This window comes from Moritella sp. (genome assembly GCF_033791185.1).
GTDB lineage: Bacteria > Pseudomonadota > Gammaproteobacteria > Enterobacterales > Moritellaceae > Moritella.
On record NZ_JASJHF010000073.1, the window covers coordinates 1 to 41,862 of the forward strand.

Consider the following 41,862-nt stretch of genomic DNA (forward strand, 5'->3'; position numbering starts at 1 on the left):
CGCAAACTCACGTCGCACATATGCGTGAAGGCGACTTCTACCACGGTGAAAAATCAATCACGCTAGACCGTCCTCGCAATGTGAGAATGGAGCTAGTTGCAGAGAATGGTGAAACAACCGTTCTTAAGAATAACCTTGCGCTGCTCGATGGCGAAATTATCGATAGCATGTACATGAGTAAAACCGCACTGTGTGATTTTTACGAACAAGAAATGCAAGATGCTTACGAAACCGGCATGATGTTTTCGCTACACGTAAAAGCAACCATGATGAAAGTATCTCATCCAATTGTATTTGGTCACGCGGTAAGAATTTTCTACAAAGACGCATTTGCAAAGCATGATGAACTATTTAAAAAGCTTGGCGTAAATGTGAATAACGGTTTATCAAACCTTTACGAAAAAATCGCAAATTTACCAAGTTCACAACGTGAAGAAATCCGTCGTGATTTACATGCCTGTCATGCTAATCGCCCAGAATTAGCCATGGTTGATTCCGATAAAGGTATCTCGAATCTACACGCGCCAAATGATGTTATTGTTGATGCGTCTATGCCAGCGATGATCCGTAGTGGTGGTAAAATGTGGGGCGCAGATGGTCGTCCAAAAGACACCAAAGCGGTGATCCCAGAATCAACGTTTGCCCGTATTTACCAAGAAATAATCGCCTTCTGTAAAACCAACGGCGCATTTGATCCTGTAACTATGGGTAGCGTACCAAACGTTGGCCTAATGGCACAGAAAGCCGAAGAATACGGTTCACACGACAAAACATTTGAAGCGCCAGCAACGGGTGAAGCCCGTATCGTCGATATCGACACTGGTGAAGTACTGATGATTCAGAATGTTGAGAAAGACGATATCTGGCGTATGTGCCAAGTTAAAGATGCACCAATCCGCGACTGGGTGAAACTATCTGTAGAGCGCGCAAGAGAATCAGATACACCGGTGGTATTCTGGCTTGATCGCTACCGCCCGCATGAAAATGAACTGATCGCGAAGGTAAATGAATACCTTAAAGATCATGATACTGAAGGTCTAGACATTCAGATCATGTCACAAGTACGTGCGATGCGTTATACGCTTGAACGTGTTGTTCGCGGCTTAGATACTATTTCAGCGACGGGGAATATCCTACGTGATTACCTGACGGATTTATTCCCAATTATGGAATTAGGTACGAGTGCTAAAATGCTGTCTATCGTGCCATTAATGGCAGGCGGTGGTTTGTTTGAAACCGGTGCCGGTGGTTCAGCACCGAAACATGTACAACAACTTGTCGAAGAAAACCATTTACGCTGGGATTCACTCGGTGAATTCTTAGCGATCACAGTTTCTTTAGAATCAGTGGCGAAGAAATCTGGCAGCATTAAAGCAAAAGTACTGGCAACAACATTGGATCAAGCAACTGAAATGTTACTTGATAATGATAAGTCGCCATCACGCCGTACTGGTGAACTAGACAACCGTGGCAGTCACTTCTACTTATCACTGTTCTGGGCTAAATGCATCGCAGAACAAACTGAAGATACTGAACTCGCTGCGCAGTTTGCGCCGCTTGCAGCAAGTCTTGCAAAAAATGAACTGCAAATTGTTGAAGAGCTAAATTCGGCTCAAGGCAAAGCGGTCGATATTGGTGGTTACTTCAACGCTGACCCTGCGAAGATGGAAGCGATTATGCGTCCAAGTGCTACATTCAATGAATTATTAAACGTAGCGCTTAGCTAATATAAATCATTATTTAACACCAAACCCGTAATGGATCCGTCTGTTGCGGGTTTTCTTTTTTTAAACCGTGATTTACGCTTATAAAAACGCGATGACAATAACGTAAACTAAAATATTGCGATACACTTTAGAATAAGGTCGTTATCACTGCTAATCACAAGGTAATAATAGGGTACACAAGGTGAAGTTTAGAACCGATTTAAATGGGTTAAGAGCAATCGCACTTATTGCAGTTGTGTTGTTCCATTTTAATCCGAGCATTGCGCCCGGAGGCTTTGCTGGTGTCGATATTTTCTTTGTCATTTCAGGCTTTTTAATGACAGGTATTATCTTTAAAGGATTAAACACCGATTCATTAAATTTAGCTGAATTTTATTTATGCAGGGCAAAGCGAATCATTCCCCCGCTTGCTGTGCTGTGCTTTACCTTACTGCTCTTTGGTTGGTTTCTATTGCCACCGCTGGACTATTTAAACTTAAGTAAACATGTTGCTAGCAGTACCACGTTTATCTCCAACATTACCTATTTTTATGAGTCTGGCTATTTTGATGCCAGCGCCCATGAGAAATGGTTATTACATACTTGGTCATTATCTGTTGAATGGCAATTTTATATTCTCCATCCGATTATACTGCTGTTTTTAAAACACTATTTTTCACTGAATACATTAAAGCGGTTATTAATCATATCGACGATTTTAAGCTTTCTATTCTGTATAATCGCCACAGAAAAATGGCCTACGTTTGCTTATTATTCACTGCCCTCTCGCGCATGGGAAATGCTATTGGGCGGAGTTGCTTATTTTTATCCTTTAAAATTAACAGTAAACCAAAAAAAATTACTCGAAATTATTGGTCTCAGCTTAATTCTATTATCATTTACTTTAACATCCAAGATCACACCTTGGCCTGGTTACGTCGCTTGCGTCCCAGTATTCGGTGCGTACCTCATCCTCATAAGTGATCGAAAAACCAGTATTTTTACCAATAACAGATTGTTTCAAGCACTCGGTAAATGGTCATATTCAATCTACCTTTGGCATTGGCCAATTTTGGTCTACGGCGTATATTTTAAATTAGATTATTGGCTTCCTATCGGCTTAGTATTATCCGTCATATTGGGGGCCGTTAGTTATTATCTTGTTGAATGTCGTCAGTTTGAGAAAAGGAAACATACTCTCGCTTTAACAATGTGCCCCGTGCTTATTTTTGTTGCTTTTTATCAATCGACTCCATTTCTTTTATATCAATTGTCCGGCATGCCGAAACACATTATCGAAGCTAACCTGAATCAAATAGATAAAGGTGAACGTTATACTTGGCAAATGATGAATAAACTCAAAAAAAATAAAATAGATGACGATAAATTAAATGTTATGTTTATCGGTGACTCTCAGTCGGCCGATTTTGTTAACGTGATTAATGAAAGAATAAACGTCACGGATAACGATAAGGTTAATTTTATGGCAAATAAGGTATCAGCCAAATGTGGCGTATTTTATCGCCTAGCTGATGAATTAAACGATCTCTACAGCGCGGTTAATTTGATTGACAAAATCGGTAAAAAAAGACTAAGCAAATGCACCACGATGATCAATAAAGTCACCGCAGATACACGGTTACTCCATGCTGATTTTATTTTTATTGCGATGAATTGGCGCAGCTGGTCTTTAAATTATAATATCCAAGCCATTCAGCTGATAAAACGTAATAATCCACAGGCAAAAATATACATTATCGGTAATAAAGCTTTGGCACGTTCACTACCAGGTCTTATGGTTGACGCATTTAAAAAGGAGCAAGACATTAGCGAAGCTGTGTTCGAATCACTGCCTGCGGTGAATATTGAAAATAATACTGTCTTCTATAACAATCAAAACTTAGGTTATCAATTTATCAATATGACTAATGCATTCTGCCCCACCAATAAATGCAATGTCATCAGTGAGAATGGTCTGCCATTTTACTATGATGAAGTGCACATAACAAAACAAGGGGCCGTGTATCTTGCAGACAGATTAAGACCTCTGTTACCACCACAACTTGATTAACAGTCATTCTAGGTTCGTTATCTACGCGTGTATTTTAACGGCCTCTGCATTACCCGATACTAAATAAGCCGATATTAAATTACCCTATAAATAGACCGCCAAAATTTGCTACAATTGCTGTATAAGAATCTTAATTATTAGCGATAGCATGTCAAAATCAGCACCAGCAAAACCAAAACTAACTCTAGGCCGAAAGAAAAGCCCATCTGAGCAGGCCAGAAAGAGCCAAATAAGTTATACCAATACGGTAAAGCCACGCGGTAAGAGCAATCGTCCACAGCATGCCAAGCCCAAAGAAAGTGGCCCAACGCAAGTGTATGTATTCAACAAGCCTTACATGGTATTAACCCAGTTTACCGATGCTGATAATCGCGAAACATTAAAAGACTACATCAAGGTGCCGGACATTTACGCCGCAGGTCGTCTTGACCGTGACAGCGAAGGGTTATTGTTACTGACTAATAACGGCCGCTTACAGGCAAAGTTAACCCAGCCAGGTGAGAAAACAGAAAAGACCTACTGGGTACAAGTTGAAGGTGAACCGAGTCCTGAAAAATTAAGCGATTTACGCTACGGCATTGTATTAAAAGACGGTCCAACGCTACCAGCTAAAGTTGAAATAATGACAGAGCCAGCGGTGTGGCCACGTGTACCACCCATTCGTGAACGCCAGAGCATCCCAACAACATGGCTATCGATCACCATCGTCGAAGGACGTAACCGCCAAGTGCGTCGTATGACTGCGCATATCGGCCATCCAACATTACGTTTGATCCGCTACCGCATTGGCCCATGGACGCTGGATAACATCCAACCAGGTGAGCTAGTTGAAAGTAGTATTAACATGATGAATTAGTAGCAAAGTCTGTTTTTGCGTTAACCTTCATGGTAAAATTCGCGCCATTGAAACTTGCGCTCATGAGAACTGTACTTTGCAGTGCTCTGAATACTTGTTTTAACAAAATATTTAATACATCAGCAAAAAAGCCTTTAACTTTATTTGCATTACTACAAGAGTAATTAAAAGGTCCTATGACAAATACTACAATCGACGCCAGTACTAAAGCATTAAACAGTACTAAAAAAGTAATCGTTGGCATGTCCGGCGGTGTTGACTCATCTGTTTCTGCTTACTTGCTACAGCAGCAAGGTTATCAAGTAGAAGGCCTGTTCATGAAGAACTGGGAAGATGACGATAATGATGAATATTGTGCCGCTGCTGAGGACCTAGCAGACGCGCAAGCAGTATGTGATAAATTAGGTATCGAGTTACACGCAATTAATTTCTCAGCTGAATACTGGGATAACGTGTTTGAATACTTCTTAGCTGAATACAAAGCTGGCCGTACCCCAAATCCAGATATTCTTTGTAACAAAGAAATCAAATTTAAAGCATTCCTGCAGTTTGCATCAGAAGTACTTTCTGCTGACTACATTGCCATGGGTCACTACGTAAGCCGCCGTCAAAAGGCCGATGGTACATTTGAAATGTTACGTGGCTTAGATAGCAACAAAGACCAAAGCTATTTCCTCTACACCTTAGATCATGTGCAAGTTTCACGCTCATTGTTCCCTGTTGGTGAATTAGAAAAGCCTGAAGTACGTCGAATTGCTGAAGAACAAGACTTGATCACAGCCAACAAAAAAGACAGTACCGGTATCTGCTTTATTGGTGAGCGTAAATTCACTGAATTTTTAAGTAAATATCTACCTGCACAACCCGGTAAAATTGAAAGTGTTGATGGCGAAGAAATTGGTGAACACCAAGGCCTTATGTACCACACGCTCGGTCAACGTAAAGGCCTGCATATCGGCGGTATGAAAAACAATAACAGCCAAGAACCTTGGTATGTGGTTGATAAAGATATGGAGCGTAACGTATTGCTTGTAGCACAAGGCCACAACCACCCACGTTTATTCTCCGAAGGTTTAATGGCATCACAAATCCATTGGGTTAGCCGCGAACCATTAACACAGCCATTACGCTGTACTGTAAAAACACGTTACCGTCAGACAGATGTTCCTTGCTTGGTAACACCTATCGGCGAAGACCAAATTGAAGTAACTTTTGATAAACCCGAACTTGCCGTCACCCCAGGCCAATCAGCGGTATTTTACCTTGATGACGTTTGCCTCGGTGGCGCAATTATTGATGTTCAAATTAGGGGCTAACAGTGTCAACTAACTTCCAAGAATCAAACATCGCTTTTGCTGGTGTTTGTCAGGCCGCAGCGCTTGTACATCAGCTTGCGACAACAGGTAATTGTGACGAAACACAATTAAGCAATACCTTACGTTGTGTGATCGTAACAGACCCAAGTCAAACTATTGAAGTTTATGGCGAGTACGCAAACCTAGAACTGGGCTATAAAACCCTAGTAGCACAACTAAGCAATACATCAACAGGTCCAGATAGCGCCTTAACACGCTACATGATCGGCTTGGTGGCGCTAGAGCGTAAGCTTGCTAAACGCAATGACATTCTTGGCATGTTAGGTGAACGTATCTCGCAAGTTAAACGCCAAACTCATCATTATGAGTTAACGGATGCACAAATTTTAAGTAATATGGCGTCAATCTATGTAGACCTAATTAGTCCACTGGGCACCAAGATCCAAATTGCAGGAACAGCAAGCTTCCTGCAACAAACATTGGTGAGAGATAAGATCCGTGCATTACTATTTGCCGGTATTCGCTCAGCAGTGTTATGGCGACAAACAGGCGGTAAACGCCGCCAAGTAGTTTTCAATCGTAAACACATGGTAGAGCAAGCTAAACAACAATTGGCTCGAATTTAACCTAAACACACCCAGGAGTATGTAATGGAATTATCAGCGTTAACAGCTGTTTCCCCGGTCGATGGTCGCTATGGTAGTAAAACAGTAGCCCTGCGTTCAATTTTTAGTGAATTTGGTCTAATCAAATACCGTGTACAAGTAGAAGTTCGCTGGTTACAAAAACTAGCTGAATGTGACGCGATTGCAGAAGTACCAGCACTAAGCGCTGATGCTAACGCTGCATTAAACAGCATCACAGACAACTTCTCTGAAGCTGACGCTGCACGTATTAAAGCAATTGAAAGCACAACAAACCACGATGTAAAAGCAGTTGAATACTTCTTGAAAGAGAAAGTAGCTGATAACGCAGAACTGAATGCAGTTTCTGAGTTCATCCACTTCGCTTGTACTTCAGAAGATATCAATAACCTGTCTCACGCATTAATGTTAACTGAAGCGCGTGAAACAATTCTTTTACCTTACTGTGAAAAGCTTATCGATAGCCTAACAGTGTTAGCCAAAGAATATGCTGCTGTACCATTACTATCACGTACTCACGGCCAGCCTGCGTCGCCAAGTACTATGGGTAAAGAATTTGCTAACGTTGTAGTGCGTTTACGCCGTCAAATGTTACAAATCGCTAATGTTGAAATCTTAGGTAAAATCAACGGTGCTGTAGGTAACTACAACGCACACATCTCAGCTTACCCTGATGTTGATTGGAACGAGTTCTCTGAAGAGTTCGTATCTAGCTTAGGTGTTGTATGGAACCCGTACACAACGCAAATCGAACCGCATGATTATATTGCTGAACTTTATGACGCAATTGCACGTTTCAATACCATCATTCTTGATTTTGACCGTGATATCTGGGGTTACATTTGCCTAGGCCACTTCAAACAAAAAACCATTGCTGGTGAAATTGGCTCTTCAACAATGCCGCACAAAGTTAACCCGATTGATTTTGAAAACTCAGAAGGTAACATTGGTATTGCTAACGCACTATTCAATCACCTTTCTGCAAAATTACCGGTTTCTCGCTGGCAGCGTGATTTAACAGATTCAACGGTACTACGTAACCTAGGTGTTGCTATCGGTTATTCTGTTATTGCCTACGAGTCAACGTTAAAAGGTGTAAGCAAATTACAACTTAACGAAGAAGCGTTACTTGCTGATCTTGATCGTAACTGGGAAGTTCTGGCTGAGCCAATCCAAACAGTTATGCGTCGCTACGGCATCGAAAAACCATACGAAAAGCTAAAAGAACTTACTCGTGGTCGTCGTGTTGATGGTCCTGCTATGCAAGAATTCATCGATACACTAGACCTAACTGATGCAGTTAAAGCGGAATTAAAATTAATGACGCCAGCTAACTACATCGGTCGTGCTGTTGAGTTCGTTAACGAGCTATAATTTATAGTTGTAGTTAGTACGCAGTAGAAATTAAAACAGCCCAAGTAACGTGTTAACTAGAAATAGTAACAAATTGCTTGGGCTTTTTTGTGCGCTAGTTATCATTCCAGTTTTTTATATCAACAAATCAGATATCGTAAAATAGCATATTTGTAAAATATAAATTCAAAACGAAACAAATAAACCTCACTATAATTTCAATATGAAATACCTAATTAGCCTTTTATAAAACATCCTTTCGAAGTTAGCCCCCCATCTTGTAACTAATCCATATACACGGATAATCAGCATTACATTTACATCTGGTTAACCAAGGATTTACACCATGAACGGATCATTTCTCATTGAAGCATTTCAAGCCCCCTCAACGTGTGCACAAAACTTAGGTAATTTCTTTAATGACTTAGGTGCAGATCCTTACCTTGAAAGTAACTGTCGATTCCGTGCATTTTCACAATATCAAAAAACTGACACACAATTTGAAAAGTTAGGCTCAAGTACGTTTATGCAGTCATCTGATGTAAACCGTTTGATTGGCAATGTGCAGCGTAAATTTGCAGACATTTCGCCGTCACTTGATCAACACCCTGACTTTCAGAATCTATTAAATGCATTTTTAGAACGTACTAACGTTGATACCACTAAACAGCCAATTGGCGTGCACCAGATCCGCGTAGTCTGCTCAAAAGACCAGTCAGGTTCACCAGCCCCAGAAGGGATTCATCAAGACGGTTTTGATTTTGTCGGTATTTTTTGTGTAAAACGAGACAACATCGCTGGGGCATTTACGCAGATATTTTCATCGCCTGTTGACCAACATCCGCACATGAGTACCACGCTAGAAGAAAACCAATTTATCATTTTCAATGATCGTCGTTACTACCACTACGTGACGGAAACATTGCCTGGTCTTCAAGATGAAACCGGTCTACGCGACGTATTTGTTTTCACCGCTTAATTTACAGCGTAGCTATAAAAGCAGCGAATAAAACAGCGCACAAAACAGTGATGGGAGCTGTCATTAACACAGTCACCACAACCTATTTAACACACTAAAGAACAGCATTACGCTTACACAAAAAACTGTAAACGTAATCATGATTTTATTAAAGGAATAACCGATGAACTTATGTATTGAGTCAATCCGCCAAGCGTTTCCAGCACTACAGCAACAAGTAAATGGCGAGCCAGTGTATTTTTTTGATGGTCCTGGTGGCTCACAAGTTCCACAGTCAGTACTCGATACTATGACTGCCTACTTAGGTAAATATAACTCGAACCTTGGCGGCCGCTTTTTCTCTAGTGAAAAGACCGTTGATGTCATGCGTAACGCCCGCTTAGCAGGCCAAGCACTGTTAAATACGGAGTCGCCAGATAACATCGTTTTTGGCGCGAACATGACCTCACTGACTTTCCAATTAAGCCGTGCTATCAGCCGTGATTGGCAAGCCGGTGATGAAGTGGTTGTTACTTCATTAGATCATTATTCGAATGTTTCTACATGGCAGCAAGCCGCGGATGATAAAGGCGCGATAGTACATCAAGCCCGTGTTAATGAAGACGATTGCACCTTAGATAGTCGCCATTTAATCTCATTGATTTCAGCTAAGACTAAGTTAGTGGCATTAACATTTGCATCAAATACCACAGGTTCATTGGTAGATGTTAAACCGATTATTGCTGCTGCACATGCTGTCGGCGCTAAGGTTTATATTGATGCAGTTCATTACGCGCCACACAAGCTGGTAGATGTACAAGCTTTGGGTTGTGACTTCTTAGCTTGCTCTGCGTATAAGTTCTTTGGTCCGCACGTCGGTATCGCCTATGTGGCGCCACAATGGCTACATAGCTTATCGCCTTACAAAGTCGAGCCAGCAACAAACCAAGGACCAGGTCGTTTTGAAACCGGTACTCAAAGTTTTGAAGCATTAGCAGGCTTTACCGCGGCTGTTGAATACCTTGCCCATGCAGGTGATCAGACGCTACCGTTACGTGAAAGGCTGGTACAAAGTTTCGATCTATATCAAGCCCATGAGCAGCAGTTAAGCAAGCACTTCTTGGCTAAGCTAACGCTATACAGTAACGTAACACTGTACGGTATCAACGATATGGAAAGACTGGCTGAGCGTACACCGACTTTTTCTATCCGCATTGATCATGCCTCTCCTGAAGACGTATCCGGCCTACTCGGTCAACATAATATGTGCGTTTGGAACGGTCATTTCTACGCTATCGGTTTGTGTAAACAGCTCGGTATTTTAGATAAAGGCGGCGTGATACGTATTGGCTTTATGCACTACAATACCACCAGCGAAATTGATGCATTATTTGCGATATTAGAGACCGTATTAGAGACAGTAGTAGAAAAATAACCACTAATACTAGCTGTAAGCTGTAAATAGACCGTATAAGCCCAAGTGTTTCCTGATACTTGGGCTTACATTTATCAACTCATTATTCAATCTCATCACAGCTTACATTCACTTAAATAGCAAAAACAACACTTTGATAACACTTTCATTTAGCCCGCTATGCTAGCCTATTAACGCATCACTACTAAAATATCATTCGTTAATTTACACTGCAAGGAAGCAAAATATGTCACGTCAATCGAGAACGGTACAGCAATGGTTTGATGAATATGGGGTTAGCCACCAAAACAAAACCAATAAGCTGATCCATTGGATCATGGTGCCAATTATTTTCTTTACCATCGTCGGTTTACTCTGGTCGGTCCCTAAGATGGATTGGATGGATGTATCGCCTTGGCTAAACTGGGCAACAATAGCCATGCTACCGGCGATGTATTTCTATTACACCTTATCAAAGCGTATCTTATTGGGCATGTTACTGTTTACTGGAATATGCTTAATCGCGTGCTATATGCTGACACAATATTTAGCCATACCGTTGTGGGTATTTAGTGCGGTGTTATTTGCGATAGCTTGGGTATTTCAGTTTATCGGTCATAAAATTGAAGGGGCGAACCCCTCCTTTTTTGAGGACTTACAGTTTTTATTAGTTGGCCCAGCTTGGCTATTAGGGTTTATCTATCAGCGTGCTGGTATTCGCTATTAAAAAAATGCCCTTTATGGTGAAATAAAGGGCATCAAAACTCAATCATGTAATTCAGTTAGGCTATATCAATAATTTACTATCAATAATTTACTATCAATAAGCTAACATCAATTAACCAGCATCACTGGTCGATTTATTTACTGAATCATTAGTTGGTGCTTGAGTGACAGCTTGCTTAATCAGGTTATGGTTACCTGTGAGTAAATCTTCTAATGAACCATTTTCTTTATCAACCAGTCCAATCTCTTTAAGCATATTGTCAACCAGAGGGGCATTAGCACGGTAGCTTAGCGCAGCTGTTGTTACTTGCTCTGATAGGCTTTGTGGCGAAGATGAACGGCCATCATTCGAGTCATTACCTGCAACACTGTCGCCACTGTTACCACTGTTACCACCGTAACCTTGCAGGATCTTAATACCTTCGATGTTCTCTAATGGTTTCACCGCATTCGCAATTAACTCAGGCAGAATTTGTAAAATCGCCAGTGATTTTTGTAAGTCGATCTGCTCTGTGCTTAATAAGTTATCCGCTTCATAACGAGATCGTTTACCTTCTGCTTCAACCGCATATACTTTTTCATTTGCTTCAGCATTCAGTTTTAATGCATCCGCAGATGCTTTCGCTTCAATTAAAATTGACTCAGCATTGTCTTCTGCGGCTTGTTTTGCTGCATGTGCTTGAACCGTGATACCTACAGCATCACGCTCAGCTTCTTTCGTTGCTGCGATAACTTCAATTTGCTTATTACGGTTTGCTTGTGCCACTTCACGTGCGGTCACAACAGCTTCTTCTTTTTCAACTTTATTCTTTTCTGCTTCAGCCGCTTTCGCGCGAGCCGCTGACTCTTCTTCTGACTTCACAGCGACCGCAATTTGTTTTTCTTGCATCGCTACTTCAATATCTCGCTGCTGCTGAATTCTTGATTGCTCAAGTACTTTAATTTTTTCGATTTCAGCCGTTTCGATAAATTTAGATTTTTCAATTTCAGCCGCTTCAATCGCTCTTTGTTTCGCGATTTCAGCTTCACGCTCTTCCTGTGCTCGCTGCTCTCGCTGTTTAACAATCGTCGCTTGCTGCTCTGCTTTACGCATCTCAACAGCTTGTTCTTGGTTTAATTGTGCATTCATTTTTTCTTGCTCAATTTCAAGAGACTGCTTTTCAGCAAGGACATTACGTTGCTCAATTAAAATTCTATTTTCTTGTTCAATGTCATTTGTTTCTTTACGTTTACGCTCAATGATTTGAGCAAGTAATGCGCGACCTTCAGCATCAAACGCGTTATTTTTATTGAAGTACTGTAAATCAGTTTGATCAAAACCAGTTAAAGATACTGACTCAAGCTCCAAACCATTTTTCTCTAAATCATTGATCACATTCTGCTGTACTCTTTGCACAAAGTCAGAACGTTTTTCATGCATTTCTGTCATCGTCATTTCCGCTGCAACCGCACGTAATACGTCAACAAACTTAGACTCCATGAGTTTTTTTAACTCTTCAACACGCATCGTTCTAATACCGAGTGTTTGCGCAGCCATAGAGATACCTTCTTTCGTCGGCGCGACACGTAAGTAAAAATCAGCTTTAACATCAACACGCATACGGTCTTTGGTAATCAACGCGTCTTTCTGAATTTTTTCAACTTCAATACGCAATGTATTCATACTGACAGGAATTGTTTCATGCAATACAGGTAATACCAACATGCCGCCATCTTTTGCAATTTTTTCACCGCCCATCCCTGTTCTTACAAAAGCGACTTCTTTAGTTGATCGTACATACAATTTGGCAATGATCAGGCAGACTGTCAGTAATGCCACAACGACAATACCCGCTATGGTTAGAATGAACACAAGATTTTCAGATAGTTCCATATAATAATATTCCTAAAGTGAATGATAATTTCTGTTGGCTCATTATTGGCAACTGAGCTATTTGTAACTGATCATTGGTAAATAAGATGTTGGTAACTTAGCTAAATGGGATCGCAACCCAGCTCCTCGTCAGTTTCTCAACCACAACAACTTCGGTACCTTGCGTAAATGTTTCATGCTCGTAAGCGGGCTCAACCATCAAGTAATGTTTTTGATTAACATCATCGATAAGAACAGCTTCAGCAGGATTACCTTTAGTTGCAGTACCAATAGTAATTCGGGCCAACTTGCCTGTGAACTCTGCGGTGGATGTGACAGACTTGTCATTCAAGGGTAAAAACTTCACCAATTTATGTCCAATAAAATGCATAATCGCTAAGGTGATAAATAGACTGATTGGTGCACTGAGTAATAATGAAGGCTGCCACTGGAAAGCAGATATAGCGGTAAAATTAAGGACGAAACCTGAAATAGAAAATAAAGTAAATGACAGAATTAACCAAACAAACAGAGGTAATTTACTGAGGTGTAACCAATCTAATGCTGCTGTTAAGCCGCTCACCTGCGCAGGCACTCCCCCTTCAAGATTAAAAGGCGAAAGATTATCGAACATGTCCAATAAGCTGAGCCCGATAAGTAATCCTAATATTTCAATCACGGTAAATATAAATACGATACTAATCGCAATGGTATAAACTAAATTGATATCAGACAAAAAGAAAGCAAGCATATGGCCTCTATAAATAAAAATCTGCTAAAAATACAACTAATTGAATTATATGGGATAGCCTAGCATAGAATTAATTTAAATTGAGTAATTTACCACTAAGTATTTTATCTAAACAACATTATTCACAAATTAGCTAGGCAGCCTAACGTCCTAATAAGAAATTTAAAATCAGATTATATTATCGTTGTGAGTCATATATGATAAAGGCAGCGCCGACATTTGCGCTATAACATACTTACTTTACCGCTAGGTTATACGAAAAATACTCAGTATCTTTTACAAAACCCAATTTTTCATACAAGGCTTGCGCTGAGAAGTTATCTTGTGCGGTATTTAAATCGACACGGATAGCACCGGTATTTCGAGCCTCTCGCACTACCCGATGAATGAGTTCATTAGCCAGGCCTTGTCGACGATATTCAGGTGCAATAAATAAATCGTTTAATACGATTATCTTACCCAGTGATACCGATGAAAACGAATGGTAATTAAGTACAAACCCCATAGCATCGCCAGCCTTATTATAAGCAATAAAGACTGTCGCTTCGTTATTGAGTAAACGCTCACCTAAATACGGTCGGTACTTTTTGGGTGCTGATGGCTGCTTATAAAACACCATATATTGATCAAATAAACTAACCAGATCGTTTAACTCTTCGAGTGAGGCTTGTTTGATATTCATAAAATTCCTTTTTAATATGAATCAATAGATAAGGGTAATAATAACGCCTATTACATACATCTATGTTAATAATTTGTGTATCCAGAATATCAACTTATGATTAAATTACAACAACATAAATCCCTTGTTTATTAATACGTTAATCTTTATTTTAGCGATATTCTTACATTCAGAATGTAAACGATATCTCCGCACGTCCTGATCTTCCGGCTTATAATAGTATTCGTTAAGAAACTCAGCCCCGCAGCTTTCAATCACCTTTCGCGAAGCAAAGTTAGCTGGGTCACAACTGATAATGGCATTATCGGCTAGCCCGCTATTTTGAATACTCGACAACATAAATTTAGCGACACCTTTACCTCGCGCAGATGGCCTAGTTTCATAACCAATATGACCGATAACGTGCTCGATATAATCACCACTTCCCTGCCTCACTCGTATTGACCCAAGAATAACGCCATCTTCGACACAGAAATACGTCGTAATAGGCGTCCAACCTGTCGGTAGTTGCTCACCTTTGGCATAAGCAATGCGCTTGCTAAGATAACGTTCGTAATGGCTAAGGATAAACTCATACAGCACAATGCCATCGACCACACATTCGTCGACATAGGATTTAAAGGCGTCTAAATGTTCCATCTTTGCGAGTTCTATTTTTGCTAATGCCATGTTCATATCACGGTTGTTCCTGAGTTACTCAATTTTGCTCTGCTCTACTTTAAACACAATTATACCATGGTCGTTAATAAGCTTCAAAATTACAATAGGTTTAAACAATCGTTTTCATAGATTCGATCAGCTTTATCTATTCAACACATTCCCCCATAATCCTTCTCATGGATTCGCAGCAAGAATCCCATCACACAATTAACTAATTAATAGGATAACAACATGATCAACACTCAAATTAAACCATTCAACGCGACTGCTTTCAAACAAGGCGAATTCGTAGAGATTTCAGAGCAAGACGTACACGGTAAATGGGCAGTATTCTTCTTCTACCCTGCTGACTTCACATTTGTTTGCCCTACTGAACTAGGTGATGTTGCAGACCATTACGAAGAACTACAAAAACGTGGCGTTGAAGTGTTCTCTGTATCAACTGACACTCACTTTACTCACAAAGCATGGCACGACAGTTCAGACACTATCGGCAAAATCAACTACTTCATGGTAGGCGACCAATCAGGCAACATCACAAACAACTTCAATGTTATGCGTGAAGGTCAAGGCCTTGCAGACCGTGCAACTTTCCTAGTTGACCCACAAGGTGTTATCCAAGCAATGGAAATCACTGCTGAAGGTATTGGCCGTGACGCTGAAGACTTAATGCGTAAAGTTAAAGCAGCACAATACGTTGCAGCTAACCCAGGTGAAGTATGCCCAGCTAAATGGAAAGAAGGCGAAGCAACACTTGCTCCTTCATTAGACCTAGTTGGTAAAATCTAATTTAAAGGCAACTTTAAAGATTGATTGTTTAAAACAATAAAGTCGACCTCAGTATCATTTAACCATTACTGAGGTCATTTAAAAATACACTTTCGCTCACTAGCTAAAAAAAGTAGAAAGTCGATTTTTAAATTAATCAAATTGCTAATAGCGTTTTCCATAAACGCATCTCATATAGCCATAAGCAGAATAAAAGGTGTCACCATGTTAGACCAAAATATGAAAACCCAGTTAAAGGCGTATTTAGAAAATTTAAAGACTGAAGTACACCTAGTGCTTAGCCTTGATGACAGTGAGACGGCACAAAAATTACATACTTTAGCCAACGACATCGCTTCATTGAGCAATAAAGTAAGCGTTATTGAAGATCAAAGCGCAAGTGTACGTAAGCCTATCATGCAAGTAGTTAATCCAATCAAACAAACGGCAGTTGGTTTTGCTGGTTTACCTATGGGTCACGAATTTACCTCATTGGTATTAGCGCTACTGCACAGTGGTGGTCATCCGATGAAGCTAGACGCAGACGTCATTGAACAAATGGCCAGCCTTGAAGGTGAAATGAACTTTGAAGTATTCATTTCATTAAGCTGTCAAAACTGCCCTGATGTGGTACAAGCCTTAAATATGATGGCGGCGACTAATCCAAATATTAAAACCACTATGATTGACGGTGCGGCATTTCAAGATGAAGTAGCAGAACGCAACATCATGGCAGTACCAAGTGTTTACTTAAACGGTGAAGTCTTCACCCAAGGTCGAATTTCATTAACTGAAATATTAGCCAAAGTTGATACTGGCGCAGCAAAAAAACAAGCGCTAGCATTAAATGAAAAAGAACCATACGAAGTCCTCGTGGTTGGCGGTGGTCCAGCTGGTGCATCAGCTGCCATTTACGCTGCACGTAAAGGCATCCGCACTGGTGTGGTAGCTGAGCGTTTTGGTGGCCAAGTCATGGATACCATGGCTATCGAAAACTTTATTTCGGTAAAAGAAACCCAAGGACCTAAACTCGCCGCTGCGCTTGAAGAACACGTCAAAGAATATAACGTCGATATCATGAGCGAGCAAAGAGCCAGTGCTGTAGTCAGCGCAGAAAAAAACGCCGATGGTTATATTCATGTTGAACTCGACAGTGGCGCGACATTAAAAAGCCGCAGCGTGATCTTATCAACTGGCGCACGCTGGAGAGAAATGAATGTACCTGGCGAGCAAGAATACCGTAATAAAGGTGTCGCTTACTGCCCACACTGTGATGGTCCCTTGTTTAAAGGCAAAAAAGTGGCCGTGATCGGCGGTGGTAATTCTGGTATCGAAGCCGCTATCGACTTAGCGGGTCTGGTTGAACATGTTACGGTACTCGAATTTGCTGATACCTTACGTGCCGATCAAGTTCTGGTCAATAAAGCCGATAGCATTGCGAATATTACGATAATCAAGCAAGCCCAAACCACTGAAGTGATTGGTGACGGAACACGGGTAACAGCACTTAATTATGTTGACCGTGCCACTGGTGATGCAAAACAACTCGAACTTGCAGGTATCTTTGTGCAAATTGGCTTAATGCCAAACAGTGATTTCTTAAAAGGCAGTGGTGTGGCTTTATCACCACGTGGTGAGATTGAAGTTAACGCCAAAGGTGAAACCTCAGTGGCTGGGATATTTGCTGCTGGTGACGTAACCACAGTGCCTTATAAGCAAATCATTATTGCGATGGGTGAAGGTTCAAAAGCCAGTTTAAGTGCCTTTGACCATTTAATTCGCACGCCAGTGCCAACTGAAAAAATCAACGCTTAAGCTGCAGTAAAAAGGTAAGCTACAGCGATAAAATAACACTCACACTTGTCCCCACGTGTAAGGCTTATTGAACCCTGTACCAGCATTTGTTTTTTAACCCAGCAGCCTACCAGGTTGTTGGGTTTTTTACTCTATACTCGCCAATAAATCACTAATTTCAACAATACGAGTCGGTCTGACAATACGGGCGACTTCCTGTCCATCTTTTAACAAAACAAAGGTCGGCCACAGCTTAACCTTAAATATCCGGCCTAATTTTTTGCCTCGGCCATCGGCTATTTTAATGTGTGGTAATTGCGGATACTCCACCAACACAGCTTTCACAACCGGTGCAACTGCTTGGCAATGATCACACCAAGGGGCACCAAACTCTAACAAGGCATAATCAGTCCAGCTTTCAACCTCTGCAAGTGTTGGCGATTCTTCACGATAGTCAGGATCAGACTCGGGATATTTGGTGGTCATAGCGTTCCTTTAAATAGTGCTGATAACTTGATGATACAAGTTCGGTAAGTATTCAATTATACCCCCTTAAGAAACGCAATGGCTTGCTCTTGTTGTTCTAAAGCAAAGCACTTCATATCAATACTTTTAAATATTTTATCTTCAATATTAACAACATGTTCTACCCACTTTTTATCCGTGAGAATTGCAACCTTGTCTATATTGGATAAACCCACATCAAACAGATATTTAAACTCTTCGATGATTGCTTTAAACTCAACACCACTAAAAGAATCTATCTTTTCCAGCAAAACAATATTGCCATAGTGTTCAATTTTTTCTTTCGCGAAGCCGAGCACTAAAGCCATATCATCTTCGGTTATTTTACCGGACATCTGAAAGGCAACCGCATTGTCAATTTCAATCTCTATAATTTCAAGCATGTTCAGCTCCACATTATTAATTGGGTTACTCACCTAAATATAGCCAAGTATATAATGTGAAGTGGATGTTTTTAGCCTTTTATATCCACAACTCACTTACTGATCACTAAAATAACTTCTCCGACTTGCATGCCCCATTTTTTAATATAACTACGGTTGATGACTGTTTGCTGATCTAGCTGATAGAGCCAGTCATCAAACGTCACTAAGTATTCACTATCATCTACCACTAAATTTAATTGGTAATCCCAATGCAACGCAAACCCTGCGCTTTCGCCTTGGGCAATACCGGCTATATCACCTGCCGTCCCGGTATAACGTCCGCCTGGTAATTTAGTGATGATCCAAGTACGCTCTGTTTTTTCACCATCATCAAACACAAACCACTCTGCTAATGTGCCTCGGTTACCTTGCCATGAGCCAATCATCTCCACACTAAACCGACGTGTTACCGTGCCAGAGCGATCTAATACCACGCCCTTGGCTTGCAGTTGACCAGCAAAAAAAGTTTTCACATCAAACTCAGGTGCCATCCCGTCATAATCATTTAAGTTTTGACTGCTACAAGAAAACAAACTTAATGTTGCCATCAATAAAAGCGATAATTTCATACACTTAAGTCTAACTTGTAACATATTACTCTCCAATTAATTGTCGACGCAATCCCGGTTCACTGGTATTTTCTGATAACCATATTGCTAAAAACGCCGAGGAAAATTCATGACTATCAATACCACCCAATACCAAATTATTATGATAAAAATAGCCTCGCCCATCGGCTTGGACTAAAAACACCAACTCATCACCGTCTTTTATATCTGGCCACATTGTTAATAACACTGGCAGCCATTCCTGGTAAGTCTCAGGCGTGAGGCCGAGTTTTAACCACTCTTTCTCAGTAACATCTACTAAGTCATCACTATAAATATCGCGTTTATAAATAATTTTTAGCGCTTGCGGATAACCCTGTGAGCGGTAATCACCGCTTTCGCTATATAGGGAGGCATGATAGAGGTCGAAAAAAAGCCAAGACATTTCACCTTGACCAATTTTTTTAAATTGTTGTGTAGGATCATTACTGGCGTAAACGGAAGTAGCTGTGAATATCAAGCTCACAGCCAACAATATAAGGTTAATTTGAGTGAGAACTGCCTTTGATTTCGTCATGCCCGCACATCCTATTTAATGAAGCTAGTAGTGTATATACGGGTAACAGGCTTGCCCAGATCACTGCCAATGCAAATAAACTCAACATTAAATGGCTATCTAAGCTCACCGCGCCAAGTTTAGCGCCGCCGTAATAACTTAACGCCCCAAAAATAGCTCCGAACAAACTGCATAAATACAGTGGTAATTTAGCTAACCAATTCAGCCCATGATTTAAGGTCACGGCAAAGTGCCCCCACAATAAAATCAACCACACAGGAATAAAAAAGGCTTCATCAAAAGTAAAAATACCCATATAAGTCAATAGGTAATCGCCTAAACAACCAACCGGCATTATTGTTACGACATTAATCAAGTCACTGAAACGAGTCGGTGAGAGCACAAAATGGAGACCCAGTGATAACAGCATCAGGGGAATTGCTTGTCCCGTATAAATCACCGCATAAAACCATATGGCTTGAAACCAAACAAAGTTTGACCAGTAAAACTTCTGTGAACTCAGTTGTATACGCATGTATCCTTCCTGTAATTCAATTAGCTACGGTATTCAGGTTTAACCGCAATCAGGTGCACGGTACTAATTTTACGCTCCAAAAATGCGCCTTCGCAGTAACTGAAATAGAATTTCCATAAGCGGATAAACGTATCGTCATAACCCAAGGTTCTAACCTGCGGCAGCGCAGTATCAAAGCGCTGATGCCAATGCTGTAATGTTTTAGCATAATCTTGGCCGATATCGTGTAAGCCGGTGATCATCATGTCAGTATGCGTGGCGACGTTATCAGCCATGACACTGATTGAAGGTAAACAACCACCAGGAAAAATATAGCGCTGAATAAAATCAACCCCTTTACGATAGCTATCATAACGTTGGTCAGCAATGGTAATAGATTGAATAAGCATTTTACCGTGCGGCTTTAAATGCTTGTTACAAGTGGTAAAGAAACTAGATAAATACTCGTGACCAACCGCTTCAATCATCTCAATAGAGACTAATTTATCGTACTCACCGCTCAGTGTACGGTAATCTTGTTTTAGCAAGGTGATTTTATCTGCTAGCCCCAGTGACTCAATACGTGCTTTGGCATAATCATGCTGCGCGTCAGAGATGGTTGTGGTGGTGACATGTACGCCATAATGTTGCGCCGCATAAATAGCCAGCGCCCCCCAACCCGTGCCAATCTCAAGTAATGTTTCACCTGCTTTTAAGTCCAAACGCTGACAGATCGTATCAATTTTGTGTAATTGCGCCTGTTCTAAATCCGCCTCGCTATGCGGATAAATTGCACTTGAGTACATCATCTCTTTATCAAGAAATTGCTCATACATATCATTACCCAGATCATAATGGGCTAAGATATTCTTTTTAGAACCGGACTCGGTGTTCTTACGTGCCTTATGATAAATCCAACTCGGTATCGCCAGCACACGAGCAAAACGTTTTTCTAAGTCATCAAGCACACCTTGCTCCCTAGCTAAGACTTGCACTACTTTGGTTAAATCAGGACTACTCCATAGGCCAGCCATATACGCTTCACCCGCCCCTATGCTGCCACCGAACATCATTTTTTTATAACAACTGGCATGATGAATAATGATCTTGCCGTGTAAATCAGAATCAACATCGCCTAATTGAAATTGCTCGCCGTTATCTTCAAAAATTAAACACGCGTTGGTCATTTTACTCAACATCGAGACAATTAATTTTTTTGCCATTTTATCCATGAAACCAACTGACTCAGTCATTTCATTTAATTGTATGTTTTCAGCTGACATTGGTTTTATCCTTTTTTGAATGCGCAATATAAGGCACGCCTTTGACGTATAATTTAAGTGCTTGCCAATAAATACCGAGTAGCGTTTTTAAGGTCATCATAGGTATCGAGAGCAGATTTTTTAACAGGTTCCTGTTGGTGAAGGCTTGTCGTGTCATTGCGACATTGGCACGAAAAAATTTATCATCCTCCAAACCGTGAGCACGACTTTCAAGACTCAAGCTAAGGTGCTCTGAAGGCGCTTTTATACGCCAATGGTATTTCATCTCTAAGTCCATGAAAGGCGATACATGAAAGGCCTTTTCACAGACTTGTGCATCTTGTAAATCAATTAAATAATAATGCCTTTCATTCCAAGGGGTATTACTTACTTCTGCTAGCAAGTAACTTAAGTCACCCGTTTCGTTGTAGCAGTAATAGGTATTAATAGGACTAAAATAAAGACCAAAACAACGCATTTGTCCGACAAAAAGCACACGGCCGAGTTTGTTATCACCACCTAATTCAACCACTTTATCCCAAATATCTTGTTTACTTATCTGGCTTTTATGGTGCAGATAGTCAGGTGCAAAAAAACGTAACGGTGCAAACCGATCTGTTTGAAAAAGTCGACCAATATTATTCAACTGTGGTAACTCATCCAAATCGATAGCTAAGAAAAAAATCTTATAACTAAATTTATGCTCTCGAGGTGAAAAACGTTGATGAAATACCTCGCCTTGATAAATACAAGAATGAATGATGTCACGAGTGTTCATAAGCTTGCCCCAAAGCGCTGACATACATCCAAAGCGCTGTTAACACCGTCTTCATGAAAGCCGTTATACCAATAAGCACCCGCAAAATGGGTATGCTGCTGGCCACAAATCAGCTCACGTTGTTGTTGCGCGGCAATACTCTTTTCATTAAAGATGGGGTGATCATACTGATAAACCCCCAATATTTTTTCGCTGTCAATTAAATCGCTTTGATTTAAGGTGACACAAAATGTGGGAGCACCATCAGGCAGGCATTGCAGAATGTTCATGTTATAAGTCAGTGCCGTCGGACGCTCATTATCACTATTCAAGTTATAGTTCCAGGCAGCCCAAGCCAACTTTTTCATCGGTAGCAGGCTGACATCAGTATGTAATACCACTTCATTGTTTTGATACTGTAAACCTGCGAGAACCATCTGCTCATTGTCAGAAATATCACTGAGCATCTGTTTCGCTTGATTACTGTGGCACGCTAAAATCACCTCATCAAACTCTTGCCATTCGCCATCGCTTACTTTTAAACGAATACCACTAGCTAAGCGTTCAACGCAAGTCACAGGGGAATTCAACTGAATTTTATCGCTGAAGCTTGCGGATAACGGGTCGATATACTGCTTAGAGCCACCCGGAATAACATACCATTGCGGACGATTGGTAATGCTTAACAAGCCATGGTTATAAAAAAAACCAATGAAGAAATGCAGCGGAAATGCCAACATATCTTGTAAACTTGATGACCAAATAGCCGCGCCCATTGGCAAAATATAATGATTGGCAAAGTAATCACTGAATTTATGCTCAGTAAGAAAGTCACCTAAGTTTTGCGCTTTATCGACGGTGTTATTTAACCAAAGTTCATTACATAAGCTATTAAAACGTAAGATGTGTTGGATCAATCTTAAAAATTTAGGGTTAAACAAATTACGACGTTGGGCGAATAAGGTATTGATATTAGTGCCGCTGTATTCCAACCCTGAGTCTTGATTGCTGACGCTGAAACTCATTTCAGTGGCTAAACGCCCCACGCCGATTTGTGCTAAAAGTTTTTCAAAGTTTGGATAGGTACGATCATTAAAGACAATAAATCCAGTGTCTATTTGCCAAGTTTTACCTGCAGCTTCGACGGTTTTAGTCGCCGTGTGTCCACCGATGTAATCACCCGCTTCAAATACGGTAATAGCATGCTGCTTATTAAGTAAATACGCACACGTTAAACCCGAGATTCCGGTTCCGACAATTGCTATTTTCTTCATTTTGATAACATCCTTGTAGAAATGGCACACCACCAGCGATCAGGTAATAGCGATAATGCTTTTAATATCAGAGTAAACTTCTTAGGAAAATGAATATCAAATACCCGTTTTTCTAAACCGCTGACGATCTCAACCGCAGCTTGTTGTGCGCTGATCTGCATTGGCATCGAAAAATCATTTTTGTCGGTGAGCGGCGTTTTAACGAACCCGGGGCTAACAAGGCTAACATCAATGTTTTGGCTTTTAAGATCAAGCGCCAATGTCCGTGCTAAATAAGCGATGGCAGCTTTACTGGCACCGTAAGCTTGCGCCCGTGAGAAGGGTAAGAAACTGGCACTTGAACCAACTAAGGCAAGCTGACCACCAGCAGGTATTTGTGGTAATAGCGCCGCTAAGCAATAGCCCGTGCCAATCAGGTTGGTATTCATGACCCGAGCAAATAATTGTCCATCGAAGTTTTTAACATCATCGATATACTCACAACTGCCGGCGTTCAAAATAACTAAATCAAGCCTACCAAGCTGTGCAAACTGTGTCATCACTTGCTGTTCATCACACAGGTCAACAGCAATGGTCGACACATTATCGTAAGCGGCAAGCTTAGCCAATTTGTCTTGCTGTCTGCCGCAGGCAATAACCACATAATTCAATGCTTGATAGTGTAAACACAGCGCCTCACCAATACCTGAAGTTGCACCGGTAATGAGTACTTTTTTCATTGGCTTGCTCGCTTCTTAATGGTTTTAATCACCGAGCCAAGCAAGGGTAAATGTTCATATAACATTTGTCCTAAATCTAAATAATCTCGATGCTTATCGATTTTGTCAGAAAACTGTAAATGAGATGCGCCGTCAACCGAGATACATTTGCCGCCATTAAGTTTAGGGTGGGCGTAGTCCATTTTCCATATAACGCATGCCTGCCCTTCTTTCTCGATTAATTGATGGATATGAAAGTTACAATAATCAATATTTTCATAGAGATGTTCAAAATAGCCGGTAAGCGAATTAATACCACTCACTTGATGCATTGCATCGATAAACACCACATCCTCACTATAAATATCTTTTAACAGCGCGAGGTTATGTTTATCAAGTGATTGGTAAATCCTACAAAAATCGTCTAACAGTGATGGCTTCATAAATAATCCTTTTTAATAGCCTCAGTAATTAATGCTTCACCTTTAATACCGAAAATGCATCTAACGCTCGTTGCCTTGCGAATTGATGATCAACGATAGGGTCAATCGGTAAATGTATGGCTTTATTACTGAGCTTTTGGCGTTCGTATAGATAAGTACGAATGAACTCGCCATTTGGATCAAATCTTTTACTTTGCAATGTCGGATTAAAAATGCGGAAGTAAGGTTGCGCATCGCAACCGGTGCTTGCAGCCCACTGCCAGCCGCCGTTATTGGAAGCAAAATCACCATCAATTAACTGCTGTTTAAAATAACTCTCGCCCCAACGCCAATCGATTAATAGATGCTTGCTAAGAAAGCTGGCGCAAACCATGCGTAAGCGATTGTGCATCCACCCCGTTTGATTTAGCTGCAACATGGCTGCATCGACTAGGGGATAGCCGGTTTGCCCATTGCACCAAGCTTTAAAGTCATCTGGATTATTCGACCAAATGACGTTGTTAGCAGCGCTTTTATAGTTAGCGCCTTTGCCTATTGAGGGGTTTAACACCATGATGTGGCGGTAAAAATCGCGCCATATTAATTCATTTAGCCAAATTGCAGGACCAGTTTCCGCGCTATCTAGAAGCCGTGGAAATGCCTGGAGTAAATAATAAACGCATTGCTTGCTGGTAATGAGGCCAATGGCTAATGCCGCGCCTAATTGTGATGTCGCCGATAGCGCAGGGAAATCACGTTTTTGGTGGTACTGGTCAACATGATTCTCTATGAACTGCTGTAATAATTGATGGACCCCTGATTCACAGGCAGGCCATGCATCACTGCACTTTTTAGCCAAATTAAAGCTAATGGGGGCGTTATTAACAGCAGTATTGTTGATCGTAGGCGCAGGATAAGGTTGTAGGTTTGTACTTTGTCTTAGTAGTTTTAAGCAAGCATTTTTAAACGGGGTGAATACTTTAAACATAGTGCCTTGCAGCGTCACGACTTCACCGGGATTAAGTAAACAATCGGCACGATACAGATTAAGCGTAATACCGGCATTTTGTACCGCAGTATCACGTGCTAATTCATTAATCTCGATTTCACTATTAGCATACACATTTGTAATATTAAATTCGTTACAAAAAGCCTGTAAACGCGAAGGGATTCGTTTAAAGTCTTCGACTTCAATAACATGTAACTTGATACCTAATTTTGCTAACGCGGTACTGAGATGATTAACCGCACGTTCCATAAAATCTAACTGTATTGGTGCAATATCATGTGCTAACCATTGTTGTGGGGTGACGAAATAAACCGCCATACAAGGGCCATTTAAGCTTGCTTGATATAGCGCTGGATTATCATTAATACGCAAGTCTTTACGAAACCATACAAGATCCATCTCATCACCATTTAAGTTAGTGGCTGTAACGTAATTTCAGTTCATCCGGATGTGGATGTAAATATATTTGCTGCACTAAATAGTCATCAGGATAAATTTTCAAATAGTGATTAATTAGCGTCAGCGGTGCCATTAATGGTAGTAAACCTTGGCGATACTTATCAATAATATCGGCTAGGTCAACCCGCTGATTACTATCAAGCTGGCGTTTAAAATAACCTTGCAAGTGAGATAGGGTATTAGTATGACTTTTGCGTGTAGGTAAGCAAGCTAACGTCTGCATGAACAATGCAATATACTTATCTGCAAGTACATCAATTGCCTCACCCGTGCCACTTAGCATAGGTCCAAGTTTATAATACAATTTGGCGTTGTGTGCCATTAGCAAATATTTATGCTGACTATGAAAAGCGATCAGTTTACTTAGTGTAATACCTGACTGTTTTAATGCTTGCCACTGATGATAAGCAAACACACGGGTAATAAAATTCTCACGCAATACCAGATCGTTTAAGCGACCGTCTTCTTCGACTGGCAATAGTGGGTGGTCTTTCATTACTTGCGCGGCAAATAAGCCGACCCCCTCACGTTGACCATCGTTAGTACCGGCTTTATAAAGCGTCACTCTCTCCATACCACAACTTGGCGACTTAGGACAAAAAATGTAACCACTTAAATGGGCCAAGTTGGCACTCGTTTTTTCAGAAAATTCGGTTAACTTATCGGTTACATCAAAACTGCCATCACTGGCAACAACGCGAATAATATCTGCATCTTTTACTAATCGAATTGCACGTCTCGGCGTACCCAAACCAATCGCCATTTCCGGACAAATAGGTTCAAATTCAAAGTAATTGGCCAGTATTTCTTGGCAATACTTGCTTTGTTTATGGCCACCATCAAAGCGCACTTTATGCCCCGCTAAACAGCTACTAATACCAACTTTAATCGGTGAGACTTGTTGCGTATCCATATTCAACATCCTTTAACATAATTAGTAAATAAGCTTACCTAACGGATTAAGTACCTTGCTCATACCGTGAATAAAATGCAACGGCGCATCCTGAACCGTATAACATAAACAGCCTTTTTTGGTTTTTGGTGAATGTTTAATATCGCCATCTAACAAAATAAAATCGCCTTTGCTATATGTGCCATATTCATCACTAAAACTACCATCTAACAGTAAGGTTAGTTCATAACCTTTGTGCTGATGTGTGGGGATTTCTCCACCCGCATTAATATGTAATAAACTTGATCGGACATTGTTTTCGTCAGTAACGACACGAGCGCGGTTAATCATCCCAAAACCAGCCCAGCTGAAATTTTTAAAAGAAGCAAATGCATTGGGGAGGTTAAACTGCTTGCCAACAATTTCAACACTTAAAATTGGTTTTGGCTTAATGATTAACGGTGCCACAGGTGTCGCTAGAATACCGTGCAACATGTCACTAAAGTCAACATGTTCGACAGTTTTACCACCCCAAAAATCTTCCGCTTGTAGTGCTTCCATCTCTTGTTGCAAACCTTGGCAATGTGGACACATTTCAATATGCGCACTAAGGCCAATCGATAACGAAAAAGGTAACTCACCAGCACAATACTGTGTTAACAAGCCTTCACTAGGGTGATGCTTAATCATGGTCAATCTCCAATTTCGACTTTAATTTAGAGATAGCCAAACGTAATCTTGACTTGACCGTCCCCAAAGGAATATTTAGTAAACTCGCCACTTCTTGCTGGCTTAATTCTTTTATCAATAACGCTTCGACAACCTCTTTTTGTTGCTTAGGCAAACAAGTAATGTGCGATAACAGCTGACCAGTAAGTAAATGATCATCTTCTACGGTTTGTTCTGCTTCGATCAACGGCCACAAATCATCACTGACTTGATCTTCTTTTTGAGTTTGCTGCTTACGTAACATATCAAAACAGTGGTTACGCATCACCGTATATATCCACGTACTCGCCTTACCTTTATCTGCATTAAATAATGCGGCCTTACGCCATACTAGTAACAGAGTATCTTGCACCAACTCTAACGCCTGTGCTTCTTGCCCGAAACGCTGCAGGCCAAAACCACGGATCTTCGGGGCGAAATGCTTGAACAACAGCTCAAAAGCCCTTTTATCTTGGTCATTGCCAACCGCAGTTAACGCTCGCTGAATATCGAGTTCAACATCGTCGGGGTCAATATAATGTAAATAAGTCAATCTATTATCCGCCGCAGTATTTGCAATACTTAACATTTATAACCCCTCTCGTATTACCAGCCTTATTGCACTGATTAATACGATTGGAATACTGAAAAGGATCACTATTATTTAAATAAACCTATGTTTAATAATAATCCATTAACATTCAAAATGTTATAAACAATCTTATAACACGGATAATCACTGTATTTAGTGCTTTGGGTAGTTGAAGCTACGGCTCTGAGCTAATGATTGACGTATATTAGTTCGCTAGTAGCAAAGCCACGCGCTTTGGCCATTGCTTTAAACGTTGTAATAATCTCAGGTGAGAGTTCAGGTGTTCTTGATAATAACCACAAATACGAATTATCAGGTCCTGAAACTGCGGCATATTGGTATTGCTCTTTATCTAAATAAAACACCACATAAGAACCATAGAAAGGACCAAAAAAGGACACTTTTAAATACCCCTCATCACTGCCATTAACAAAATAGGCACGACCATTGGCCTCTTGCCATTCGTTATCTTCAGTCGAATATCCACGATTAACGACTGCAACACCACCGTCTTCGCGCATTGAATATTCAGCGGTTACCTTATCAAGGCCACGTTCAAAAGAGTGATCTAATCTTGCCACTTCATACCATTTACCGAGGTAGCGATCTAACTCAAAATTGTTTACTGGGCTGACGTTGTTTGGCATCCCTGTGCACCCCGTTAGCAGTAATAATACAATCCATACACTTATAATTTTCATATTATACCCATCTCCATATAGTTCATATTATCTAATACGATACATAGTTAACTAAGGATCATTCTTGGTGTACTTAATTTGATCTTAATAGTTATTTAGCGGCACAAAAAAGCCTTACTCTAAATCTATTGTAATAACGGATTCAAAGTAAGGCTTATTGTCGTAATTATTATTTTAGTGCGATAAAATCTGATCTAAGAACAGTTTTAAACGATCAGATTGCGGGTTATCAAAGAATTCATGCGGTTCATTTTCTTCAATAATTTGTCCTGCATCCATAAAGATAACGCGATCCGCCACTTTCTTGGCAAAGCCCATTTCGTGAGTGACACAAATCATAGTGATACCTTCATCTGCCAGTTCAACCATGACGTCTAATACTTCCGATACCATTTCTGGATCGAGCGCTGATGTTGGCTCATCAAACAACATGATTTCGGGGTTAATACACAGGCAACGAGCAATCGCAACACGCTGTTGCTGACCACCAGAAAGCTGATTAGGGTACTTATGTGCTTGATCGGCAATCTTTACACGTTCAAGATATTCCATCGCAGTTTTAATCGCTTCATGGCGTGGCTTTTTATGTACCCAAGTTGGTGCTAACAATAAGTTCTCTAATACTGAAAGATGTGGGAACAAGTTAAAGTGTTGGAATACCATTCCCACTTGTGAGCGGATATGGCGCACCACTTTAACGTCTTCGATGAGGTTAGTACCGTTGATGTTAATCACCCCTTCCTGAAACTTTTCAAGATGGTTCAAACAACGAATAGTGGTGGATTTACCTGAACCAGACGGGCCACAAATAACCACTTTTTCGCCTTTCTTGATATTCAAATTAACGTCTTTAAGTACGTGAAAATCGCCATACCATTTATTAACGTCTTGCATGCTGATCATATATTCTTGTTCTGACATGATACTTCCTTATACCAATTACCTTACGTAAATGGTCAGTGTTAAGCTGTAAATTTACGGTAATTATTAATGTTCGGTATTATATCTACGTTCTATCACGCGCGAATATTGCGACATGCTAAAACAAAATAGCCAATAAATTAGAGTCACAAACACGTAGCCTTCGATTTCAAAACCAAGCCAACTGGTATCACTATTGGTCAGTGTTACCATCGCCAAGATATCGAATAAACCAATGATTAATACCAAGGTCGTATCTTTAAATAACGAGATGAATGAACCAACCAAGTTCGGAATTGAAATCTTTAATGCTTGCGGCAGAATAATTAAGATCATACCTTGCCAATAGGTCAAGCCTAATGACTCACTCGCTTCATATTGACCTCTTGGAATCGCTTGTAAACCACCACGGATCACTTCGGCAATATAAGCGGCTTGGAACAAGGTAATACCAATTAACGCACGTAATAACTTATCAAATTCGAGGCCATCGCTAAAGAATAACGGTAGCACGACCGATGCCATAAATAAGATAGTAATGAGCGGTACACCACGAATGAATTCGATAAAACCAACACATAAGGTTTTAACAATCGGCATGTTGTCTGACTGACGGCCTAGTGCCAATAAAATACCAATCGGGAATGAAGCAATAATCCCCACAGCGGCAACTAAAATAGTCAGCATCAAGCCACCCCATTTTTCAGTGCCAACGATTTCAAGTCCTAAGCCACCACGGATCAAAATAAAACATACCACTGGATACAACAGCATGCTGACAAATTTAATCTTGATACTGCTAAGGCGTGGTATGAAAAACACAAAGATGATACTGATGATAGCGACCAAATTAGGACGCCAATGCAAGGCTTCAGGGTAGAATCCATACATAAATTGATCGAACTTCTCGATAATAAATATCCAGCGTGCACCTTCTTTTACCACTTCTTCTTTAGTGCCACTCCATGTTGCATCAAAGATCATCCAATCGAGTAACGGCGGTAACGTCGTATAGATAAAGTACATAGCAAGCAGTGTTAATAGTGTATTGGGAATAGTAGAAAATAAATTCTCTCGTAACCAGAATACCAGCCCTTTACTCGTCGAAGGTGCAGGTTTGGCTTCTTTCATCGTATAAACAGCCATATTATCTTCCTTTAATTTCCATTCTTGCATTAACCCAATTCAGCAGCACCGAAATAACAATACTGAAAACAAGATACACAGCCATCGTCATTAAGATAATCTCAATAGCCTGCCCTACTTGATTAAGCGTCGTCCCAGAGAACAAGGTGACAATTTCTGGATAACCAATTGCAGTTGCCAGTGATGAGTTTTTCACTAAGTTAAGATATTGGTTAATAACCGGCGGGATAATCACGCGTAATGCTTGTGGTAAAACGACTTTACGCAAAATCACATGATCTTTTAAGCCTAATGATTTTGCTGCTTCTTTTTGACCTGGGGGTACAGCTTCAATCCCCGCACGTACAGCTTCAGCAATATAAGTAGCGGTATAGATACTTAACGCAAAAATAAGCGCAAGTAATTCCGGAATAATAGTTATTCCCCCCTTAAAGTTAAAACCTTTTAGCGCTGGATATTCAGCACTGATAGGTTGACCGGTAAGGAAAAATACCAGTAAAGGAGCAACGACAACGATAGCCAGAGAGACTTTAAATAATGGAAATTCTTCGCCTGTTAAGTCATGACGTTTAGTCGCCCATTTACCCAGAAAGATCACACTGATGCAAGCAAGCACAAACGCGATAAGGATAAAGCCACTGCCCGATTCAAAGATCGGATCTGGTACGATTAAGCCACGGTTATTAATAAAGATAGAGTCAAAATAAGAAATACTTTGACGCGGACTAGGCAGTGCAGCAAGCACCACGTTATACCAAAACAAAATTTGCAATAAAATGGGGATATTACGGAACGTTTCAATATAAACCAGTGACAATTTAGCAATTAAATAATTAGAAGATAAACGACCAATACCAACCAGTAAGCCAATAATCGTTGCGAAAAAAATACCAATAACGCCCACGAGTATGGTATTTAATATACCTACAATAAATACATCTAAAAAAGTTGAACTGGTATCATCATATGGAATAAGCGCTTGGCTGACACCAAAACCAGCTGTTTCGCCTAAAAATGAGAAACCAGTAGTGATACCCCTTTTTGCTACATTATCAAACATGTTATTAACGAAGTAAAAAATGCATAAAACCACAACCACTAAAGAAAGCACTTGGAAAATAATCGCGCGATTTTGGGGGCTGTTAAATAAACCGCTGGAGGTTGGGGGGAGTTTTGAATTATTCATAACAAAATAAACCTTTTAAAAAAGGGGGCCAAGCCCCCGATATACTTATGTCACTCCACATACCAACAGCTGATAACATGAAGCGACTGAAGTATTAATTTATCGAATTGGCATTGCGTACATCAAGCCACCTTTATTCCATAAATTATTGAGGCCACGGTCAATGTTAAGAGGTGAATTTTTACCTACATTATTTTCAAACATTTCTTCGTAGTTACCAACTTGCTTCACTATTTGGTAAGCCCAATCAGATTTAAGCCCTAAGTTTTCACCGGCTTTACCAGATACACCTAACAGACGTTTAACAGATGGATTCGCTGATTTTAATTGCTTATCAACATTGCTTGCTGTCACACCTAGCTCTTCAGCTTCGAGTGTTGCGAATAAGCTCCAACGAACGACGTTAAACCATTCATCATCACCTTGGCGAACAACAGGACCCAGTGGTTCTTTAGAAATGATATCCGGCAATACCACTGCTGATTTAGGATCATCTAATTTAATTCTTAAACCATATAACTGCGATGCATCAGAAGTAACGGCGTCACAACGACCTTTTTTGAAGGCATCGATTGTTTGACCAGATGTGTCAAAAGTAACGGCTTTATATTCCATGTTATTTGATTTGAAGTAATCAGTCAGGTTAAGCTCGGTTGTCGTACCCGCTTGAATACAAAAAGATGCGCCGTCTAACTCTTTCGCTGACGTGACACCTAAATCTTTATTAATTAAGAAGCCTTGGCCATCATAATAATTAACACCTGCAAAATTTAAACCCAGTGACGTATCACGCGTTGCAGTCCACGTTGATGCACGTGATAACAAATCAATCTCACCACTTTGTAATGCTGTAAAACGTTCTTTCGCAGTCAGTGGGATAAATTTAACTTTCGATGCATCACCTAATACCGCAGCGGCAACTGAACGACAAAAATCAACGTCGATACCTTTCCAAACGCCTTTTGAATCTGTTGCTGAGAAACCTGGGATCCCTGTAGAAACACCACAGTTTAATACGCCTTTTTTCATTACTTGCTCTAACGTAGCAGCATTAACTAAATTGGGTAGTGTTGATGCTAGACCTAGTATTAAAGCTATTTTTGTAACCTTCATATTAATTTCCTTGTCTATTTATTATTATTGTAATGTTGGTTTTAGTTGGCTAACTCGCCAGTTAAAAAGAGTTGCTTTCTCTGTTTCCTAAACACAAAATAAGCATAAGGCAATTTCTATACAACATCCACGAGATAACAACTGATTAACAAAAGCATTGATAAGTATTAGACACTTGTCACGAATTTAACACTAACTTAACATTGATGGGGTGGTTTTAGGTAGATAATACTTTATGGATATTCACTTTAAGGCTTTTATCCATATTTAATTCTATAATGGAAACTAATACACTATAAAGAACAGGTGCTTTTCCATCTGATAATTCACTGCCAAAACCTATCTAATATATTGATTTAAAAGATATGTTATGCATGTCTCTGGTTTTACATTGGTTGTCAGCCATCCTGATGAAAATCAAGCATAAAGGTAATAACACTCCCCCCTCGGCATTGCCTTAACAATGAAATTATCGTGCATATCCCCAAATTGTCATCCGATGAGTACCTCCTCTATTTTGCAGCAGGACTCGCATAAAAAGATTATTTATTACGCCAGAATATACAAAAGCACTGCCAAAGCAGTGCTAATTCACTATAAAAACTTAAACAAGTAACAATTGAATTAAGGTTCTTGACGTGTACTTGCTAATACTATTTCACGAATACAAACATCTTGTGGCTGTGCATAAGCAAATTCAATTGAACGTGCCACGTCATCGGGTGCAAGAATATTACCCATGGTTTCTTTCCAGGCTTCATAGCCTGCCTTAATTTCTGCTGATGTTGTATGTGACAACAATTCAGTTTCAACAGCACCCGGCGCAATAGTGATCACTCGCACATCTGACATTGCAACTTCTTCACGTACATTTTCAGTGATTGCATGAACAGCAAATTTAGTACCACAGTAAGCTGCATGTGCACCGAATGTTTTACGACCCGCAACAGAACTGATGTTAATGATAGTACCTGTATTACGTGCTTTCATTGGCGCAAGTACAGCCTGCATACCATTTAATAATGCAATCACGTTCACGTCGAACATTGTTTTGAACTCTTCAGCAGGTTGAGTATCAATTTGACCTAATAACATCATGCCAGCATTGTTCACTAATAAATCAGCAGGACCATATAACGCTTCAGCTTTAGCAAGTGCGGCATGAAACTCAGCGTGAACGGTTAAATCAACCTTTTCACATAAACAGTTTGGTAAGTCTAGCGCTTCCAACTTTTCAACACGACGAGCTACTAATAATAATGGATGACCAGCCGCGCTTAAACGCTTCGCTGTAGCTTCACCAATACCTGAACTTGCACCTGTGATAACGACTAATTTTTTCATTATATACTCTCTATTTTTAGAATAATGTTGATGATAACTTTTGATAATAATAGTTAAGGTTAAACGACAGCGATTAGCTGCGCACTCAATGACTACATAGTGAATGTATCGTGTCTATTAACGTTAGACCTAAGCACTCTTGAGCGGATGAAGAGAGTATATAGAAATGACTATTGTTGATATATACACAATAAAGAACATAACTGTTACGCTTTAAGCTACAATGAGATTGATACTTTATTCCTTACCCAACTTAATCTCTATAGGCACAGCAATGCAAAGTAGTTCTTCTCTTGCCGACATCCGCGCGTTTGTCACTATTGCACAGCAAGGTAGCTTTACTAAAGCCGCTGAAGTATTGCAATCATCCCGCGCGCATGTATCTCGGCAACTTGCTCAGCTCGAACAACAACTCGGTGTGCAATTAATTATTCGCACGACTCGAGCACAGCGACTCACGCCAATTGGCGAACAGTTTTTTCAGCAATGCCTGACATCATTGCAAACAATCAACCAAGCCGTGATAGCAGCGAAAGACGATACCGAACAATTACAGGGTAGTATCTGCATTAACTGTGTTGGTGGTGTGATTGGCGAGGATATTCTGGCGAACATTATCAGTGAGTTTAATTTACAGTACCCTGATATAGAGGTTGAACTGGACTTTAGTAGCCCACGCGTTGACTTGATTTCCGAGGCGTTTGATTTAGTGGTACGTATGGGTGAATTAGAAGATTCAGGCTTAGTGGCACGAAAACTCACTGACATTAAGGTGCAGGTGTTAGCCAGCCCTGATTATTTAGCCCAGCACCCTGTGATTCAGCACCCTAAAGATCTGGAACAGCATAATTGTTTAACTGGAAGTATCAAACGTTGGCGCTTTCATCAAAAATCAGTGCAACACAATAATGCACCAATACATGAATTAGAGATCAACGTTAACGGTAATTTTAGCTGTAAGAGTGGTCGCGCTTTAATTAACGCAGCCAAACATGGCAATGGTATTGTCCGTTTACCGGAATTGTATTGTGAAGATGAACTTAATAACAATACCTTAGCATCGGCTTTAATATCCGCCTCGGATGAAGAGCAGTGGCACTCACCTGATGTACCACTGTTCCTACTTTATCACCGCAATCGTTATCAGCCCGCACGCTTAAAGGTGTTGATTGATTTCATTTATCAGAAGTTTAAAGAAATTTAACTTCCCATTCACGCCCTATATACAGCATGACATTAATAAGTGCGACTATAATTAGACAATGTGTATAGCCTGATAATACCTATCACTCGATAATATTTATGCTAGTTAATATAGATGGTGAGATTAATTGCTATCACCATAGCTAGCATCAACAACCTCAACCTCACCACTGTTGTAGTCATAATTCATAACCAGTGTTGGCTGGCCACGCTGCATAAAGTGCAGTGCACGATATACGCAAGTACTTCCTGTGTACGTATAAGCGATATCAACATCAGCACTACTCAAATCGTCATCTATTACATAAGCAATGGTAAAACTGGTATCAGTGATCCCAGTCCACAATTCTTCACAAGCTGTAAAAGCGGGAGTTATTGTCCCAGAGGTAGAATAAGGATAACCAGTCGCAGTAGAGCTAACATCTCCGTCACCAAAACCAGCGAGATCCTCAACAGCACCACTATGCCCCTCAACTAACCAGCCGCTATGATATAATTTTACCGCACTTGCAAATGCGCCAAACTGCCCTCTAAGCGCAGCTCGATTAGCATCATCTTGCAAATTAACAAATTTAGGTATTGCAGTTGCAGCTAATACCCCTAATACAATAATGACAATCACTAATTCAATTAATGTAAAACCATTTATTCGACGCTTCATCATTTATCCTAAGAACCTAAGTTAATTTACTACCATCAAACCTTATAATGATAATTATATTGAAAACTCACCACAAACAAAACTAAATACCACTTAATAATATAAGTACAGTATAAATAATTAATAACATATGCATTAATTAGTATACAAAACTCAACATCGACACTCACCAGATGTACCACTATTCTGACTTTATCACCGAAATCGTTATCAGCCCGTACGCTTAAAAGTGTTGATCGACTTTATTTGTCAGCGTTTTAATCAATAATAAACATCCTTTTCATGAAAATGAGATGTTCGAATGAAAATTAAAATGCTCTTTCGAGCATTCGTGATTGAGATCAATTTATCAAAAACTATCTGCTTCATACTTATAAGTAGTTAATTGGCCTGCATATATGGATGAACTATGGGAAAGGTAACCCGTTTCAATACCGAAGTATTGATAATTGGTGGTGGTGCGACTGGCACGAGTATTATGCGCGATTGCGCATTGCGTGGCATAACCTGCATATTACTTGATAAAGGTGATATTGCTTCCGGCACAACAGGCCGTAATCATGGCTTATTGCACTCAGGCGCGCGCTATGCGGTCACCGATGGTGAATCGGCCCGTGAATGTATCCAAGAGAATAAGATCCTCAAGCATATCGCCAGCCATTGTATTGAAGAAACCAACGGATTATTTATTACCTTACCAGAAGATGATCTGGATTTTCAACATACCTTCATTACAGCTTGTGCAGGCGCAGGCATAGCAACGCAACGCCTGACGCCACAACAGGCGATTGAGCTCGAACCAAATGTTAATCACAGTCTACTCGGCGCCGTAAAAGTCCCCGATGGCACGCTTGATCCCTTTCGCTTATGCGCATCCAATGTTTTAGATGCCAAAAATCATGGTGCACAATTACTTACCTATTCAATGGTGACATCATTAATTCGTATTGGAGAACGTATCATCGGCGCGAAATGTATGAATACCCGCACCAATGAGCAATTTGAAGTGTATGCCCAAGAAGTGATTAATGCAGCAGGTATTTGGGGGAAAAACATTTGTCACTACGCAGATCTAAATGTGCAAATGCTACCTGCCAAAGGGTCATTATTAGTGTTCGAACATCGTATTAATGATCTGGTCATCAACCGCTGCCGTAAACCCGCCGATGCCGACATTTTAGTACCCGGTGACTCGATCTCACTCATCGGTACCACTTCCGAAAAAATTGATTATGACGATATAGATTCACTTAAAATCAGTGAAAAAGAAGTCAATATCCTAATTGAAGAAGGAGCTAAACTCGCGCCAATACTGGCACAAACTCGTATTTTACGCGCTTATGCAGGCGTACGACCACTCGTTGACGTCGGCGGTGGCGATGGCCGTAATATCAGTCGTGGCATTGTATTACTCGATCACGAACAGCGTGATGGCTTAGCAGGCTTTAGCAGTATTCTTGGCGGAAAATTAATGACCAGTCGCTTAATGGCCGAAATGACCACGGATCTTGTAGCAAGCAAGCTCGGTAATATCAGCAGCTGTACAACACATTTACAGCCACTACCAGGTTCTGTGATTACGACTGGAAATAAAAAACACAAATCTCAACAAGCCGTATTTACCACCACAGCTGCAACCCATCGCCACGGTGAAAATGCAGTTGCTACGTTTGATCAAAGCACCAAAGGTAAATCAATTGTTTGTGAATGTGAAATGGTGTCTGTTGGCGAAATTGAATACGCGATTAAGCAATTGGATGTGACCAATTTGGTCGATTTACGCAGACGTACTCGTCTCGGCATGGGGTCATGTCAAGGTGAATTATGTACCTACCGCGCTTCAAGTTTATTTTGTGATTTCGGCAATTGCACTGGTTATGAATCAAGTCAATTATTAATGCAATTTTTTGAAGAACGCTGGAAAGGCATTAAACCCGTGTTATTTGGTGACGCTCTACGAGAAGCCGAATTTACCTATTGGCTTTATGAAGGCCTATTTGGCGCAACGGATATTAATAAGCTCGGTGAAAAGCAAGCAGATAAGGAATATTATGAAATTTGATAGCATAATTATTGGCGGTGGTATTGCCGGTTATACCGCCGGATTACGCAGCCTCGAAGCTGGATTAAAAACAGCTATCATTTCCAATGGTCAAAGCGCCCTGCACTTTTCATCAGGTTCTATCGATCTACTTTCCCATACACCTACAGGTAAAGTAATCCGTAACCCAGCGGTGATTTTTGATAAATTTACCAATGAGTTTCCTCATCATCCTTACAGTAAAATTGGCAAAGAAAGCGTATTTAAATCCATGCAGTGGTATAAAGATTTACTCACTAACGCAGGTATTCCATTAACACAGCAAGACAACGGTGATAATCACTTCCGTATCACACCGCTTGGTACGTTAAAGTCGACATGGTTGTCACAGCCTTATGTACAACAACTGCCGATGCAACTTTCAAGGCATACTATCAAGCGTATTGTCGTCGTGCAAATTGATGACTTCCGCGACTTCAATGCCAAGATGGTTACCGATAGCCTCACGCAGTTACCGGAATTTAACGATGTTGAAATCAGTCATACCAGTATTGCAATTGAGGGATTCTCAGGGCTTAAGCGCAACGCGTGCGAACTTCGCTCCATTGATATCGCTCGTATCTTAACTAACGATAATGAAATAGAAGCATTAGCGAATAAATTATCAGCCATCGCAACCCCTGACGATATCGTCATCATACCAGCTATTACAGGCAACGGCTTGGGGCTTGAAACGCTCAACAAATTACATACACTCACTAATTTAACCTTTCACGAAGTACCGACCATGCCACCGTCAATGTTAGGTATCCGCCTTGAAGAGACCATGATTGATTTATTTATCAAACGTGGAGGGATGTTATTAAAAGGCGACCAAGTCACCCATGGTGATATAGCTAAAGACGCCAGCAATAGTGGAGAGTTAAGCCTTAAACGCATTTATACCCGTAATTTAGAAAGCATGCCGCTATCCGCCGACCACTTCATTTTCGCATCCGGCAGTTTCTTTAATAAAGGGCTTATAGGACATCATGACAAGTTACAAGAGCCTGTGTTTGATTTAGACATGAACAGCCTTGAGGAACGCAATACCTGGTACAACCCGCAGTTTTTTGCGGCTAATTCACAACCTTTCTTATCGCTGGGCATTAAAACGAACCATCACTTCAACCCTATGATTAAAGGTAAAGTGATCAATAATCTATTTTGTGCGGGATCAAACTTGGGTGGCTATGACCCCGTAGCAGAAGGAAATGGCAGTGGCGTAGCAATCAGTACCGCTTATCATGCTGTTAATAAGCTATTGCTGCAGCGTACGCCAGAACAGTATTCACAACAACACACCAGCTTAGCATAAGGAGCAATACCATGGATTTAGTATCAACACGTTTTGAAAAATGCATCAAGTGTACCATCTGTACCGTGTACTGCCCTGTTGCCAAAGCCAACCCCAATTATCCAGGTCCAAAAGAATCAGGTCCCGATGGCGAACGACTCAGAATCAAAAGCCCAGAGTATTATGATGAAGCTTTAAAGTTATGTACCAACTGTAAACGCTGTGAGACAGCCTGCCCATCCAACGTCAATGTAGGCGATATTATTGCGGTTGCACGTGGTAAGTTTGAGAAGAAAAAAATAAACCCTAAATTAATGCGTGACTATATTTTAAGTCACACCGATTTATTCGGAACACTTTCTACACCAGTCGCGCCTTTGGTTAACAAGATCACCGATTCAAAAATAATTAAAACCATCATGGATAAAACCGTTGCCATCGATAAGCACAAATCATTACCTAAGTATGCTTTTGGTTCATTTAGACACTGGTATAAAAAACAAGCCGATCGCCAAACACAGTTTGAACGCCAAATCAGTTATTTTCATGGCTGCTATGTTAACTACAACAACCCACAACTGGGTAAAGATTTAGTGAAAGTACTCAATGCGATGAATATCGGTGTCAAATTATTGAAGAAAGAAAAATGCTGTGGTGTACCGCTCATCGCTAATGGTTTCCATGACAAAGCCCGTAAGAATGCCCAGTTTAATGTCAAGCATATGACCGATGCTGTCGAGCAATTTAACACTCCTATTCTGTCCACATCATCCACGTGTTCGTTGACGTTAAAACAAGAATACCCACATGTATTAAACGTAGATAACAGCAAGATCGCCAATAAACTTGAATTCATTACCTCATTTTTATTACGCGAGTTTATGAATGGCAATATGCCAGAGCTAAAGCCCGTACATAAAACGATTGTCTACCATACACCTTGTCATTTAGAACGCAGCGGTTTGGCAATTTTTACTATTGAATTGTTGCGCTCAATCCCCGGTTTAACGGTCACTGTACTTAATAGTGAATGCTGCGGCTCTGCAGGTACCTACGGATTTAAAAAAGAAAACTACGACGTGTCGATGAAAATAGGCAAGAATTTGTTTGAGCAAATCAGAAACTCAAATGCTGACTTTGCAATTACAGATTGTGAAACATGCAAATGGCAAATTGAAGAGAATACTGACTTAGAAACTATCCATCCGGTAAGTTTATTAGCGCAGTGTTTACCTGCATAGGATGAAAAAGGCAGCCGAATAAACAGACTTAAAACCCATTAGTTTTCCTAATCCTGACGATTAAATTATTTCGCTATAAAAATACTTTTAAGTGGTTATAATGCAGTCAAATCGTAAGGTTAGAGCTAATTAAACATAATTATCTCTTATCTATGACTCTTAGGTAAACTAATTAGAAAAGGTGGGTATTATGACAACTACGACGATGAAAATCACGACGGCTATGACTATCACAACTATCATGGCAAAAATATTGGCTGCTTATGGACGTTCATTTGTAGAACTGTATAACCGCGATAATAAATTATGAAGATAATATCTGTCAGTAACGAGTCTATTCGATCGCTACTGACAGATGCATTTAACGCTTAATCGTTAAATGAACGTACAATCCAAGCTCGGAACGTACGACCTTTCAATTTACCTTTACCAATCTTCTGCACTGCCGCTTTCGCCACTTTACTGTCAACAGCAACATAGGCACAGTTGTCAAACAGTTGAATTTTACCAACTAATTTCCCATCAATGCCGTCTTTACCTGTTAATGCACCGAGAATATCACCGGCACGTACTTTCTGCTTTTTACCACCATCAATACGGATACATTCCATTGGTGGCATCATTGGTGTTTCATTTAAGATACTTGCAGGCGGTAATGCGTCTGGTGTGATCATACCAAAACGATCTTCAAGCTGTGCAACTTGATAACCTTCCTTATCATCAAATAAAGTACAAGCAATACCTTTACTACCAGCACGGCCAGTACGACCAATACGG

At 40.4% G+C, this 41,862-nt stretch carries 41 protein-coding genes; 15 read left to right on the forward strand and 26 right to left on the reverse strand.

Annotation, left to right across the window (positions count from 1 at the left end):
- From QNK26_RS04395 to QNK26_RS04435, 9 genes are all read left to right on the forward strand, one after another.
- Positions 1-1,727, forward strand: a 1,727-nt coding sequence (locus QNK26_RS04395) for an NADP-dependent isocitrate dehydrogenase (protein ID WP_319221049.1), incomplete at its 5' end; no start/stop codon positions are given.
- Positions 1,728-1,908: 181 nt separating this feature from the next.
- Positions 1,909-3,777, forward strand: a complete 1,869-nt coding sequence (locus QNK26_RS04400; RefSeq protein ID WP_319221050.1) for an acyltransferase family protein — start codon at positions 1,909-1,911, stop codon at positions 3,775-3,777.
- A gap of 148 nt (positions 3,778-3,925) precedes the next feature.
- Positions 3,926-4,633 (forward strand): pseudouridine synthase, encoded by a 708-nt coding sequence (locus QNK26_RS04405; RefSeq protein WP_319221051.1) that lies wholly within the window; start codon positions 3,926-3,928, stop codon positions 4,631-4,633.
- Positions 4,634-4,809: 176 nt separating this feature from the next.
- Positions 4,810-5,949: a tRNA 2-thiouridine(34) synthase MnmA gene (gene mnmA, locus QNK26_RS04410; RefSeq protein WP_319221053.1), complete on the forward strand. Its 1,140-nt coding sequence runs from the start codon at positions 4,810-4,812 to the stop codon at positions 5,947-5,949.
- A 2-nt stretch (positions 5,950-5,951) separates the two neighbouring features.
- Positions 5,952-6,575, forward strand: coding sequence for a high frequency lysogenization protein HflD (gene hflD, locus QNK26_RS04415; RefSeq protein WP_319221054.1), 624 nt, complete (start codon positions 5,952-5,954; stop codon positions 6,573-6,575).
- A 24-nt stretch (positions 6,576-6,599) separates the two neighbouring features.
- Positions 6,600-7,967, forward strand: a complete 1,368-nt coding sequence (gene purB, locus QNK26_RS04420; RefSeq protein WP_319221055.1) for an adenylosuccinate lyase — start codon at positions 6,600-6,602, stop codon at positions 7,965-7,967.
- A gap of 325 nt (positions 7,968-8,292) precedes the next feature.
- Positions 8,293-8,925: a 2OG-Fe dioxygenase family protein gene (locus tag QNK26_RS04425; RefSeq protein WP_319221057.1), complete on the forward strand. Its 633-nt coding sequence runs from the start codon at positions 8,293-8,295 to the stop codon at positions 8,923-8,925.
- Between the two features lie 163 nt (positions 8,926-9,088).
- Positions 9,089-10,339: a cysteine desulfurase-like protein gene (locus QNK26_RS04430; protein ID WP_319221058.1), complete on the forward strand. Its 1,251-nt coding sequence runs from the start codon at positions 9,089-9,091 to the stop codon at positions 10,337-10,339.
- Between the two features lie 226 nt (positions 10,340-10,565).
- Positions 10,566-11,045, forward strand: a complete 480-nt coding sequence (locus QNK26_RS04435; protein ID WP_319221060.1) for a DUF962 domain-containing protein — start codon at positions 10,566-10,568, stop codon at positions 11,043-11,045.
- A 111-nt stretch (positions 11,046-11,156) separates the two neighbouring features.
- Here the strand turns inward: QNK26_RS04435 and QNK26_RS04440 are convergent, their stop codons facing one another.
- The 4 genes from QNK26_RS04440 to QNK26_RS04455 all read right to left on the reverse strand — a co-directional run bounded on the left by QNK26_RS04440 (position 11,157) and on the right by QNK26_RS04455 (position 15,004).
- Positions 11,157-12,917 (reverse strand): flotillin family protein, encoded by a 1,761-nt coding sequence (locus QNK26_RS04440; protein WP_319221062.1) that lies wholly within the window; start codon positions 12,915-12,917, stop codon positions 11,157-11,159.
- Between the two features lie 97 nt (positions 12,918-13,014).
- Positions 13,015-13,647, reverse strand: coding sequence for a YqiJ family protein (locus tag QNK26_RS04445; RefSeq protein WP_319221064.1), 633 nt, complete (start codon positions 13,645-13,647; stop codon positions 13,015-13,017).
- Between the two features lie 235 nt (positions 13,648-13,882).
- Positions 13,883-14,329, reverse strand: a complete 447-nt coding sequence (locus QNK26_RS04450) for a GNAT family N-acetyltransferase (RefSeq protein WP_319221065.1) — start codon at positions 14,327-14,329, stop codon at positions 13,883-13,885.
- Between the two features lie 105 nt (positions 14,330-14,434).
- Entirely contained in the window at positions 14,435-15,004 is a 570-nt protein-coding gene (locus QNK26_RS04455; protein ID WP_319221066.1) for a GNAT family N-acetyltransferase, read from the reverse strand.
- A gap of 216 nt (positions 15,005-15,220) precedes the next feature.
- Here QNK26_RS04455 and ahpC point away from each other — a divergent pair, with 216 nt between their 5' ends.
- Complete coding sequence (ahpC, locus tag QNK26_RS04460; RefSeq protein WP_319221068.1) at positions 15,221-15,778, forward strand: alkyl hydroperoxide reductase subunit C; 558 nt, start codon at positions 15,221-15,223, stop codon at positions 15,776-15,778.
- A 204-nt stretch (positions 15,779-15,982) separates the two neighbouring features.
- Positions 15,983-17,572: an alkyl hydroperoxide reductase subunit F gene (gene ahpF / locus QNK26_RS04465; protein ID WP_319221069.1), complete on the forward strand. Its 1,590-nt coding sequence runs from the start codon at positions 15,983-15,985 to the stop codon at positions 17,570-17,572.
- Between the two features lie 126 nt (positions 17,573-17,698).
- Here ahpF and QNK26_RS04470 read toward each other — a convergent pair whose 3' ends face one another.
- The 20 genes from QNK26_RS04470 to QNK26_RS04565 form a co-directional block, all read right to left on the reverse strand.
- Positions 17,699-18,037, reverse strand: coding sequence for a thioredoxin family protein (locus QNK26_RS04470; RefSeq protein ID WP_319221070.1), 339 nt, complete (start codon positions 18,035-18,037; stop codon positions 17,699-17,701).
- Positions 18,038-18,093: 56 nt separating this feature from the next.
- Positions 18,094-18,459: an STAS/SEC14 domain-containing protein gene (locus QNK26_RS04475; RefSeq protein WP_319221072.1), complete on the reverse strand. Its 366-nt coding sequence runs from the start codon at positions 18,457-18,459 to the stop codon at positions 18,094-18,096.
- Between the two features lie 92 nt (positions 18,460-18,551).
- Positions 18,552-19,070: a DUF3833 domain-containing protein gene (locus QNK26_RS04480; RefSeq protein WP_319221074.1), complete on the reverse strand. Its 519-nt coding sequence runs from the start codon at positions 19,068-19,070 to the stop codon at positions 18,552-18,554.
- 25 nt (positions 19,071-19,095) lie between these two features.
- Positions 19,096-19,626, reverse strand: coding sequence for a chalcone isomerase family protein (locus tag QNK26_RS04485; protein WP_319221075.1), 531 nt, complete (start codon positions 19,624-19,626; stop codon positions 19,096-19,098).
- Positions 19,592-20,140, reverse strand: a complete 549-nt coding sequence (locus QNK26_RS04490; protein ID WP_319221076.1) for a DUF2878 domain-containing protein — start codon at positions 20,138-20,140, stop codon at positions 19,592-19,594. Before QNK26_RS04490 ends, QNK26_RS04485 begins: the two co-directional genes overlap by 35 nt.
- Positions 20,141-20,160: 20 nt before the next feature.
- The gene (locus tag QNK26_RS04495; protein ID WP_319221077.1) at positions 20,161-21,402 is read right to left on the reverse strand and encodes a cyclopropane-fatty-acyl-phospholipid synthase family protein; all 1,242 of its coding nucleotides are present in this window, start codon (positions 21,400-21,402) and stop codon (positions 20,161-20,163) included.
- Positions 21,392-22,159 carry a DUF1365 domain-containing protein gene (locus QNK26_RS04500; RefSeq protein WP_319221078.1) on the reverse strand — a complete coding sequence of 256 codons (768 nt, stop codon included), beginning with the start codon at positions 22,157-22,159 and terminating at the stop codon, positions 21,392-21,394. The genes QNK26_RS04495 and QNK26_RS04500 overlap by 11 nt, the downstream gene beginning before the upstream one ends.
- Positions 22,156-23,412: an NAD(P)/FAD-dependent oxidoreductase gene (locus QNK26_RS04505; protein ID WP_319221080.1), complete on the reverse strand. Its 1,257-nt coding sequence runs from the start codon at positions 23,410-23,412 to the stop codon at positions 22,156-22,158. The genes QNK26_RS04500 and QNK26_RS04505 overlap by 4 nt, the downstream gene beginning before the upstream one ends.
- Positions 23,409-24,131 carry an SDR family NAD(P)-dependent oxidoreductase gene (locus QNK26_RS04510; RefSeq protein ID WP_319221082.1) on the reverse strand — a complete coding sequence of 241 codons (723 nt, stop codon included), beginning with the start codon at positions 24,129-24,131 and terminating at the stop codon, positions 23,409-23,411. Before QNK26_RS04510 ends, QNK26_RS04505 begins: the two co-directional genes overlap by 4 nt.
- On the reverse strand, positions 24,128-24,553 hold the full coding sequence (locus tag QNK26_RS04515; protein ID WP_319221083.1) for a nuclear transport factor 2 family protein: 426 nt from the start codon (positions 24,551-24,553) through the stop codon (positions 24,128-24,130). Before QNK26_RS04515 ends, QNK26_RS04510 begins: the two co-directional genes overlap by 4 nt.
- 28 nt (positions 24,554-24,581) lie before the next feature.
- A complete protein-coding gene (phrB, locus tag QNK26_RS04520) occupies positions 24,582-25,940 on the reverse strand; it encodes a deoxyribodipyrimidine photo-lyase (RefSeq protein ID WP_319221084.1) in 1,359 nt (452 codons plus the stop codon).
- Positions 25,941-25,956: 16 nt separating this feature from the next.
- Positions 25,957-26,913, reverse strand: coding sequence for a DUF523 and DUF1722 domain-containing protein (locus QNK26_RS04525; RefSeq protein ID WP_319221085.1), 957 nt, complete (start codon positions 26,911-26,913; stop codon positions 25,957-25,959).
- 21 nt (positions 26,914-26,934) lie between these two features.
- Positions 26,935-27,582, reverse strand: a complete 648-nt coding sequence (locus QNK26_RS04530; protein ID WP_319221086.1) for a ChrR family anti-sigma-E factor — start codon at positions 27,580-27,582, stop codon at positions 26,935-26,937.
- Positions 27,575-28,189, reverse strand: a complete 615-nt coding sequence (locus QNK26_RS04535) for a sigma-70 family RNA polymerase sigma factor (RefSeq protein WP_319221088.1) — start codon at positions 28,187-28,189, stop codon at positions 27,575-27,577. Before QNK26_RS04535 ends, QNK26_RS04530 begins: the two co-directional genes overlap by 8 nt.
- 191 nt (positions 28,190-28,380) lie before the next feature.
- Positions 28,381-28,893, reverse strand: a complete 513-nt coding sequence (locus tag QNK26_RS04540; protein ID WP_319221090.1) for a lipocalin family protein — start codon at positions 28,891-28,893, stop codon at positions 28,381-28,383.
- 174 nt (positions 28,894-29,067) lie between these two features.
- A complete protein-coding gene (locus tag QNK26_RS04545; protein WP_413816348.1) occupies positions 29,068-29,814 on the reverse strand; it encodes an amino acid ABC transporter ATP-binding protein in 747 nt (248 codons plus the stop codon).
- 66 nt (positions 29,815-29,880) lie between these two features.
- Positions 29,881-30,960 carry an amino acid ABC transporter permease gene (locus QNK26_RS04550; protein WP_319221092.1) on the reverse strand — a complete coding sequence of 360 codons (1,080 nt, stop codon included), beginning with the start codon at positions 30,958-30,960 and terminating at the stop codon, positions 29,881-29,883.
- Position 30,961: 1 nt separating this feature from the next.
- Complete coding sequence (locus QNK26_RS04555) at positions 30,962-32,146, reverse strand: amino acid ABC transporter permease (RefSeq protein ID WP_319221093.1); 1,185 nt, start codon at positions 32,144-32,146, stop codon at positions 30,962-30,964.
- Between the two features lie 99 nt (positions 32,147-32,245).
- A complete protein-coding gene (locus QNK26_RS04560; RefSeq protein WP_319221094.1) occupies positions 32,246-33,259 on the reverse strand; it encodes an amino acid ABC transporter substrate-binding protein in 1,014 nt (337 codons plus the stop codon).
- 624 nt (positions 33,260-33,883) lie between these two features.
- Entirely contained in the window at positions 33,884-34,603 is a 720-nt protein-coding gene (locus QNK26_RS04565; protein WP_319221096.1) for an SDR family oxidoreductase, read from the reverse strand.
- Between the two features lie 274 nt (positions 34,604-34,877).
- Here QNK26_RS04565 and QNK26_RS04570 point away from each other — a divergent pair, with 274 nt between their 5' ends.
- A complete protein-coding gene (locus QNK26_RS04570; protein WP_319221098.1) occupies positions 34,878-35,807 on the forward strand; it encodes a LysR family transcriptional regulator in 930 nt (309 codons plus the stop codon).
- 123 nt (positions 35,808-35,930) lie between these two features.
- On the opposite strand, the gene QNK26_RS04575 is transcribed toward QNK26_RS04570, so the two are convergent.
- Positions 35,931-36,470 (reverse strand): type II secretion system protein, encoded by a 540-nt coding sequence (locus QNK26_RS04575; RefSeq protein ID WP_319221099.1) that lies wholly within the window; start codon positions 36,468-36,470, stop codon positions 35,931-35,933.
- 406 nt (positions 36,471-36,876) lie between these two features.
- Between QNK26_RS04575 and glpA the strand changes: the two genes are divergently transcribed.
- From glpA to glpC, 3 genes are read left to right on the forward strand one after another with little or no spacing between them, the layout of a single operon-like run.
- Positions 36,877-38,529 carry an anaerobic glycerol-3-phosphate dehydrogenase subunit A gene (glpA, locus tag QNK26_RS04580; protein ID WP_319221100.1) on the forward strand — a complete coding sequence of 551 codons (1,653 nt, stop codon included), beginning with the start codon at positions 36,877-36,879 and terminating at the stop codon, positions 38,527-38,529.
- Positions 38,519-39,865 (forward strand): glycerol-3-phosphate dehydrogenase subunit GlpB, encoded by a 1,347-nt coding sequence (gene glpB / locus QNK26_RS04585; protein ID WP_319221101.1) that lies wholly within the window; start codon positions 38,519-38,521, stop codon positions 39,863-39,865. Before glpA ends, glpB begins: the two co-directional genes overlap by 11 nt.
- 11 nt (positions 39,866-39,876) lie before the next feature.
- Positions 39,877-41,085 (forward strand): anaerobic glycerol-3-phosphate dehydrogenase subunit GlpC, encoded by a 1,209-nt coding sequence (gene glpC / locus QNK26_RS04590; RefSeq protein ID WP_319221102.1) that lies wholly within the window; start codon positions 39,877-39,879, stop codon positions 41,083-41,085.
- A gap of 368 nt (positions 41,086-41,453) precedes the next feature.
- Here glpC and QNK26_RS04595 read toward each other — a convergent pair.
- The coding region (locus QNK26_RS04595) for a DbpA RNA binding domain-containing protein (protein ID WP_319221104.1) at positions 41,454-41,862 on the reverse strand (409 nt) is incomplete at its 5' end.

Coding starts and splice junctions, on each gene's coding strand:
- QNK26_RS04405 (WP_319221051.1), top strand. CDS start 3,926: ATGTCAAAATCAGCACCAGCAAAACCAAAACTAACTCTAGGCCGAAAG.
- mnmA (WP_319221053.1), top strand. CDS start 4,810: ATGACAAATACTACAATCGACGCCAGTACTAAAGCATTAAACAGTACT.
- purB (WP_319221055.1), top strand. CDS start 6,600: ATGGAATTATCAGCGTTAACAGCTGTTTCCCCGGTCGATGGTCGCTAT.
- QNK26_RS04425 (WP_319221057.1), top strand. CDS start 8,293: ATGAACGGATCATTTCTCATTGAAGCATTTCAAGCCCCCTCAACGTGT.
- QNK26_RS04430 (WP_319221058.1), top strand. CDS start 9,089: ATGAACTTATGTATTGAGTCAATCCGCCAAGCGTTTCCAGCACTACAG.
- QNK26_RS04435 (WP_319221060.1), top strand. CDS start 10,566: ATGTCACGTCAATCGAGAACGGTACAGCAATGGTTTGATGAATATGGG.
- QNK26_RS04440 (WP_319221062.1), bottom strand. CDS start 12,917: ATGGAACTATCTGAAAATCTTGTGTTCATTCTAACCATAGCGGGTATT.
- QNK26_RS04445 (WP_319221064.1), bottom strand. CDS start 13,647: ATGCTTGCTTTCTTTTTGTCTGATATCAATTTAGTTTATACCATTGCG.
- QNK26_RS04450 (WP_319221065.1), bottom strand. CDS start 14,329: ATGAATATCAAACAAGCCTCACTCGAAGAGTTAAACGATCTGGTTAGT.
- QNK26_RS04455 (WP_319221066.1), bottom strand. CDS start 15,004: ATGAACATGGCATTAGCAAAAATAGAACTCGCAAAGATGGAACATTTA.
- ahpC (WP_319221068.1), top strand. CDS start 15,221: ATGATCAACACTCAAATTAAACCATTCAACGCGACTGCTTTCAAACAA.
- ahpF (WP_319221069.1), top strand. CDS start 15,983: ATGTTAGACCAAAATATGAAAACCCAGTTAAAGGCGTATTTAGAAAAT.
- QNK26_RS04470 (WP_319221070.1), bottom strand. CDS start 18,037: ATGACCACCAAATATCCCGAGTCTGATCCTGACTATCGTGAAGAATCG.
- QNK26_RS04475 (WP_319221072.1), bottom strand. CDS start 18,459: ATGCTTGAAATTATAGAGATTGAAATTGACAATGCGGTTGCCTTTCAG.
- QNK26_RS04480 (WP_319221074.1), bottom strand. CDS start 19,070: ATGAAATTATCGCTTTTATTGATGGCAACATTAAGTTTGTTTTCTTGT.
- QNK26_RS04485 (WP_319221075.1), bottom strand. CDS start 19,626: ATGACGAAATCAAAGGCAGTTCTCACTCAAATTAACCTTATATTGTTG.
- QNK26_RS04490 (WP_319221076.1), bottom strand. CDS start 20,140: ATGCGTATACAACTGAGTTCACAGAAGTTTTACTGGTCAAACTTTGTT.
- QNK26_RS04495 (WP_319221077.1), bottom strand. CDS start 21,402: ATGTCAGCTGAAAACATACAATTAAATGAAATGACTGAGTCAGTTGGT.
- QNK26_RS04500 (WP_319221078.1), bottom strand. CDS start 22,159: ATGAACACTCGTGACATCATTCATTCTTGTATTTATCAAGGCGAGGTA.
- QNK26_RS04505 (WP_319221080.1), bottom strand. CDS start 23,412: ATGAAGAAAATAGCAATTGTCGGAACCGGAATCTCGGGTTTAACGTGT.
- QNK26_RS04510 (WP_319221082.1), bottom strand. CDS start 24,131: ATGAAAAAAGTACTCATTACCGGTGCAACTTCAGGTATTGGTGAGGCG.
- QNK26_RS04515 (WP_319221083.1), bottom strand. CDS start 24,553: ATGAAGCCATCACTGTTAGACGATTTTTGTAGGATTTACCAATCACTT.
- phrB (WP_319221084.1), bottom strand. CDS start 25,940: ATGGATCTTGTATGGTTTCGTAAAGACTTGCGTATTAATGATAATCCA.
- QNK26_RS04525 (WP_319221085.1), bottom strand. CDS start 26,913: ATGGATACGCAACAAGTCTCACCGATTAAAGTTGGTATTAGTAGCTGT.
- QNK26_RS04530 (WP_319221086.1), bottom strand. CDS start 27,582: ATGATTAAGCATCACCCTAGTGAAGGCTTGTTAACACAGTATTGTGCT.
- QNK26_RS04535 (WP_319221088.1), bottom strand. CDS start 28,189: ATGTTAAGTATTGCAAATACTGCGGCGGATAATAGATTGACTTATTTA.
- QNK26_RS04540 (WP_319221090.1), bottom strand. CDS start 28,893: ATGAAAATTATAAGTGTATGGATTGTATTATTACTGCTAACGGGGTGC.
- QNK26_RS04545 (WP_413816348.1), bottom strand. CDS start 29,814: ATGTCAGAACAAGAATATATGATCAGCATGCAAGACGTTAATAAATGG.
- QNK26_RS04550 (WP_319221092.1), bottom strand. CDS start 30,960: ATGGCTGTTTATACGATGAAAGAAGCCAAACCTGCACCTTCGACGAGT.
- QNK26_RS04555 (WP_319221093.1), bottom strand. CDS start 32,146: ATGAATAATTCAAAACTCCCCCCAACCTCCAGCGGTTTATTTAACAGC.
- QNK26_RS04560 (WP_319221094.1), bottom strand. CDS start 33,259: ATGAAGGTTACAAAAATAGCTTTAATACTAGGTCTAGCATCAACACTA.
- QNK26_RS04565 (WP_319221096.1), bottom strand. CDS start 34,603: ATGAAAAAATTAGTCGTTATCACAGGTGCAAGTTCAGGTATTGGTGAA.
- QNK26_RS04570 (WP_319221098.1), top strand. CDS start 34,878: ATGCAAAGTAGTTCTTCTCTTGCCGACATCCGCGCGTTTGTCACTATT.
- QNK26_RS04575 (WP_319221099.1), bottom strand. CDS start 36,470: ATGATGAAGCGTCGAATAAATGGTTTTACATTAATTGAATTAGTGATT.
- glpA (WP_319221100.1), top strand. CDS start 36,877: ATGGGAAAGGTAACCCGTTTCAATACCGAAGTATTGATAATTGGTGGT.
- glpB (WP_319221101.1), top strand. CDS start 38,519: ATGAAATTTGATAGCATAATTATTGGCGGTGGTATTGCCGGTTATACC.
- glpC (WP_319221102.1), top strand. CDS start 39,877: ATGGATTTAGTATCAACACGTTTTGAAAAATGCATCAAGTGTACCATC.